Raw genomic sequence first — 56,111 nt, forward strand, 5'->3', positions numbered from 1 at the left:
AAATGCTGCCGCCAACCTGCTTAAGAAAGTCAGCAGAACCTTGGGGCTTTGCCTTAAGGAACTGTCTAGAGGCGCTTTGACAACGCCGTTACGGGTCCTTCTGTGGACTGCGTAAGAATCCCCCGCCTTCAGGCGGCGGGAGTGTCAACTTAGTTCTGGATTGGGAAGGATGGCCAGCGCTTTTGCACAGGCACAGGAAGGCACAGGCTCATTACCTTGGTTGGTTGAGCCAATGCAGATGGGGGATCCCTCTGTTTGGGTGCTCGTTGGGGGAGCAGGTTGAGGATGCGATTGCGAACAGTTCTGCCGCTGTTGGGTTTTTCTTTGCTCCTGGCTGCCTGTCGGCCCGGCGGGCCCCCTCGCGGCATGGAGAGTGGAGAAGGCCAGCCGACACCGGTGGCCATCGGCGCCGTGGAAGAACGGCTCATTCAGGAGACGTCGGAGTTCATCGCCAGCCTCGGATCCCAGCAGGTGGCCAGTATTCGGCCCCAGGTGAGCGGCCAGGTGACCCAGGTGTTCGTGCGGCTGGGATCCCAGGTTTCTGCCGGGGCGCCTCTGTTTGCCATCGACAGCCGGCAACAACAGGCGGCGGTGGCCGGCCAAGCGGCCGGGATCGCGGCGGCTCAGGCCAACCTGGAGAGCAGCCGAGCCGTGCTCAGCCAATTGCGGGCGGATCGCCTGCGGCTGGAGGCAGCGGCGGAGTTCGCCCGGGATCAACACCAGCGCAACCTGCGCCTCTTGGCCGAGGGGGCCATCAGCCAGGCGCAAGTGGATCAGTCCAGCCGCGATCTGCGCCAGGCGGAGGCGGCCTTGGCGGCGCAACAGGAGCAGATCCGGGCCCAAGAGGCGGCCATTGTGCGGGCAGAGCGGGAGGTGGAGCGGGCCCGGGCCGAGGCGGAGCGGCAGCAGGTGCAATTGCAGTTTTTCCAGGTCACGGCTCCCTTTGCCGGTATTGTCGGGGAAGTGTTGGTGCGGCAGGGGGACTATGTGACGCCCCAGACGGTTTTGACCACCCTGACCCAAACCCAGGCGCTGGAGCTGAACCTGAATATCCCGCTGCAGCAGGCCCCCCGCCTGCGCATCGGCACACCGGTGCAGATCTTGGACAGCCGCGGCGAGGTGATCGGCACCAGCCAAATCTCTTTCATCGCGCCTGAAGCCGATGCCAGCACGCAATCGGTGCTGGCCAAGGCCCTGCTGGAGAACCCCGCCGGCCAGTTGCGCAAGGCCTACGGCCCGCTGGTGCGACCAGCCCAGTTTGTGCGAACCCGCATCCTCTGGGAGGAGCGGCCAGCTTTGCTGGTGCCGGCAACGGCGGTAGCCCGTCTGGGCGCCCAAACCTTTGTCTACACGGTGCAGACGACAGAGCCACCTGAGGAGGGCAAGCCCCCCGGGGCGGTGGCGGTGCAAAGGCCGGTGCGGCTGGGATCCCTCTACGGCAACAGCTACGAGGTGCTGGAGGGGCTGAAGGCCAACGAGCCGATTGTGCTGAGCGGCCTGCAAAAAATCCGCGATGGCGCCCCGATTGTCGATGAGGTGCTTTTGCAGCAGAGGATGCAAGGGGAGGGGAGACCGCCTGGATCCCCGCCCTAGATTTGTCCTCTTGAGCGGTTTCCCAACTTGGTCATCCCCTTCTACTCCTTACGCGGATCCCTGGCCTATGTTTGTCGACTTTTTCATTCGCCGTCCTGTTTTTGCCAGCGTCTGCTCCATCATCATTGTGCTGGTGGGAGCGGTGAGCATTCCCCTATTGCCGGTGGACTACTACCCGCAGGTGGCGCCGCCGGCGGTGAGGGTGACCGCCGTTTACCCTGGAGCCGATGCCGAGACGGTGGAGACGGCGGTAACCAATGTGCTGGAGCAGGAGATCAACGGCGTCGAGGGCATCCGCTACATCTCTTCGGTGAGCAGCAGCAACGGCACCAGCCAGATCACCGTCACTTTCAGCCCGGATCGGGATCTGGACACGGCGGCTGTGGATGTGCAAAACCGGGTGGCACGGGTGCAGGCGCGGCTGCCGGCAGAGGTGATCCAAAACGGCCTTAGTGTAGAAAAGGCCGGCGATAGCGCTTTTGTGCAGGTGGTGGCGCTGCGCTCAGAGGCAGGGGAATACGACGAGCTGTTTGTGAGCAACTACGCCGAGCTGTTCGTGCGCGATGCCCTGCGGCGCATTCGCGGCGTCAGCGATGTCATCGTCTTCGGGGAGCGCACCTATGCCATGCGCATCTGGCTGGATCCGACGCGGCTGGCCGGCTATGGGCTGACGGCGCTGGATGTGGTGAACGCCGTGCGCCAGCAAAACATCCAGGTGCCTGCCGGACAGATCGGCAGCCAGCCCAGCCCCCCGGATCAGGAGGTTCAGATCAGCGTCCAGGCCACGGGGCGGCTGTCGCAGCCGGAGGAGTTTGCCCAAATTGTGCTCAAAGCCAGCCCCGACGGCAGCTTGGTGCGCATTGCCGACGTGGGTCGGGTGGAGCTGGGGGCCCAAAGTTACGATACGTTCTTCCGCATCGGCGGCCAGGAGGCGGTGGGGATCGCCATCACCAAGCAGCCGGATGCCAACGCCTTGGAGGTGTCGCGGCAGGTGCGGCAGACGTTGGCGGAGCTCTCCCGTAGCTTCCCGCCCGGCTTGATCTACGAGATCGCCTTCGACGCCACGCTGTTTATTACGGAGTCGGTGCAGGAGGTGATCTTCACCCTGCTGCAGGCTATTGTCCTGGTGGTGCTGGTGCTGTTTATCTTTTTGCAGGATTGGCGCATCACTCTCATCCCCACTGTCACGATCCCGGTGGCGCTGCTGGGGACGTTTGCGTTTGTGCGCCTGTTCGGCTTTTCCATCAACACCCTGACCATGTTCGGCCTCACCTTGGCCACCGGCCTGGTGGTGGACGACACCATCGTGGTGGTGGAGAACATCTCCCGCTACATCCGCGACCGCGGCATGCGGCCTCTGCAGGGGGCCTCGGCGGGGATGAACGAGGTCCTGGGGGCGGTGATCGCCACGACGCTGGTGCTGTTGGGCCTGTTTGTGCCAATCGCGTTCTTTCCCGGCACCAGTGGCCGCATCTACCGGCAGTTTGCCGTCACCATTGCCGTATCGGTTTCGCTGTCTACCTTCAATGCCATTACCCTGGCTCCGGCGTTGTCGGCGCTGCTGATCCGCCCCCGTTCGGAGCAGATGTTTTGGCTGTTGCGCTGGTTTGACCGGGCCGTGGAAGGGATCCGCGCCGCCTATCGTCGGTTCCTGGAGCTGGTGGTGAAGCTGCGGCTGCTGGTGGTGGCGGGGTTTGTCGCCTGTCTGGGCCTCACCTACTGGCTGTTCCAGGTCGTGCCGACCGGGTTTGTGCCGGATGAGGATCAGGGCTTTTTCATCACCATCATCCAGGGGCCGCCGGGGGTTTCTCTCAATTACACCGACCGGGTCATCCGGCAGGCCAGCGCCATTTTGGACGGGATCCCGGAAATCGAAAACCAGGTGATCGTGGGGGGGTTCAGCTTTACCGGGCCCTCGCCGGGGAACGGGTTAATCTTCGCCACCCTCAAGCCCTGGGACGAGCGGCGGCGACCGGAACAATCGGCGCAGGCGATTGTCAACCGGCTGTTCGGGCCCTTTTTGGGCGGGATCAGCCGCTCGTTGGTGATCCCGATTTTGCCGCCAGCCATTCCCGATTTGGGGGTTACGGGCGGGTTCACCTTCCAGCTCCAGGATCGGGGGGTGAACGATTTCAACCTGCTGCAGCAGACGGCCAACACGCTTTTCTTCGTGGGCAACGCGCCGCCCCCGCCGGGCCAACCCCCCCTGGGCGTGCGGATTAACCCGCCCACCTTCAACGCCAACTCCCCCCGGTTGCAGGTCAAGGTGGATCGGGACATGGCCCAGGTGCTGGGGATCCCGCTGGCCGAGGTCTTCGGCACGCTGCAGACCCTGTTGGGGGGCACCTATGTCAACGATTTCGACCTGTTCAACCGCAACTACCGGGTCTATGTGCAGGCGGATCAGGCTTTCCGGGGCAGCCCCGAACGTATCGGCCAGTTCTACGTGCGCAGTGGGCAGGGGCAGCTTTTGCCCTTGAGCACCCTGGTTCAGGTGGAGGAGACCACCGGCCCTGCAATCATCAACCACTTCAACCTCTTCCGCTCGGCGGAGATCCAGGGCAGCCCGCTGCCGGGCTTCAGCTCAGGGCAAGCCATTCGGGCTATGGAAAGTCTGGCTGCCCGCTTGCTGCCGCAGGGGTTTGGCTTCGAGTGGTCGGGCCTGTCCTTGGAAGAGATCGAGTCGGGGGGACAGGCGCCGCTGATCTTCGCTTTGGGGTCGGTGTTCGTCTTCCTGGTGCTGGCGGCCCAATTTGAGAGCTATGTGGATCCCTTGATCATTCTGCTGGCGGTGCCGCTGGCGGTTCTGGGGGCGCTCTCGGCCCAACTGCTGCGGGGCCTGGCCAACGACATCTTTTGCCAGGTGGGGCTGGTGATGTTGATCGGTCTGGCCAGCAAGAACTCGATCTTGATCGTGGAGTTTGCCAACCAACTGGTTGCCCAGGGGATCCCGCTGGTCAAGGCCGCGATCCAGGCGGCGGAGACCCGTTTCCGCGCCATCCTCATGACGGCCCTGAGCACGATCCTGGGGATTTTCCCGCTGGCCGTGGCCAGTGGCGCCGGGGCTGCCAGCCGCCAGTCTCTGGGCACGGCTGTTATCGGCGGTATGTTCGTCTCGACCCTGCTCAGCCTGCTGGTGGTGCCGGTGCTCTATGTCGTGATCAAGAGAATCCAGGCGCGAGTTTTGGGGAGCGAATCCCGTGGGGATCTGGCCCATCTGCCGCCGCCGGAGGATCCCAAGGGTCTGTTGCCGGAAGAATCGACTTGATTGCAGGGCAAAACCTATGGCTGTGGATTCCAGCTTTTTCCAGCGACAGGGTTGGTAGGCCAACCACGCTGAAAGAGCGCCCAGCCACCCTCTTGCAGGAGCGGTGCAGAGTGCTGTCTTTCCCTCTTCTGCTTACGCAAGCGGCAGTCGGCCAAGTACAACAGGTCAGCTAACCAGAAGATTCACCCGATGGTGGCTGGGGGGCGGGCGGCGCTGCAGGAAGGGAGCCGCAGCTCACCGCTACAGGACTTTCAGGATGAGTGACGGTGGAGTCCGAAAAGGCCATACTGCAGTCTCGCTCCTCGGCCAGGAAAACAGACGGCAGCAGTCACCCTTTTTGTCAGCCGAAGGCCTTGTCTTGGAGCAGCTCCGGGTCAGCGTCGCCAGATACTCTCTCCCAAAACTGCGCCAAGTGCTGCAGGCCCACAAACCCCAACTGCCAGAGGATCAAGGCCAGGGGGCCGTGCTGCTGCCGCTGGATCTTCAGGGCCAAGGCCAGTTGTTTGGGCTTGAGGAGCTGTTGCTGCTCGGCAAAGCGGCAGAACTGCCGATCCCATTGGCTGAGGGCTTGCAAATCCGGCACAGTCAGTTCCATAGGTCTGGCTTGGGTGTAACTGGACGCTGGATCCCCTACTGTGGATCTCTTCTTTAGGGTACGCGTCTCCCTCAGCTCTCCCAAGGCGGCTCAGGGCAGAGGGCACTGAGCTTTGCCGCAGAGCTGACTTACAAGCGCTGTTGGGATAGCCCCTAGCTCCAGGGATCGTCATCGAAGGGGCTGTCCGACCAGTAGCCGCCCGACTGGGGTGGAGGAGGCTGTTGGGGTGGTGGGTAGCCGATGGGAGTAGAGGGCGGCGGCGTGGGGATGGGAGTTGGCTTTTCCATATCCTCAAGCCGCGGCAGGTCGGCGGGTTTGGGCTCAACACCGAGGCTCCTCAGCTTGGCCTGAGCTTCCTGTATCTGGGCGTTCAGCTCTTCCAAGTACGCCCGGTAGTGGTTGGCGGCTTCTAGGTATTGCTTGGCTTTGCGCTCGTTATCTTTGATGACGGCCTCTAGCTCTTTGTTGCGAACGGTGTAATCGGCCTCTTGGTTGGTGAGGTTTTCGATGGCCTGGTTGAGCACAGCCCGCCGGCGCTCCAGTTGGGCCACGATCTCCGACAGTTGCCGTTCCCGCTCGCTGAGGCTGCGCTCGCGGTTTTGCGTTTGCTCCAGTTGAAAGGCGGCCTGGCTCAGTTGTTCACGTAGGTACATCACTTGGGGTTCAGTCTCGTTGCGCTCCTGCTGCAACTCGAAGACCCGCGCTTCTAAGTTGTCTTTTTCCTGCTGCAGCACTTCCCGCTCGTTCAAAAGACGGGTGTAGAGCTGGTTGAGGAAGTCCACCTCCATCACCACCTGGCTGAGCTGGGTGGCGTATTCCCCAACCAATGCCAACTCCCGCGCGAGGTTTTGGGTTTCGCTGGTGGCTTGCTCGGTGAAAAACTGGGGAAGCTGGGTGGTTTCTCTGAGGCGTTGGGTGAACTGTTTAAAGCGGAAGGAAAAGTTGCTCGCCATTGCCGGTGCGGTAGCCTCGAAGATCAGGAGAACGCCGATGGTCAGACAACAGTCTGGATCCCATCCACTCTAGCATCGAGCTGCAGTTTCTTTGGGGTAGAAATCCGTCCCAGCAACCTGTCTAAGTGAAGTCAGGGGTCGTTTCCGGTGTGGCAGCCTCCCGTCCTTCGGATTCGGCATCTGAGCCGGCAGCTTCGGCTACTTCTACTTTACAGTCGAGTCTCTGATTTCCATCTTTTTGTGCCTGCGATGGGACTGCGGCAATCCGGCGCAGCAGCCGTTGCAACAGCGGGGTGTGGCGATCGCCAACAACGGAGAAGCGGCTCTCGATCTCCTCAGCAGGGATGGGATCCAGTTGGGCCAGCTCCGGCTCGCTGAGGAGAAGTACCCGTATTGCAGCAAGGGGGATCTGCAAGAACAGGTTGGCCCCCCAAAACCCGAAGGCGGCTATGGCCAGGCCGGCCAGACGGGTGCCGTTGCCAGGGGTGAGGGGGGCAAAGAGGGGGGCGAAGTCGTAGAGGCGCTCAAAGACTTCCAGCAGCAGGAGTGCCGCCAATAGCGTCAAGATCTTGTGTTCGGGGCTGAGGAAGGCAGCCAAGATGCGGCGTTGGTCGGGGGTGAGTTCCTCGGGAGGAACGGCGGCCACCCACAGGCTGAAGACATCGAAGGGCTTGCGCCACTGCATGGCAAAGACTGGCCCAATGCCCGCCACGGCCACTGCGGCCTGCTCTACTCCCACCGACAGGAGAGGATCCCCGGTGGCCAACCCAATGACGGTTAGCCCAATCCACAAGGGGAAGAGGAGGATCCCGGCGGCATGGATCCAAAGGAAAGGTTCCTGCCAATGGCTGCGCATGGGGAAGTTCTAGAGGAAAGCGGAGCGGAGCTAGCGGCGGGACTTGTCCACCACTTCCAATTCCGAAAGGCGGAAGGTAACCAATTTATCCCAGTTGCCCCCCTCGAAGAGGACAGCGGCATGGTCGTCGGTAACCCGCTGTACTTGTCCTTCAAAGAGGTAGTAGGTATCGTTGGGATTGATGACCCGCACGGCCACGCCAGGGTAGATGGGGGGAAGTTCCTGAAGAAGGGAGGGAGTTGCAGTCATGGCGGCTGTTTACGATTCCTCGCGGGTGGCTAAGCCCTATCCTATCATTATGAAGGAAGGCCCTTCTTCTGCCGAACCTTTCTCTGGCAAAGCCAACCCCAAACGATGCCTGCTGACCCAGCGTCTTCCCCCTCCCAGACTTGGCATGTGCTGGTGATCGATGACGAGCAGGGACGGCGGGCTGTGGCCCTCAGTGCCGCCACCTATTCCATCGGCAGGGATCCCAGCAACGCCATTGTCGTCCATTCGGCGGCGGTTTCTCGGCAGCACGCGCTGCTCTTGCGGCTGCCGCAAAAAGGCGGTGGCTACACCTACCGGCTGTTGGACGGCAATATCGAAGGCAAGCGCAGCACCAATGGCATCTCAGTAAACGGGCAGAAATGTCTGAGCTGGGATCTCAAGGATGGGGATCAGATCCAGTTGGGGGATCAGGTGCGGATGCAGTATTGCATTCGCCAGTTGTCGAACGAAGAGTTTCAGCGGTATCTCCAGTCTGTCAGCTTTCGCAGCCTAAAGGCGGAGGTGGTGGATCGGCGCTCCACAACGATGCAGCGGTTTGACCCGCCCTCGATGCGGGTGATTTTGCCCCAACAGGAGAGGGCGGAGAAGGTTGAAGACGTGGGATCCCGCCGTCGCAACCCGCTGTGGCTGCTGTTCCAGACGCTCTGGGGACGTTTGGGGAGAAAGTCGAGGTGATTCAACTCTCAGGAATGCCCACCTGCTCTGAGTCTGAGCGAGCTGATGGGGTTTCGACGCGGTCTTGCTCTGATGCTTCTGCCTGCAGATCCAGGAGAGAAGGAGGAGAGTCTACTTCCCCGATCAATACTCCCCGCAGCCAGAGGGGGGCGATAAAGGTGGTGGCGATCACCATGACGATGATGCTGACGTCGAGAGCCTCGGAGAGAACCCCGCTGGCCGCTCCCACGCCGGCAAACACCAGGCCCACCTCGCCGCGCGGGATCATGCCCACGCCGATGGCATAGCGGTTGATGTCCGGCTTGCCGAACGCCCCCAGGCCGGCGGCCAGCTTGCCCACAATCGCAACGCTAACCAAGAAGACGGCAATGATCAGCCCCTCGCGGTTGGCGGGGAGGGTGGGGTTGAGCACGGCGAGGTTGGTTTTGGCCCCGACGCAGACGAAGAAGATGGGCACCAGCAGGTCGGAAACGGGCTTGATCTGTTCTTCTAGCTCCTGGCGCTTGTCGGTTTCCCCTAGAATTAGGCCGGCGGCAAAAGCGCCCAAAATCGCCTCCAGGTGGATCACCTGCCCTACGTAGGCCAACAAGAAAGCCAAGACCAGAGCGGGCAAAAGGGGGTTGCCGCGGGCTTTCAGGTTGTTGAGGAGAGCCACAAAGTAGGGGCTGAGGAGTCGCCCCAAGACGATAGAGCCGACGAGAAAGACGACAGCGCTGACGACGATGAGGCCAACATCGGCGACGTCAACCTCTCCGGTTTTGGCCAAGCTGGCCACCACCGCCAAGATGATGATGCCCAACACGTCGTCCAGGACGGCGGCGCCGATGATCACCTGCCCTTCGAGGGAGGTGAGTTTTTGCAGCTCGGCCAAGACGCGGGCGGTGATGCCAATGCTGGTTGCCGTCAGAGCCGCCCCGGCGAAGATGGCAGGGATGACAGGCACGTGAAAGAGGTAGAGCAGGCCCAGTGTTCCCGCCGCAAAGGGCACAGCAACCCCAATAACGGCCACGGCCGCCGCCTGCGGGCCAACCCGCAACAGTTCCCCCAGATCCGACTCAAGACCAATTTCAAAGAGAAGGATAACCACCCCCATCTCCGAGAGGATGTCGATGATCTGGCTTTGGGAGGAGAACACCTGCACCAGGGATCCCTTGTCAAGACCCGCGGTGGCCTGCAGAATCTGCATCAGAGCTGAGGACTGGGCCAAGGTAGGCAACGCCTCGGCAGAAAGCGGCCCTTCGGGAAAAACCAGTAACCCCAGGCCAGAACCGCCCACCAACACCCCTCCCAGCAACTCTCCCAGCACGGGGGGAAAACTCAGGCGAACGGCCATTTCTCCGCCAACGCGGCTGGCCAAGTAGATGACCACCAAGGCCAGCAGCACCGCCACCAAGATCAAGGAAGAGAGGTTGTCTCCCCCTGGCGCCTCGACGGGAGCGGCGGCTTCGACAGCCAGCAACACAGAGCTTAGGCAATTCAACAGCAAGATCTCACCCTTACTTAGATGGACAGCTTTTCGTCTAAGCCGGCCTGACCAGAGCGCCAGAAAAGCTTGTGTTGCCATCTCTGGGGTCGCCCTGCCGGAAGACTGTTACAAAAACTAACCTCCCGCGTAATCCCATGGCAACGCCCATGTGGGCACTCTTTCCCCTTGCCGATAGTCCAGATAATTAGCACTTATCTGGAGTATTGTCCCTGCTGCCCGCCGAGAATTGGGCCGAGGAGGGGCAGGGGCCAACTTCCCAGAACGACAATGGAGGAAATAGAAACTCTCGCAACCAAGCTAAGGCCCACCGATGAGCTACTACATCCCAATGCAACCTCATCTTTGAGCGCATGAAGGTCTATGCCGTCCACATCTCGGGGGGCGAGCTGGAAAGTCCCGACGCCGGGGATCCCGCCCGTATGATTCGCCTGCGCTACCGTGAAGCTGCCGAGCACATCCGCAAATTTGGCCAGATGGCCGTGCTGATGATCAACGACCTGGATGCCGGCGCCGGTCGCCTGAACAGCATGACCCAGTACACCGTCAACACCCAACTGGTGAGCGCCACCCTGATGAACATCGCCGACAACCCCACCAACGTGCAGCTTCCCGGCAGCTACGATCCCAAGCCCCTGCCGCGGGTGCCCATCATCGCCACCGGCAACGACTTTTCCACCCTCTATGCCCCCCTCATCCGCGATGGGCGCATGCGCAAGTTCTACTGGGAGCCCAGCCGCACCGACCGCATCCACATCGTTCACGGCATTTTTCAAGCCGACGGGCTGTCTCTTGAGGAGATTGAGCGCCTGGTGGACGCCTTTCCCGAGCAGGCCATCGACTTTTTCGGCGCCCTGCGCGCCCAGCTCTACGACGAGCAGGTATGGCAATTTATCCAAGAAGTCGGCCTGGAAGGGATTGCCTTTCGCCTGCTCAAAAGCAAAGAGGGCGCCCCCCAGTTTCCGCCACCGCGATTTTCTCTGGAGCAGTTGATCCAGGCCGGCCACCAGCTCAAAGCCGAGCAACACCAAGTAGAAGCCCGTCGCCTCTCCGAGGAATACCTTGGCCTCCGGCGCTCCGCTCCTCAAGAGCCGCCCCCCGCTTCCCCGCCATCCCCTCCTCCTGTGGCTGCCAACTCGGCCGATCCTGCCCCAGTTTCCCTCAACCCAGACGTGCAGGCCCAGCTTCGCCAGATCCTGGCCCAAGGCTATGAGATCCTGGTGGAGCATGCGGATCCGCGCCGCTACCGCGTTCATTCCTGGCAGGAGTGTGGAGTTGCCCACCTGAGAGAATGGGCCGCTGCCTGTCAGGCTGTCGAGCAGTGCCTCAGCCGTTTTCCCAAGGACTACATCCGGCTGGTGGGCGTAGATCCGGTGAAAAAACAACGGCGGGTCGAGGCCATCATCCACCGCCCCTGAGACTGAACCGGGGCAAAATGGCACAATGAGAGAGCCTCCCCTCTGCCCGACAATCCTCCCTGGATCATGCTGTTTTGAATCATGCTGTGGCTGCGTCTTCTCCTGGTAGCTTTGTGCGTCGTGTTAATGGGCTGGTTGTCTCCGCCTGCCCATGCTCTCCTCAACGACGACCGCTACGACGGCAACATCTTTGCCCTCTATGGCTCCAACGGCGGCATGATCCCCCCTCGTGTCTCCCTGAAACAGGCCAAAGAACAAGGGATCCCGGCCCTGCTGGTGTACTACATCGACGACAGCAGCGACTGCAAAAAATACGCAGCCACCCTGGCCAACCTGCAAGTTCGCTATGGCTGGGGAGTCTATTTCATTCCTTATTCTGTCGATTCCCTCCTGCCTGGGGATGAGCGTGGCCAATACTACAGCGGCCAAGTCCCCCAGACCCTGCTTTTTGACTCCCAGGGCAACCTCGTCTACCAATCCATTGGCAACCGCCCCATCACCGAAGTGGAAAACGCCATTCGCGCCCTCTTCCAGTTGGATCCCGTCCCCCCAGGGGTGATCCAAGCCAAACCCTTCAACGAGATCCAAACCGGGTTTGCCGGATCCCGTTCCCCCGCCCCCCCAGCCGAGGCGCAGCCGTGACCGCTCCTCCCGATTCCCCCGATTCCCTTGAGGCTCTGCAAGCCAAGCTCGAGATCTTGCAAGCGCGGCTGGCCGACCTGCGCGAGCTGGAGCGCCTATCCCAGCTCTCCCCCGAACACTGGGCTGAAATCCAGGCGGAAGTCAGCCAATTGGAACAACGTCTGCAAGCCTACCTGTTGGAAGTGTTTAACCCCGTTCCTGCCACCTTTTGGCAGGTGCTGCGTTTTGGCGGCCTGGGCCTGCTCCTCGGCATTGCCCTGCAGCGCTGGGCGCTGAGCTAGCACCCGTTAAGATTAAAAGCCCTTGGATCCCGGAGCTCCTTCCCATGCGCATGCGACGCTCCAGACCGTTCAGTTTTGACTGCAAGACCTCGCCTTTTCTGCCTCTGTTCGGCTTAGGCAGCTTTAGCTGCTTCTGAATTATCCTAGTGTTGCGGGCACCAGAAACGGCTTTTAAGGCACTGGGAACGGTCGATTGGGGCTGCTGTAAACCAGCCCAGAGGTCCGCGGTCGGTTTGCCGACTGCAGGGCTACTAAAAGCTCCTGACTTTAGTCTGGAGTAGTTTACAACCCCTCTCCTAGAGGGAGAGGAGAGTTGAGAACTAGAGTTACTCCCACCATCCAACTTCCCCACACCCCCAGAACCTGCCTCAGCAGCCCCAGACTCTCCCGCACCACCTGGGGGCTCAAGGGACGAGCCGGGATCCCCACCTTGGGCTTCTCTTTGGGGATGCCGCGATAGAAATTGGTGCCTCCCAACTGGATCTGCAGCCGCCAGGCAAAGGCCGCCTCGCTCCACCCCGAATTGGGGCTGGGATCCGCCCGCCCGTCGCGGCGACAGCGCTGCCAAAATCCCCAGGGATCCCCGCTGAGCAGGGCCAGGGTCAGCACCGTCAGGCGACAGGGCAGCCAGGTCAGCCCATCCTCACAGCGGGCCGGCACCGTGCCCAGGTAGGTGAAGGGGGCATGGCGGTAGCCCACCATCGAATCAAGCGTGCTGCTGGCTTTGTAGGCCAAAGCCAAGGGCGCCCCTCCCAAAAAGGCATAGAACAAAGGGGCCGTCGCCCCGTCGGGGGTATTCTCGGCTACCGTCTCGACCACCGCTCGCAAGATCTCCGCCTCCGTCAGGTGCTCCGTATCCCGGCCCACGTAGCGGCTTAGGCGCTGGCGGGCCTGCGGCAGATCCCCCTTTTCCAAGGGATCCAACACCTCCAAGGCGGCAAAGCGCAGGCTGCGCCCCCCTAGGCAACTGGCCATCAGGATGATCTGCATCAGGATCCCTGCCCAGGGATGGAGAGCCTGGGCAACGGCGATCAGCCCCCAGCCTGCCGCGTAGGATCCCGCCAGCAGCGCCAGGGTGAGAGCTGCCCCGCCCCAGCGCTGGGCCGCCGGCGTTGGGCAGCGCCTGAGAATGCAACTCTGGCCCCAGGCGATGACCGCCCCCATCACCCGCACCGGATGGGGCCACCCCCAGGGATCTGCCAACCAGTAATCCAGACCCAAAGCCGCCGCCAGCACCAGGGGAGCGGCTGGCTGACTCGGAAAAAACAGCAAGGTCTCCCTCCCGCAGGCGCGATCAGACCACAAACCCTCCCCCCTGACTTTGGGCTGCCTGCCAACTGCGGGCGTCGAAGTAGAGATCTTCCAGAGTTGTTTCCTCCAACACCTGCTCCACCCGCTGGGCGATCCGCCGCCAGAGGGCCTCCGTTACCCAGTCCAGCCCATCCGCAGAGCCTTCCTGCTGAGCCCCTGCCCTCTCAGCCGGGAGAGGATCCAGAGATTCTCCCACCGCCGCCAAAATGGCGCTAATTGGGATCCGCCGCGGTGCCCGTGCCAGCCGGTAGCCCCCCTGCGCCCCGCGCTGCGAACAGACCAAGCCAGCCTGGCGCAGCTCGATCAACAGCTTTTCCAGATAGGGGGCCGGGATCTGCTGTCGCTCGGCAATGGCCCGCACCGAGGCCACCTGGCCAAGCATCGCCAGATCCAGCAAAGCCCGGATGCTATAGGTAGCTCGCGTGGTCAGGCGCACCTGCTTTCTCCCGCCAATCTTCCCCGATCCTGCCACAGGGATCCCTTAACCTGGAAAGCAGTACCCGCTTAGCTCTGGCCTTGTCGAGATGGAGCGCCCCACCGCCAGCCTCTACTTGGTGGCCACCCCTATCGGCAACCGCGAAGACATTACCCTGCGGGCGCTGCGAGTCCTACGGGAAGTGGACTGGGTGGCGGCAGAAGACACCCGCCACTCCGGCCAGCTTCTTAAACACTTTCAGATCTCCGCCCGCCTCATCAGCTACCACGAGCACAACGCCGCCCAGCGCATCCCGCAAATCCTCAAGTATCTGGCGGCAGGGCAGTCGGTGGCCCTAATCAGCGATGCCGGCACACCCGCCATCTCCGATCCAGGAGAGGAACTGGTGCGCGCCTGTATCCAAGCTGGGATCCCGGTGATCCCGGTGCCTGGCCCGGTAGCGGCAGTGGCCGCCTTGGCTGCTTCTGGGCTGGCCACAGGGCGGTTTGTCTTCGAGGGGTTTTTGCCGCTCAAAGCCAGCCAACGACAAGCCCGTCTGCAACAACTGGCCCAAGAAGAGCGCACCGTCGTTCTCTACGAAGCCCCCCATCGCCTGCAGCAAACCCTGCAAGATCTCCTGGCTCACTGCGGCCCCCGGCGGCAGATCGTGCTGGCCCGCGAGCTGACCAAGCTGCACGAGTCCTTCTGGCGGGGATCCCTGGCCGCCGCTCTGGAGCACTGCGCCGCCCAGCCGCCGCGGGGGGAGTTCACCCTTGTTCTAGAGGGGCGGCCTGCCTCCGAAAAGGGCGAAGAAACCTCCCCCTCGGAAGCGGAAGTTCGCCAGGAGCTGGCCCGCCTGCTGGCCGAGGGCCTTCCCCGCTCCGCTGCCAGCCGCCAACTGGCCCGGCGCTTCCAGGGATCCCCCCTGTGGACGCGGCGCCGCCTTTACGATCTCTGCTTACAACTGGAGCCCCCTCCCTCCCTGGCCCCTCCGGCAAGCGACGACGAGACAGAATCCTAGAGCATGGCGCGCATCTTGTTGGTGGACGACGAAGTGGAGCTGGCCGATTCCCTGGCCCAGCACCTGCGGCGAGAGGGCCACAGCGTGGACGTGGCCTACGAGGGAAACAGCGCCTGGGAGCTGCTGCAGAAGCCCCCAGCCCCACCCTACGACTTGCTGGTACTGGACTGGATGTTGCCGGGCCTGTCCGGCCTCTCCCTCTGCCAACAGGTGCGACAGGTAGATCGCGCCACCCCCATCCTCTTCCTGACCGCCAAAGATACTCTCGACGACCGGGTGGAAGGGCTGGACGCCGGCGCCGACGACTACCTGGTCAAGCCCTTCGAGCTGCGGGAGCTGCTGGCGCGGGTGCGAGCCCTCTTGCGGCGGGCTGCCGGCCCCGGCGAAGGGATCCCTCGCCTGCAAATTGGAGACCTAGAGCTGGATCGGGAGAACCAAGTGGCCTACCGCCAAGGACGGATGATCCACCTCTCCCAAAAAGAGTTCCGCCTGCTGGAGTACTTCATGGCCCACCCCGGCCAGTTGCTCACCCACGAGCAGATCTACGAGCGGGTGTGGGCCGGCGAGGATCCCCCCAGCAGCAACGTCCTGGCTGCTCAGGTGCGCCTGCTGCGGCGCCGCCTCCGTCTGCCCGGCTCCCCCGAGTTGATCCACGCCGTCTATGGCAAAGGCTACCGCTTCGGGCCTGTGGCCGAGGATCCTCAGCAGCCGCCAACCCCCCTCTCCCCCTGGGAGAGGGGCTGAGGGTGAGGGATTACTTGGACTTGAGCTTCTCCGCCTTCTCGATGGCCTCCTCGATGGTGCCCACCAGATAGAAAGCCTGCTCCGGCAGATGATCCAGTTCTCCGGAGAGAATGCGCTGGAAGCCTTTGATGGTGTCCTCCAACTTCACGTACTTGCCAGGCGAGCCAGTGAAGACCTCGGCCACAAAGAACGGCTGCGACAGGAAGCGCTCGATGCGGCGGGCGCGGGCCACCACCAGCTTGTCCTCTTCCGACAGCTCGTCCAACCCCAGAATGGCGATAATATCCTGCAACTCTTTGTAGCGCTGCAGCGTTTGCTTCACCGCCTGAGCGGTGTTGTAGTGCTCCTCGCCCACAATGTCTGCCTGCAAGATGGTGGACGAAGAATCCAGGGGATCCACCGCCGGGTAGATGCCCTTGGCCGCCAGGCTGCGCGACAGCACCACCGTCGAATCCAGGTGGGCAAACGTCGTCGCCGGCGCCGGGTCCGTCAGGTCGTCGGCGGGCACGTACACCGCTTGCACCGACGTGATGGATCCCTGCTTGGTGGAGGTGATCCGCTCCTGCAGGTTGCCCATTTCCGTGGCCAAGGTGGGCTGGTAGCCTACCGCCGAGGGCATGCGGCCCAACAGCGCCGACACTTCCGAGCCAGCTTGCACAAAGCGAAAGATGTTATCGATAAACAGCAGCACATCCTGCTTGTTGACGTCGCGGAAGTACTCCGCCATCGTCAAGGCGGTCAGGCCCACCCGCATACGAGCGCCCGGCGGCTCGTTCATCTGGCCGTACACCAGCGCTACTTTGTCCAGCACCCCCGATTCTTTCATCTCGTTGTAGAGGTCGTTCCCCTCGCGGGTGCGCTCTCCCACGCCGGCAAACACCGATAGGCCGGAGTGCTCCTCGGCAATGTTGTGGATCAGCTCCTGGATGAGCACCGTCTTGCCGACGCCGGCGCCGCCAAACAGGCCCACCTTGCCACCTCTCTTGAAGGGGGCCAGCAGGTCGATCACCTTAATGCCGGTTTCAAAGGGCTCCGGTTTGACGGTCAGCTCCACAAAGGGCGGCGCGCTGCGGTGGATGGGGGCAAACTCCTTGGCTTGCACCGGCTCTCCTTGATCCACTGGCTCCCCCAGCACGTTGAAAATGCGACCCAGGGTAGCCTCGCCCACCGGCACGGTAATCGGGGCACCTGTATCCACCACTGGCATGCCCCGCACCAAGCCATCGGTAGAAGACATGGCCACGGCCCGCACGCGGTTATCCCCCAAAAGCTGCTGCACCTCAAAGGTGACTTTGACCTTCAATCCGCTTTCGGTCGTCGCCTCCACCTTGAGAGCGTTGTAGATTTCAGGCAGCTTGCCGCTGGGAAACTCGGCGTCGATCACAGGTCCAATGACCTGAGTGATGTAGCCAACGTTGGTCGCAGTAGCGGTGGCAGTAACCATGGTCGAGGCTCAGCTCCTTGTGTACTCAGTTGCAGTTATGGACTCAGCGATGCCGGATGGGAGTTTCAGAATGGGCCATGAGAAGATCTCGGACTGGGCGGCTGGATCCCGGTAGCAAAAGCCAACAGGTCTACCCCTGGACTTCGGTCTCGCGGCTCGGTTCTCTTCTGCCCAAGGGTACCGCTTCAAGGCCAATACAAAACCCTAGCTAATGTCTTAGGGGTTAGACTACTGGGTTTTTGAAGCGGTTGACTACCCATGCCGCCATACAAAAGGTACCACAAGGCCGTCCCAAAGGACAGAACGGGGCTCTAAACCCAGTTTTTTGCTCCTTTGGCAATGGCTTTGGCTTCCCCACTCGGCAGGGAACTGGCTCAGTACTCAAAGGTCATCGGCGGGAAACGGGAGGAGGAGAAGCGGCCAGTGCCCGGTTCTCGAGCAGCGGCGGGATCCCGAAAGCTCTCTGCCTCCTGCTGAAAACGCTGTAGCGCTTGTTCGATTTCCCGGAGCCTTGCTTGAATTTGCCCTTGCCGTTCCTGAATGAACTCCAATTCCTGGTTGAGCCGCTGCTTTTCCACAGTGAGCTGCTGCATCTCGGCATAGAGAGCCGATTCGGTTTTGCGGCGAGGGATCGAGCGTAACTTTGGGCGGGGCCGGGAGCGGGGCACGCGGGGCAAGCTCATAACAGAACAAATGGGATCCAGAGAAAAGGGCGTTGCGCCCATCCTAGCGCGCTCTCGCAGGCAAGAGGGCTGATGGCCTTGGCAGATGTTCGGATCTGGAGGCATGGCTGATAGGCGCCGCCTGGAGGATGTGCGCCCTTGGCGGCAACCCTGTTCCTCGGTAGGATCCGACTTGTCTAGGATGGGGAAAAGCAATGGTCGAAACCGCAGCGGAACTGTTGCAGCGCTATGGCAGCGGCGAGCGGGACTTCAGCAACAGCCAATTGGCCGAAGCTGACCTGGCCGGTGCCGACTTGGCCGGGATCGACCTGGGCGGAGCAACCCTCCAGCAGGCCAAACTGGCCGCTGCCAACCTGGAGCGGGCCTACTTGAGCGGCGCCGACCTCAGCCAAGCCGATCTGCAGGGATCCAACCTGCGCCTGGCCAATCTAGAAAAGGCCAAATTGCAGGGATCTCGATTGCAAGGGGCCAACCTGCGCGGCGCCAACCTGACCGCAGCCGACCTGAGTGGTGCCGATCTCAGCCAGGCAGACCTGGCGGGGGCCAACCTCAGCGGCGCCAACCTGAAAGGGGCCAACCTCAGCGGCTGTAAACTCAAGCTTGCCAACCTGCGGGGAGCCTGTTACGACACGGCCACTCACCTAGAAGCAGATGTCGCTCCCACCGAGTTGGGCATGGTTTCCGCCTAGCCTGCGGCTAGTTGTCCTGAGGCTCCAGATCCAAGATCTCCTGGATCTCGGCATCGGTATAGCCCACCGCCCGCAGCTTCTCTGCCACCGCCTCGATCTCCTGCGCCGACAGATCGTGCTGGCGTACCCGATCCCAGAGATTGGCCACAATCTGCAGCAGCAAACGGCTGCTTTCCGCCTCGAACAGCTCAAAAGCCGTCGCCATCTCGATTGCCTGCAACACCTCCTCGGCGCTGCCAATCGGCTGATCGAGGGATTGTTCCTCCAGATCCACCAGCAACTGGCGCAGCTGATTCAGGCCCTCCCCAAGAGCAGACATACCCCCGGCTCCTCAACGGCACCTGAGCACTCACCCTAACAGGCTTGCCTCCCTGGGCAAAAGGGATCCGATGAATTCCGCACCACCTGAGGCTATTCTGAGTAGAGGAACAATTTAGTGGCAAGCGCCAGGATTGTTGAAGGGCCGGCGAAGCGGTTCACAACAATCTACAACTACAAAAGGAGATGCACGAGTATGGCCCCAGCGAACGTCCTGCCCAACACCCCCCCGTCCCCCACTGATGGGGGCGGCACTGCCCTAGACTACAGCAGCCCAAGGTATCGGCAGGCCTACTCCCGCATCAACGGTATTGTTATCGAAGGCGAACAAGAAGCCCACGACAACTACCTCAAGCTGGCCGAAATGCTGCCGGAAGCTGCAGAGGAGCTGCGCAAGCTGGCCAAGATGGAATTGCGCCACATGAAAGGCTTCCAGGCCTGCGGCAAAAACCTGCAGGTGGAACCCGATGTGGAGTTTGCCCGCGCCTTTTTCGCGCCCTTGCGGGACAATTTCCAAAGCGCTGCAGCGGCAGGGGATCTGGTCTCCTGTTTTGTCATTCAGTCTTTGATCATCGAGTGCTTTGCCATTGCCGCCTACAACATCTACATCCCGGTTGCCGATGACTTTGCCCGCAAGATCACCGAGGGGGTAGTTAAGGACGAGTATCTGCACCTCAATTTTGGGGAGCGCTGGCTGGGCGAGCACTTTGCCGAGGTTAAAGCCCAGATCGAAGCAGCCAACGCCCAAAATCTGCCTCTAGTTCGGCAGATGCTGCAGCAGGTAGAGGCGGATGTGGAAGCCATTTACATGGATCCCGAGGCCATTGTAGAAGACTTCATGATCGCCTACGGCGAGGCCCTGGCCAGCATCGGCTTCAACACCCGCGAGGTAATGCGCCTCTCGGCCCAGGGTCTGCGGGCCGCCTGACGCAACTCAACTCTGCCTGCCGATTGGTTTTCCGGCCTGGCTGGAACGCTCCCTACCCTCTCTGGGTGCGGACATGTTTTGATGGGATCCGGATGGAGCTCATAAAGTTAAGTATCGAAGTGAGTGAGCATCTATGTTCGGCCTGATCGGGCACCTGACCAGCCTGGCCCACGCAAAACGGGTGGCAGATAAGCTGGGGTATTCCGAATATGCGGAGAGCGACCTGGAATTTTGGTGCATGGCTCCGCCTCAGGTGGTGGACGAGATCGTGGTGACCAGCATCACGGGCCAAAAAATCTATGGCCAGTACGTCGAATCCTGTTTCCTGCCGGAAATGCTGGCGGGGGGACGGGTGAAGGCGGCCTGTCGCAAGATTTTGAATGCGATGGCCTTGGCGCAGCGGCGCGGCTTGAACATCACCACCCTGGGAGGATTTAGCAGCATTATTTTCGAGAATTTTCGCCTCGACACCCTCAGGCGGGTGCGCAACATCGACCTGGAAATTCGGCGTTTTACCACCGGCAACACCCACACGGCCTATATCATCTGTCAGCAATTGCAGGCGGCGGCCCAGCGCTACGCCATGGATTTGGCAGCTGCCACAGTTGCCGTGGTGGGGGCCACCGGCGATATCGGTAGTGCCATCTGCCAGTGGTTGGTAGCCCACACTTCCCCGGCCAAATTGCTGTTGATAGCCCGCGAGCGGCGACGCCTGGAAGAGCTGCAGGCCAAACTTAAAAAAGGGGAGGTCTGTTCCTTGGAAGAGGCCTTGCCCCGCGCCGATTTCATCGTCTGGGTGGCCAGCATGAGCCAAGGAGTGACCCTCGATCCTCAGGTGCTTCCGGATCCCTGCGTGATCATCGACGGTGGCTACCCGAAAAACATCGCCTCCAAGTTGCAGCGCAAGGGGCTGTACGTGATCGACGGCGGCATGGTGGAACACTCTCTCGATATCGAGTGGAATATTATGCAATTTTTGAATGTGGCCAACCCGGCCCGCCAGCTCTTCGCCTGCTTTGCCGAGGCGATGCTCCTGGAGTTCGAGGGCCTGTACACCAATTTTAGTTGGGGCCGCAACTTGATCACCCTAGAAAAGCTGGATTTAATCGGGCAACTGTCCCGCAAGCACGGCTTCCGTCCCCTTATGCCCGAAGCCTAGGTTTAGCTGGGCTGACCCCCTGAAAAGCGGTAACTCAGAGGAGGGGCAATCTGAGACAAGGAGATCCCCGCCCTAGCGGGGGTAGGGATCTGGAATCGAGATACTCACGTCCAACTTTCCGGCCACAGGGCACCCAAAGAGTTTCCCCCACACCCAGAGATCTCAATCAGTTGAAAAGAACCCCAGAAACGCCGCGAGAGAGCCACCATGTCTCAATCTTTTACCGCCCACCTCTGGCAGACGATCGAGCCCATCTACCAACAGATCTTGGATCACCCCTTTAACCAAGAGCTGGCCGCAGGCAGCCTCTCGCGGCAGCGCTTTCAGTTCTATCTGCAGCAGGATGCTCTTTATCTCACCGATTTTGCCCGCGCCCTTGCCTTGATCGGGGCCCGTTCCGAGGGGGCTGAGCGGGTGGTGAGTTTCTTGAACTTTGCCCTGGGGGCCATTGTGGCCGAGCGCAGCCTGCACGAGAGTTACTTTCGCCTCTACGACATCCAGCCGGAGACAACCTACGCTCCTGCCTGCTTCGCCTACACCCGTTTTCTATTGGCTGGGGCTGCCTTGGATCCCTACGAGGTGGCCATGGCCGCTGTGCTGCCCTGCTTCTGGATTTACCGTGAGGTGGGATCCGCCATTTACCGCACCGCCAAGCCCAACAATCCTTATCAACAATGGATCGACACCTATGCCGGGGAAGAATTTGCCCAGGTGGTGCAACAGGCCCTGGACATCACCGACTCCTTGGCTACGCAGACCACAGCGGCGACGCGGGAGAAGATGACGGCTGCTTTTGTCACCGCCTCTCGCCTGGAATGGCTGTTCTGGGACAGCGCCTACCGCCTGGAAACCTGGCAGCCCGCCTGATCCCCGCCGGGCCTGGCGGCTCAGCAAGGTCGTCATGGCCATGGCATGTGGTTATGGTCCAACGCCAAGATGACCCGCACCTGGGTCAACAGCTCCAGCTCTTGTCTCAGATAGCCCAGGCAGGTCTTGGCTTCTGCGGCGGTGGGGCGGTTCTGCGGCGGCGCGCAGCGCATCACGGCTGAGATGTAGCAATCCCGCAATTGCAGGCCATCTTCCCGGTGCAGAGAGATGGGTTGATTGGCAAACCTGGCCCGGCGCAGAGCGCGAAATAGCCAATCCCCGCTGGGATCCCCCGTAAACACCCGCCCGGTGCGGTTGCCCCCATGGGCTGCCGGCGCCAAGCCGATCACCCACAGCCGCGCCTGCACATCCCCAAACCCCGGCACCGGTCGGCCCCAGTAGAGCTGGTCACAAAAACGGGCCACCTTTTGCTGGGCAACCGCCTCTCGCCAAGCCACCAGGCGGGGACAGCGGCGGCAAGCGACGATCTCAGCCTGTAGCGCCGCCCAGGGCTGGTGATCCGCCAACGCCTCACTCTTCTTCTCCCTCATCCTCCGTCGGCTCGTCAACGGGGGTGGAGTCGTCGATGAGCTGGTCGTCATCCAAGATCAGGCGAGGCGGCAGCTCTGGCAGCACAACAGGCTCCTCCTCTTCCTCCGGCTCCGGTTCTGGCGCCATCTCCTCGTAGGTGCTGAAGCCCGTGCCCGCCGGGATCAAGCGCCCGATGATCACGTTCTCCTTCAGGCCCCGCAGCCAGTCGGACTTGCCTTCGATGGCCGCCTCCGTCAGCACCCGCGTGGTCTCCTGGAAGCTGGCCGCCGAGATGAAGCTGTCGGTGTTCAAGCTGGCCTTGGTGATCCCCAGCAGAACGGGCGTGTACTTAGCCGGCGCCCCGCCGGTGATGGCCATGGTAGCGTTGGTCTGCTGGATTTCCCGCAGCTCCACCAGCTCGCCGGGCAACAGGACGGTGTCGCCGCTGTCGTCCACCCGCACCTTGGAGGTCATCTGGCGCACCACAATCTCGATGTGCTTGTCGGCAATCTCCACCCCTTGCGAGCGATAGACGTTCTGCACCTCGTTGACCAGGAAGCGCTGCACCTCCCGCAAGGCTAGCCGTGCCGCTTGGTCGTCGCCCAAGGTTTGGCGATGGTACTCAAAGTAGATCTCCAAGAGGTCGTGGGGGTTGGCCGGGCCGTCGGTCAGCGGATCCCCCACCTGTACCGGCTGGCCATCGACCACGATCAGGTTTTGCCCCGGCATCACCGAATACTCGGTAACCGTACCATCGGCTTCGATGACCCGCAGATCCGGCTCTTCTCCTCGCCAGCTCAGTTGCACCGTGCCGGGCCGCTTGGCCAGAACACACATTTCCTTGGGCTTGCGGGCCTCCAACAGCTCCTCGATCCGCGGCAGACCCTGGATGATGTCCCCCGTCTTGGCCCGCTCAAACACCAGGAGGGCCAAAGAATCCCCCCGCTGCACCAGATCCCCATCCCGCACCTGCAGAATGGCACCCGCCGACACCAAATAAGGCCGCGCCAACCGCAACACCACTTGGCCATCGGCGATCTGCATCACTTGCCCCGACTCGGGGGCAGGGATCCCCGGCGCCAGCTCGTCGCCGGCCCGCACCAGCGCTCCCACCTCGACGCTGGCTTGGCCCGTCAGAGGCACCGTCAGCAGGTCGTCGTCGGTAACCACCAGAACCCGTCGCACCACCTCCGCGCCCTGGCGGATCCCCTGCACGATCCCGGCTTTTTTGGCCTGAATCTCGGTGCGGGCGATAACACCCCCCCTGCCGATACTGTCTCCTTCGCTCACCAACAGCCGCGTGTGGGTACTCCCCTGGGTTAGATCCGCCTCCACGTCTCGGCGCAGCAGCAGGGTTTCCAAGATCACCAGTTGCAGGCGACGGATACTGGGATCCTTCTCATCTTGGATCAGTTCAATATCGGCCTTCAGTTGCGGGGCGTCGGTATCGATCTCCAGCACCAGTTGTGTGCGCAGCAGTTCTACCGGCCCCACCGACTTCACCCGCTCCCCATCCTTGAAGGGAACGCGCTGCACCGCCCGCAGGCGAATGGAGCGGCCAGACTCGCTGGTAGACTCTTGGCTGGGCACCACCGGCCGGTCGGGGATCTCGTACTCGTACACCGGGCGCAGCAGCAGGCCTGGCCCTTCAGGCGTCTCCACCTGCTCCAGATAGACCAATCGGTCAGGGACGATGCTGCTGAGCAGCTTCTGGCCCGGCTGGATTAGCGTGCCGGTGGGTATTTCCAGGTCGGCGGGGTCGTCCACCAGATGCAGGGATCCGGGCTTGATGACGATCTCCCGCAGGATGTCGTTTTTCTGGATAACCTCGACGACGCCAGCATTTTGGCAGAAGATGTCCTTCACCACCTCGGTGCCGGCTTCTACGTACTGGCCATCCTCCACGTTCAACAGGGAGATGTCCTTGTTCACCTCGTGGGTCTCCTCCGGGATCCACAGCAAGGTGCCGCCCCGGATGACCTCATAGCCCTGCTTCGCCTTGCCCCGCCGGGCCACCTCGACACCGGCAAACTTCACCAGGCCGCCCGTCTGGGTGCGGAAATTGTTCTCGATCAGCTCCGCCACTACCTCGTCGTTGCCCACTTTGGTGCCCGGCGTGGCCTTGAGGACAAAGGTCTGGCCGCTGGCCGTATCCAGCAAAAATTGCTCCCGGCCCTGGTGGGATTCCACCCGCACCCGCGCCTCGTGCAACACCACCGCGGCGTTGATGATCTCCACTTCGCGCCCACTTTTGGTGTCGCTGCGCTCCGGCAGCCGCACGATGCCGCCGTGCTCGGTTACCAGCGAGGTCTCAGCGATCACATCCCCCGCCTGCACCCGATCCCCGTTTTTCACCACCGGCTCGGCCCCCGGCGGCAGGTTGTATACCTGGCCGGACATCACCCAGATCAACCCTTGCCGCTGCGCGGTGCAGGTGGTGTTGCCCTGGCGGTCGGTTTTCTCCTCGATGGGCAGATCGGCAAAGCGGATTTCCCCCGCCAAGTCGGCCACCACCTCCTTCTGGGCTTTCTCGGTGCTCTTGCGCACGGCCTTGGCTACAGTCACTTCCGCAATCAACTGATCCCGCTGCACCTGGGCCCCGTCCCGCACCAGCAGAGTGGATCCCTGCGTCATGTCGAAGACTTCCCGTTGTCCGTCTGGCCCTTCCAGGACAATTTGGTTGTTCGCTTCTAGCTGCAGGGCATCGTCGCCGTGGCGGGTGCGGAAGGGGCGGGTGCGCAGATTTTTCGGGAACCGCACCACGCCAGCAAAGGGGGCGCGAATTTGGCGGGCCACCTCCCCGGTAAACACACCTCCCGTGTGGAAGGTGCGCATGGTTAACTGGGTGCCCGGCTCCCCAATCGATTGAGCGGCGATGATCCCGACCGCCTCCCCCAGATCCACCAGCCGGGAGTGGGCCAGGCTCCAGCCATAGCACATCCGGCACACCGATCGGTTGGCCTCGCAGGTGAGGGGAGAACGCACCATCACCTGCCGGATGCCGGCCTCCACAATGGCCTTGGCCAAGTCGTGATCCACCTCTTGGTTGCGGCGGGCAAGGATCTCCTGGGTTTGCGGGTGCACCACATCCCGCGCCAGCACCCGGCCCACCAGGCGCTCCTCCAGCGACACCACCACCTTGTCCGCATCCATCAGGGGTTCCAGCAGGATCCCTTGGTCGGTGCCGCAGTCGGATTCCCGCACGATCACATCCTGAGACACGTCCACCAAACGGCGGGTCAGGTAGCCAGAGTCGGCAGTGCGCAAAGCCGTGTCCACCAAGCCCTTGCGCGCCCCGTAGGAAGAGATGATGTATTCGGTAACCGTCAGGCCCTCGCGGAAATTGGTTTTAATCGGCAAGTCGATGATCTCCCCCTGCGGGTTGGCCATCAGGCCGCGCATGCCCACCAACTGCCGCACCTGCGAGACGTTCCCCCTCGCCCCCGAGTTGGCCATCATGTACACGGAGTTGAGGGGATCGTTCTGGCGGAAGTTGCTGAGCATCTCCTCCTTAATCTGGTCGTTGGTCTGGTTCCAGGTATCGATCACCTTTTGATAGCGCTCCACCTCGGTGATCTCGCCGCGGGTGTAGCGCTCCGTGGCCGCCTCGATCTCCGCTTCTGCCTGGGCCAACAACTGCCGCTTGCTGGGTGGAATGCGCAGATCCTCGATGCTGATGGAAACGGCAGCCTGGGTGGCGTATTTGAAGCCCAGGGCCTTCAGAGCATCCGCCATCTGAGCGGTGCGGGCGGTGCCGTAGCGAGCAAACGACCAGGCAATCAGATTGCGCAGCTCTTTTTTGCCGATTTGATAGTTGCGAAAGGGTACAGGGGGCGGCGGGGTCTTGGCCTTGGCGCCATCGGCGGCCTGCCGGACTAGACCGGCGGAAAAGCGTCCTTTTTCGCTCATAATGCCTCGGTGATAACTCTGACAGTTCTGGACAAGGGGGCAGGGATCCCAGCTACCCATCGACAAGGGCAACGTCCACAGGGGCAGCCTCAAGCAGACAAAATATCTTGCACCGTTTTGTTGAAGATGATCCGGCCCGCCGTGGTGCGAATGTATTGGCTGATCACGTTGCCGTCCCGATCCTCGCGGATGCGGCGGTAGTTGGTGATCTTGAGGCGGGTGCCGCCCGGCTCCTCGATAATCTGAGGCTCCGACTCTTTTTCCTCTTTGCCCAACTCCATCGGGCCGCTGTAGCGCACCCAGATTTTGCTGTGCAGGCCGATGACGCCGCGGTCGTAGGCGATGAGGGCGTCCTCCAGGCTGGCAAAATAACGATCGCCAAGGTCGGGGGCGTGGGGATTGTCCGCCGTCAGATAGTAGCACCCCAACACCATGTCTTGGCTGGGAGTAATAATCGGAGCGCCTGTGGCCGGGGAGAGGATGTTGTTGGTGGCCAACATCAGCAAGCGTGCCTCCGCCTGGGCTTCCAAGGAGAGAGGCACATGCACCGCCATCTGGTCGCCGTCGAAGTCGGCGTTGAAAGCCGGGCAGACCAAGGGGTGGAGCTGAATCGCCCTCCCCTCCACCAGGATCGGCTCAAAAGCCTGGATCCCGAGGCGGTGCAACGTTGGGGCACGGTTGAGCAAAACTGGGTGGCCGTCGATTACGTCCTCCAGCACGTCCCAAACCTGCGGGTCATTGCTCTGGATCAGCTTTTTGGCGGCTTTGATGTTGTTGACGATGCCCCGCTTGATCAACTTGTGGATCACAAAGGGCTGGAACAGCTCGATGGCCATCTCTTTGGGCAAGCCACACTGGTGCATGCGCAGGTTGGGCCCCACCACGATCACCGAACGCCCAGAGTAGTCCACCCGCTTGCCGAGCAGGTTTTGCCGGAAACGCCCCTGCTTGCCCTCAATGATATCGGAGAGGGACTTGAGGGGACGGTTGTTGGCCCCCACCACCATGCGCCCCCGCCGACCGTTGTCGATCAGGGCGTCCACCGCCTCCTGCAGCATACGCTTCTCGTTGCGCACGATGATCTCCGGCGCCATGATCTCCTGCAGCCGCGCCAGGCGGTTGTTGCGGTTGATCACCCGACGGTAGAGATCGTTGAGGTCGCTGGTGGCAAAGCGCCCCCCATCCAACTGCACCATCGGGCGCAGATCGGGCGGGATCACCGGCAGCACCCGCAGCACCATCCACTCTGGCCGGGCTCCCGTGGCGATGAAGTTGTCGATCACGCGCAGCCGCTTGATTAGGCGCGCCCGCTTCTGGCCGCGGGCGCTGGCGATCTCCTCCCGCAACTGCTCCGCCTCTTTTTCCAGGTCGATATCCTTGAGCAGGCGTTCGATGGCCTCCGCCCCGATCATGGCCCAGTTCTCCGGCAGTTGCAGCTCGGATCCCTCCTCGTACATCTGATCCTCGATCTCCAGGTATTGATCCTCGGTCAGCAACTGCTTGTAGGAGAGGTTGGGAGCGTTGCCCGGATCCACCACCACGTAGGCGTTGAAGTACACCACCTGCTCCACGTCCCGCAGCGGCATGTCCAACAGCGTGGCGATGTGGCTGGGGATCCCTTTCAGGTACCAAACGTGGGTGACCGGGGCGGCCAGTTTGATGTAGCCCATACGATGGCGGCGCACCCGCGACTCGGTCACCTCCACCCCACAGCGCTCGCAGACAATGCCGCGATGCCGCACTCGCTTGTACTTGCCGCAGTGACACTCCCAGTCCTTAACCGGCCCGAAGATGCGCTCACAGAAGAGACCATCCATCTCCGGCTTGAGGGTTCGGTAGTTGATGGTCTCCGGCTTGGTGACTTCTCCCACCACTTGGCCGTTGGGCAGGGTGCGCTGGCCCCACTCTATAATCCGCTCCGGAGAAGCTAGCCCAATCTTGACATAGTCAAAGCGTTGCTCCGTTTTGGCCATTGCCGTTGTTCTCCTGACTTGCTGCCCTAGCAACTACAAAGGAAGGGGAGAGGAACCCCACCCCTCCTCTCCTGAGCCGAATGGGATCCCTGGCATCAATCAAAAATCGTCCTCTTCCTCCCTGTCTTCGTCTTCCTCGCGGCTGCGCCTGGCTAAGGTAAAGGTTCCTCCTGCCGCTGGAGAAAGATCCTCGGATGTAACGGATTCATAAGTGGGCCGCGAGGGGGTGTGGCGGCTGGAGACATCGGCCATCAGATCCACCTCCACATCGCGGGTCTGGCCGTCGCTGTCCACCTCCACCTTATGGACAGACACGTCCAGGCAGAGGGACTGCAGCTCCCGCACCAACACCTTGAAAGATTCCGGCGTGCCGGGTCGAGGGATGGGCTTGCCCTTGACGATGGCGTTGAGGGCCTCGTTGCGCCCCACCATATCGTCCGACTTGACGGTGAGCAGCTCCTGCAAGATGTAGGCCGCTCCAAACGCCTCCAAAGCCCACACCTCCATCTCGCCAAAGCGCTGGCCACCCTGCTGCGCCTTACCCCCCAGGGGCTGCTGGGTTACCAGCGAGTAGGGGCCGGTGGAGCGGGCGTGGATCTTGTCGTCCACCAAGTGCACGAGCTTCAGCATGTAGGCCCGGCCCACCGTAACCGGCTGGTCGAAGGGCTCGCCTGTGCGGCCATCAAACACCTGCACCTTGCCGCAGTATTTGCCCTCAGGGTTGAAGATCCAGTCCTTGCCGGTCTTCTCGCGCGCCTCCCGCAACTTGGCTTCCACGGTCAGTCGGGAAGCCTCCAGGCCGTGCATTTCATCGAAGGGCATTAGCTTAAAGCGCACCCCCAAGTGCTCCGCGGCCCAGCCCAGCAGGCACTCGTACACTTGGCCCACGTTCATGCGGGAGGGCACTCCCAGGGGGTTGAGCACCACATCCACCGGCGTGCCATCGGGCAGATAGGGCATGTCCTCAACCGGCAAAATGCGGGAGATGATGCCTTTGTTGCCGTGGCGGCCAGCAATCTTATCTCCCACCTGGATTTTGCGCTTGAGGGCAATGTAGACTCGCACCACCATGTTGGCTCCCGGCGGCAGCTCATCCCCCTGCTCGCGGGTAAAGATGCGTACATCCACCACCCGTCCGCGCTCGCCGTTGGGCACCCGCAGCGAGTTGTCGCGCACGTCGCGAGCTTTCTCGCCGAAAATGGCCCGCAACAGCCGCTCCTCTGGCGGTTGATCCGACTCCCCTTTGGGAGTGACCTTGCCCACCAAAATATCGCCGGCTTCCACCCAAGCCCCAATGCGCACAATGCCGTTTTCGTCCAGGTTGCGCAGGGCATCTTCCCCCACGTTGGGAATCTCGCGGGTGATCTCTTCCGGCCCTAGCTTGGTCTGCCGGGCTTCGATCTCGTACTTCTCGATGTGTACCGAGGTGAAGACATCATCGTAGACCAGCCGCTCGCTGATCAAGATGGCATCTTCGTAGTTGTAGCCCTCCCAGGGCATGTAGGCCACCAAGACGTTTTGGCCCAAGGCCAGCTCGCCTCCCTCGGTCGCCGGGCCGTCCGCCAGCACCTGCCCGGGCACCACCCGATCCCCCGCGTAGACAAGAGGGCGCTGGTTGAGACAGGTATCTTGGTTGGAGCGCTGGTACTTCTGCAAGCGGTAAACAATCGGATCCCCGCCGTCGTCTGGCCGCACCACGATTTCGTCGGCGGAAACATAGGTCACCACGCCACTGGTGCGCGACACCACCACCATGCCAGAGTCCCGCGCCGCCTGGGCTTCCAAACCCGTGCCCACATAAGGCCGATCCGGCTTGAGCAGGGGCACCGCCTGCCGCTGCATGTTCGCCCCCATCAGGGCGCGGTTGGCGTCGTCGTGCTCCAAAAAGGGGATCAAGGAGGTGGCCACCGAGATCACTTGCACCGGCGACACCTGCACGTAGTGCACCTCGCTGGGGTGGGCGGTGGTAAATTCCTGGCGGTAGCGCACCGGCACCAAGTCGGCGGTGATGCGGCCTTCGGCATCCACCGGCACATCCCCCGGCGCCACGCGATACTCGTCCTCCTCGTCGGCGGTGAGGTAGACCATCCCCAGATCCTTGCGCACCACGCCGTTTTCGACCCGGTAGTAAGGGCTTTCGATGAAGCCGTACTGGTTGACGCGGGCGTGGGTGGCCAGGGATCCGATCAGCCCGGCGTTGGGGCCTTCCGGAGTTTCGATGGGGCAGATGCGCCCGTAGTGGCTGGGGTGGATATCCCGCACGGCAAAGCCGGCCCGCTCCCGGCTCAGGCCACCGGGGCCCAAGGCCGACAGCCGCCGCTTGTGGGTCAGCTCCGCCAGCGGGTTGGTCTGATCCATGAACTGGGAGAGCTGGCTGGAGCCGAAGAACTCCTTGATGGCCGCCACCAAGGGCTTGGGGTTAACCAGCGAGGCCGGGGTGAGGTTCTCTGACTCGGAGACCGTCATGCGCTCGCGGATGATCCGCTCCAGGCGGTTGAGGCCCACCCGTACTTGGTTTTGCAAGAGCTCGCCCACCGAGCGCACGCGGCGGTTGCCCAGGTGATCGATGTCGTCCACATGGCCGATGTCGTACTCCAAGTTAATCAGGTAGTCGATGACGGCCAAGATGTCCGTGACGGTGAGCACCCGCACATTTTCCGCCACGTTGAGATTGAGCTTTTTGTTGAGCTTGTAGCGCCCTACTCGGCCCAGGTCGTAGCGCTTGGGATCGAAGAAGCGGGATTCCAACAACTGCTGGCCGCCGGAGACGGTGGGAGGCTCGCCAGGCCGCAGCTTGCGGTACAGCTCCATCAGGGCCTCTTCTTCGCTGTAGTGCCCCTCTTTTTCCATGGTTTTTTGGAAAAATTCGGGGTGGCGCAGGCTGTCGTAGATCTCCGAGTCGCTCAGGCCCAAGGCCTTCAGCAGCACCGCCGCCGAGAGCTTGCGGGTTTTGTCGATGCGCACCCACACCAGGCCGTTTTTGTCGGTCTCAAACTTCAGCCAGGCGCCCCGGTTGGGGATGAGGCTGGCGCTGTAGGTGCGCCGACCGTTTTTGTCCAGCTCCGACTTGTAGTAGACGCCGGGGCTGCGCACAATTTGGTTGACGATCACCCGCTCGGCGCCGTTGATGATGAAGGTACCCCGATCCGTCATCAAAGGCAGCTCGCCGATGAAGACGTCCATGTCCTTGATCTCGCCCGTCTCTTTGTTAATCAGGCGAGTGGGCACCCGGATTTGCGCTTGGTAGGTAGCATCCCGTCGCTTAGCTTCCTCAGGGTCGTAGCGCGGCTTGTTGATCTTGTACCCTTTGGAGGGATCCCCAGGGCGGTACTCCGGCAGAAAGTGCAGCTCCAGCTTGCCGGTGTAATCGACGATAGGGGAAAAGCTGAGGAGCTCCTCTTCAAACCCTTCTCGCAAAAACCACAAAAAACTCTCCCGCTGAATCTCTACCAGGTCAGGCAAGGTAGGAGCGGCAGGGGATGGCACTGCTAATTGTGTCATGCGTTGCTCGGCAGGGGTTGCGCTGCAGTCAGGCCTCTAATTATAGAAACCCTGCCAACGATCGTCAACGAACGTTACAAGGGCCGCCGGGTTATCCGGGAAGTTTTGGCAACGGCCCCTGGGATCCCAGCCAAGCTGCCAAGCCAGGGGCGATCCCCAACCTGCCTTAAGGATTGTTCACATCCATTCACACTTAAGCAGATTATTCTAATCATTGACCGTTGGGAAGTCAGCCGCTGCTCCGACTCCGCTTGCCGGTCGTCAAAGGGCTTGGAAAAGTGGGGTGGGCCTGGAGGCTAGGTCAAGTCGTTGGAGGGCGCGCTCAGCCTGGTGGAGGTCTGGTCTGCGTCGTTCCCCGGCAGGATCCACATCCATTCAGATGAGAAGGGGTTGAAGTGGGGTTACACAGCCTCTGGGGCCAGGGCGACCTTTATTGATGTTTTTGAAAACAGCTCACACAAGCAGCCGTTTTTGGCGAGGAGGATTTTGTGAGTCAAAGTCTGCAACAAAAACACCAGCATGCCAGCCTCTCGGTTCAGTTGCGGGAGGGCACCAAGCAGTCCCACACCATGGCCGAGAATATGGCCTTCATCAAGTGCTTCCTCAAGGGAGTGGTGGATAAAAAAGCCTACAGCCGCTATGTGGGCAACTTTTACTTTGTCTACAGCGCTCTGGAAGAGGGCTTTGCCCAATTGCGAGAGCACCCGCTGGTGGGCCGGCTTTACTATCCCGAATTGTGGCGCAGGGCCAGCCTGGAGAAGGACTTGAATTATTTTGTCGGCCCCAATTGGCGTGCCGTGGTCAAGCCCTCTCCCGCTTGCCAGGTCTATGTCAACCGCATTCGAGAAGTGGTGGAAAAAGACCCGGTTCTGCTGATTGCCCACGCCTACACCCGCTACATCGGCGACCTCTCGGGCGGCCAGATCCTGAAAAACATCGCCCGCCGGGCCATGGGCCTGCCGCCGGGGGAAGGAACGGCCTTTTACGATTTCGAGCAGATCCCCCACGAGGGCAAGTTTAAGCAGCGCTACCGCGCCCAGTTGGACGCGCTGGAGCTGGATCAGGCCACCATCGAGCGCATTGTGGCGGAAGCCAACTACGCCTTCAAGCTCAACATGGACTTGTTCAAGGAATTGGAGGGCAATTGGCTGCTATCCATGGCCCGCTTGGCCTGGAACTCGCTTCTCAGCCAGTTTCGGCGCCCGTCCGCCCGCTCTGAGGCGGCTGCCCCCACCTCCTGAGCCACACCTCTTTGCGGCGAAACAGGGCGTTCCTGGCCTCCCCATCCCCCCTCTCCCTCAGGGGAGAGGGTCCGAGGGTGAGGGATTAGTCGCATCCGAGGGTGTCGCGGGTGGCCCGCCCGGTGACGGGGTTAACGCCGCTGGCCCGTTCGCAGAGGATGGCAAGGGCATCTTTGCGGATCAGGGCGTTGGTGAAATCCGCCCCCTCGATCTCGATCCCTTCCACCCGCGCCAGCCACATCATGCTGTCCTGCAGTTGGGCTTCCCGCAGGTCGGCACCTTGCAAATTGGCCATGTCCAAGGTGGCGCCGCGCAGATCGGCCCCCCGCAGGTTGGCTCTGCTGAGGTTGGCTCCAAACAGATTCGCCCCTGCCGCTTTGACATGGCTGAGATCGCTTTGTCGCAGGTTGGCCTTGAGAAATTTCCAGCCGCTCAGGTCTTGTCCGGCAAAGTTCGCCCCCTGCAGATCCCGCTTGCTGTAGTCTTCTGCCCAGGACGGGGATCCCAAGAGGGCGACACCCAGGCACAGGATCAGCCCGCAAAACACCGCACCCCGCAGGAAAGGGGTCAGCCAGGACAGTCTCACCAAACCAGAAGCCGGCCAAGCAACAGACATCGCAGATCCCTCCAGGAAACCTCCACGGCTTTGGGATTGCTCTTACTTTTATCCTACCGGATGGGGATCCCGCCGGCAGATTGGGCTAATTTGGGCTTTTATAAGCTGAGTCCCAACTGGCGAGGGGGGGACAGGGATCCATGTCCACAGTCGAGGTCTTCAATGCGCAGCAGATAGCGGAGCTGATCGACGCTCTGGCTACAGCAATTGCCAGGGATCACCCCCACCTGGACAGGCTGGTGTTGATCGGCATTCGCACTCGCGGCGTCCCCTTGGCCTACCGCCTGCGGGATCGCATCGCCACCGGCTTCGGGAGCCCACCGCAGGTAGGAGAGCTGGACATCACCTTCTTCCGAGACGACCTGGGCTCCGGCGGCCTGCGCACTCCCAATCGCAGCGAGCTGCCGCGGGATCTGACCGGCCAAGAAGTGGTGTTGGTGGACGATGTGCTCTTCCGGGGTCGCACCGTCCGTGCGGCTCTGGAGGCTCTCAACCACTTTGGGCGACCGGAGCAAGTGCGCCTGGCCGTGTTGATCGACCGCGGCCACCGCCAGTTTCCCATTCAACCAGACTACTGCGGTCACAAGCTAACCACGGCCCCTGAGCAGATCGTCAAAGTGCACCTGCGGGAAACCGACGGCGAGGAGCGGGTGTTGTTGATCGACGCCAAACTTGAGGAAAACAGCAGAGAGTGAGCCTGAGACGCCCCTGGGGTGCGGTATGGTGGGGATAATCTGCCGACTTTTGCCGCTATGGCTGTCTTGCCGGAAACCCGTCGCTACGCTGTCTTGGGCACAGGCGCCCTGGGAGGGTTTTACGGGGCAAAACTGCAACAGGCTGGCTTCACGGTGCATTTTCTCTTGCACAGCGACTACGACCACGTGCGCCAGAAAGGGCTGTGGGTAGAGTCCTGCTGGGGCGACTTTCACTTACCCCAGGTAAATGCCTACGCCGCCGTGGAGGAGATGCCCGTCTGCGAAGGGGTGATCGTGGCCCTGAAAGCTACCCAAAATCACCTCCTGCCACGGTTGCTGCCGCCTGTGCTGGCGGACAACGGCGTGGTGATCCTGCTGCAAAACGGCCTGGGGGCGGAGCCGGAGATTGCCAACTGGGTTGGCCCTGAGCGGGTGATCGGCGGGCTGTGCTTTATCAGCTCCAACAAAGTCGGCCCCGGCCACATCTGTCATCTGGATTATGGCTCGGTGCTGCTGGCGGAATACGGCCCCGGCTATGCGCCCCAGGGGATCACGCCTCGCCTTCAACAAGTTCAAGCAGATTTTCAGCGGGCCGGGATCCCGACCTCTCTTTCTCCGGATCTGATGTTGGCCCGCTGGCAGAAGTTGGTCTGGAACATTCCCTTCAACGGCCTCTCGGTGATCTTCAACGCCGATACCCAGCAAATGATCCGCGACCCTGAGGCCCGCGCTTTGGCGGAAACGCTGATGCACGAGGTGATCCAGGGGGCTGCCGCCTGTGGCCGCCACCTCCCGCAGACCCTGATCTCCGAGATGCTGGCCAGCACCGAGAAGATGGCCCCCTACCGAACCAGCATGAAGATCGACTACGAGCGCAAGCGTCCCCTGGAACTGGAGGCTATTTTTGCCAACCCGCTCCGCTATGCCCAGCAAGGCGGGATTCAGATGCCGCGGGTGGAGATGCTCTACCGGCAGTTGCAGGTGTTGGATCGCCTCAATCGAGGGATCCCGGCCTGAGGGCAAGCTTTTTCCTTCTCCTGCGGCTAGACTCAGCCGCAGCGGAGCGCTGCGCTGGCTTCATGCCTCTAGGATCCACCCACGATCGCATCACCCTCTGGACAGCTCCCGGCGTCACTTTGGCAGCCGGCCTGTTGGGCAACAGCGCTGCCGTAGCTCTGGCCGTGGGATCCGCCTATCTCTTCAGCGGCCTGATGTTTTCCGGGGATCTGGACACTGACTCTCGCCAGTATCGCCGCTGGCTGTTCCTGCGCTGGATTTGGCTCCCCTACCGCCGCTGCCTGCAACACCGCTCCTTCTGGTCCCACGGGCCGATCGTCGGCACTGCCCTGCGCGTGCTCTACCTGGGCCTGTGGGTGGCGGGGGTGGGCCTGCCGGGGGCTTGGCTGGGATCCCGCCTGGGCTGGTGGCAGTGGCGGCCCTGGGCCTGGCGCAACCACCTCTGGCAAGGGTTGCATGCGCACGCAGAGACGCTGCTTTGGGTGGGCATGGGGCTGGAGCTGGGTTCGCTGAACCACAGCCTCAGCGATTGCCTGGTCTCCCGCTGGCGACGTTGGCGCAGACGCCGTCGAAGAAGGGGATCCCCCCTTGCCAGGTATGGGCAAAAGTTAGGCTAGCCAGAGCCGTCTAAGAGACAACCCCGCTGGCCAGGGATCCCGGCAGCAGCTTGTGGCCCGATCCGGTAAGCTGAGTGGGGCAGAAGCCCTTTCTTCTGAGATCTGTGCATCCGGGTCGTAGCTATCGCCGCCTTTTTCCCTTCATTCGGCCCCACCTGTGGATGTTGCTGCTGGGGCTGGCCTGTACCCTTGGCTTTGTCCTCACTATGCCTGCCCTCGCCTACTTGATCGAGTGGGTGGCCCGCTCCATCGGCGCGGGGGATCTGGGGCAACTGCGGATCTTGGCCTTGATCGGGGTGGTGTTTTTTCTGGTGCGCGGCGCCTTCCAGTACGGCCAGGACACCCTTATGGCCAAGGCCTCTTTGCAAATGGTATTGGAATTGCGGCAACGGCTCTACGCCCATTTGCAGGGGTTGGATGTGGACTACTTTTCCGGCAGCCGCACCGGCGACCTGGTCTACCGCCTCACCGGCGATCTGGATCGGGTGGGCGAAGTGGTGCAGCGCTTTTTCCACCGCTTCATCCCCAGCGTGCTCACCATCTTGGCGGTAGTGGCCTACCTGTTCTACCTCAACGGCATCCTCACCTTGACCACCCTGGTGATTGCCCCCCTGATGGGCGCCTTGATCAGTTGGTTTGGGGAGCGGCTGCTGCTGCGCTCCCGCCTTAACCAGGAGAGCATGGCCGACCTGTCCTCCCTTCTGACGGAAGCCTTTGCCGGCATCAGCCTCACCCGCGCCTTTGCTGCCGAGGACTACGAGATCCGCCGCTTCAGCGCCATGGCCGAGAACAACCGCCTGGCCCGCTTCCAAACCGAACAGGTTAAAGCTATCCAAGACCCGGTGGTGGGCTTTCTGTACGCCATGAGCGTGTTGGGGGTGTTTTGGGTGGGGGGCTGGCAGATTAGCAAGGGCAACCTGACCGGCAGCCAGTTTCTTGGCTTTATTGCCGGGGTCGCCATGCTGATCGACCCCATTGTCCACATCACCAACAACTACAGCGAGCTGAAACAGGGGGAAGCCTCGGTGGAGCGGATCTTCGAGCTCTTGGATACCCGCTCCCGCGTGCGGGAGCTGCCCGGCGCCCGCCCCATGCCGCCCATTGAAGGCTGGGTGGAGTTCGAGCAGGTTTCCTTTGCCTACAAACCAGATCAGCCGGTGCTCAAACAGATCAGCTTCCAGGTGGCCCCCGGCGAGATTGTCGCCCTGGTGGGATCCTCCGGCGCCGGCAAATCCACCCTGGTCAACCTGATCCCGCGCTTCTACGATCCCCAGGAAGGCTGCATCCGCATCGACGGCATCGACATCCGCACCGTCACCCTCAAGAGCTTGCGCCGCCAGATCGGCATCGTGCCCCAGGAGATTACCCTGTTTTCCGGCACCATCGCCAGCAACATCGCCTACGGCCAAGAGGACTTTGACCTGGAAGCAGTGCGGCAGGCGGCCCGCGTGGCCAACATCGACAGTTTCATCGAGAGCCTGCCCGATGGCTACGCCACCCGTGTTGGAGAACGCGGAGTTACCCTCTCCGGCGGCCAGCGGCAGCGGTTGGCCATTGCCCGCGCCGTGTTGCTCAACCCCAAGATCTTGATCCTGGACGAGGCCACCTCTGCTTTGGATAACGAGTCTGAGGCCTTGGTGCAGGAAGCTCTGCAGCGGTTGATGCAGCGCTGCACGGTTTTTGTGATCGCCCACCGCCTTTCTACGGTGCGCAGCGCCCATCGCATTTTCGTCCTCGAGCAGGGGCAACTGTTGGAGGAGGGCAATCATCGCGAGTTGCTGAGCAAGGGGGGGCGCTACGCCCAGTTCCACTGGCGCCAGTTCCAGTAGCTTCTACAGCCCCCACGCTTGCCGGAAGGGGCGATAGAACGCCGGATCTGGGGGGGCGCCCCCCGCAACTCCACAGATGGCCGCCGCAAACTCCACCGCCCGTTGCAGCAACACCGCCTCCGGCCATCCTTGCAGCAGGCCCAGGATGGCCACCGCGCTAAACCCATCCCCTGCCCCCACCGTATCCACCAGCCGCGGCACCGGCACCGGCTCCCCCCGATACACCCCCCTACCGGTGAACAGGAATGCACCTGCCGCCCCCAGCGTTAGGAACAAGCCCCTCAGGTTCAACCGCGCCCGCAAGGCCTGCCCCTGTTCCTCCACCTTGCCGGCGGGGATGCTTTCTAACTGCACCACCTGCTCCAGCTCCTCTTGGTTCAGCTTCAGCCAAGCGCAGGTGCGCAGCATTTCCCGGACGGGGCCTGGGCGCCACCAGGGATCCCGCAGATTGAGGTCCAAAAACACCGGACAGCCCAAAGTGGGAAGGGTCTCCTGAAAATGGCGATGGGCTGCTTCTCGACGCGCCGCCAAGCTGCCCCGGTAGATCAGGCTGGGGCGGAGGGCTTGCAGAGCTGCCCTGTCCAACTGGATGTAGTCGTAGGCTTGGTCGGGCAAGATGGCGAAGGTCGGAATCCCCTCCCCATCCAGCGTGACCCGGACTTGGCCGGTGGGGTGAAGCGGATCCCGCTGCAGCCCTTCCAGACGCAGCCCCTGCCGCCGCAGCGCCGCCAACAACTGTTCTGCCGCCTCATCTTGGCCGACGCGGCTGAGCAAGACGGGATCGGATCCTAGCCCTTTGAGGTTCCAAGCCACATTCAAAGCCGCACCGCCCAGCACCACCTTGTCTGGGAAACAATCGAAAAGGGTCTCCCCCACAATCAGGGGGAGGCCAGAGGTCACTCCGAGGGAAGCCATCCTGGCCTCTCAGGCAGCAGTCGAGCCGTGCTGCTCCAAAATTTGCCGGTAAGTGTTGCTGCGGAACCAGCGCTCAATTTCCCGAGCTCGCAGCACCGGCAGCGGGTGGGTGCGCCCAATGGTCTGCATCTGCTTCAGCTCAAGCTGCCAGAGATCGTCGTCCAGCTCCTCGTAGGTGCGGGCCTGCTCCAGAAAAGCATCCACATTGAGCTTGGCGGCCAACTGCGGCGAGCCGCCGCACAGCTTCATTAGCACCGAGATCACCGTTCTTGCGTCCTGGGTAACCAGCAGCGCCGCCCGGTCGCAGGTAAACTCGGCACAGCGCAGCCAGTGCAGCAGTTGATCTTGCAGCGCTTGATAGAAGAGCCCACCGAAGGGGAGCAAACTGGTCGAGAGCATGAGAAGGTTGGCCATCGTCAAGTAGACGCCGTGGTTGCACTTGAGGTGGCCCAGCTCGTGGGCGATCACGGCTTGAATTTCCGGCGGCTCCAGCAAGTCCAGCAGGGAGCTGTGCAGGACGATAAAGGGCTTTTTCCCCTGCATGGCAAAAGTGTAAGCGTTGGGCACGGGATTTTGGCGCACGTAGAGCTGGGGCACTTCCAGATCTAGAATGCGACAGGCCTGCACCAGAAGCTGGTGAATTTCCGGCAACTGGTGCTCGTTGATTTGAATGCTCGAGGCGATGTTATCCAGATAAAAGATCTCCCCTGCCGTCGAGCCGAGCAAATTCTGAATCAGCAGGCCCAGCCCCGGCACCTGCTGCAGAGAGCGGGTTGCCTGCAGATCCACAGGATGGCGAAAATGGTCAGCCCGCAGGCCCAACAGGATGCGGGGCTGGCGGGGAAGGGTTGGCGTGGATGGTGTAGAGGACATAGGAGGCCGTAGAAAAACGCTTAGGGTCGCAACTCGTAGGGCACAAACTGAGGCAGGCGGTTTAACAAAAATAGCCGCTCCGGCGGGGGATCCGGCAGCACCGGCTGATAGGAAAACCCCAGGGGATCCTCCCCAAAAGGGATCTGCCAATAAACGACATGATTCCCGATGCACGGTCCACCGGTAACCAGCCGCCCATTATCGGCGATAGAGCCGCTGCTGGCTCTCCGCCGAGTCTAGGGTCTTCTGTAGCCGTCGCGCCAAATCCGCCGGTTGAGAAGTGGCGTAGGCCTCTGCATCCACCGGCGTCACTGTCGACGGCAGTTGCCCATTGAGAAGAGTATGGGCTGGCAGAGGAGCCACCAAGGGATCCGGAGTGGGAGGAGCAGGGATCTCCAAACCGACCTGGGGCTGGGAGCTGCTGGCCTGCAGCAAAATCTCCTCCAGACGTTGCTGCACCAGACGCAGATGGGCAGAGGCAGCGGGAGTGGGCAGGGTGAAAACCGGTTCGTCCCCCACCCGCAACTCCCCTTGGGCAAAGCTCAGGTCGCTCCCAGAAGTGCCGCTCAAGAGAAAAATCGTTGCCCATCTCGCCGCCGCCTGGTTTAGCATCGTTGCTTGCCCTTTGGCGCTCTTGTGCCCCTGAACACCTATCTAGGGTTTTGCCGATCTTTATGCGGGACCTCCCGATCTTAGCCGCTACCCTGGAAACATCCCTTCTGGTCATGGGCTGAGCCACCTTGTCGTCGTTTTGAGGTCGTCATGCGGATCCCGACTTCCACCTATCGCATTCAGTTTCACGCTGGATTTGACTTCGAGGCAGCGCGGCAAATTGTCCCCTACCTGAAGTTGCTGGGCATCAGCGATCTATATGCTTCCCCCATCTTTCAGGCCCGCAAGGGCAGCACCCATGGCTACGACGTCGTGGATCCCAGGCAGATCAACGTGGAGTTAGGGGGGAGTGAAAAGTTTGAACTCTTGTGGGAAACCCTCAACCAGCAGGGAATCGGCTGGATCCAAGACATCGTGCCCAACCACATGGCCTACGACGGCCAAAACCAAATGCTGATGGATGTTTTGGAAAGCGGGCCTAACTCAGACTTTATCGACTACTTTGACGTGAATTGGGATCACTCCTATCTGGGGATCAAGGGCAGAATCCTTGCTCCCTTCCTGGGCGACTTCTACAACAAGTGCCTGGAGTCAGGCCAGATTCAGCTACGCTATGATGCCGACGGCCTGAGCATTAACTACTACAACTTAAGATTTCCTCTCAATATTGACACCTATGCCGATGTTTTTACCTATAACCTGGGCAAGTTGCGGCGGAAACTAGGGCGCAGCCACCCCGACTATGTCAAACTACTCGGGATCCTCTTCAGCCTCAAGTTTATTCCTAGCAAAGAGGATCTCCTAGAGCGCACGGATCAAATTAGCTTTGCCAAGCACTCCCTCTGGGAGCTCTACACCTCTAGCCCGCATATTCAAAGCTTCTTTGACGAGAACATCGCCATCTTCAACGGCAAGCCCGGGGATCCCTCCAGCTTTGACTTGTTGGACAGCCTTTTGGCACGGCAAAACTTTCGCCTCTCCTTTTGGAAGGTGGGTGCTGAGGAGATTAATTATCGTCGTTTTTTTACCATCAACGATCTGATCTCGCTGCGGATGGAAGATCGCGAAGTATTTCGCAAAACGCATCAGCTCATTCTCAAGCTCGCAGAACAGGGGCGCTTCACAGGTTTACGCATCGACCACATCGATGGCCTATTTAACCCAGAGGAGTATCTCCATCGTCTGCGAGAACGCTGTCCAGATCTCTACATTGTGGTAGAAAAAATACTAGAAGCTAATGAGAAGCTACCTCAGCAATGGCCAGTTCAAGGCACAACGGGTTACGACTTTTTAGCTAAGCTTAATGGCATCTTTTGCCAATCGGAGAATGCAGAAGCCTTCAGTGCTCTTTATCAAGATTTCACCAACCTGCAACAGTCACCAGAACAGGTTATCGAAGATAAAAAACGGCTGATTATCGAGCGCAACCTGGCAGGGGACATGGACAACCTTGCTTTTTTGCTCAAGCAGATTACCAGCCATCACCGCTATGCCAATGACTTCACCCTCTACAGCTTGCGCCGAGCCTTGGCAGAGGTTTTGGTGTGTTTCCCAGTTTACCGAGTCTACATCCACGAAGGGATCCTCAGCTCAGAAGGTCAACAGGCCGTCCGCCAAGCTGTAGAGAAAGCTAAGGAGAACCTGCCCATTTTGGTTAACGAGCTGAATTTCCTGCAGCGCTTTCTCTGCCTTGAGTTCCCCGAAAACGTCTCAGAGGAAGAGAAAAACGAGCAAATCTACTTTGCCATGCGGCTGCAACAGTTGGCTGGCCCTCTCATGGCCAAAGGGGTAGAGGATACGGCCTTCTACGTTTACAACAGGCTGCTATCCCTGAACGAAGTAGGTGGGGATCTATATCGTTTTGGCATTTCTGTCCAAGAGTTCCATCGCTTTAACCAAGAACGAGCAGCCCAGTGGCCCTTCTCAATGAATGCTTCCTCCACCCATGACACCAAACGCGGCGAGGATGTGCGGGCCCGCCTGAATGTGCTCTCGGAACTCCCCGCTGAATGGGAGAAGCACATTAAACTCTGGCATGAGTTGAATCTTGGCTACAAAGTTCGCAGCAAGCAAGCGAAGCGTTCGGAGCTGCCCGATCGCAACGACGAGTATTTTCTTTATCAGACTTTGATCGGCTCCTATCCTTTTCAACCAGAGGAAGTTCCTACCTTTATCCAGCGAGTTAAAGACTACGCCATTAAAGCAGTTCGGGAAGCTAAGGTTCATACTGCTTGGCTTCGCCCCGATACCGAATACGAAGAAGCTACCCTTGCTTTCATCGATCAGATCCTGCGGCCCTCAAGCCCCTTCTTGGAGTCTTTCCTGCCCTTTCAGCGCAAAATTGCCCACTTTGGCATCTTTAACTCTCTCTCTCAAACCCTGCTGAAGCTCACCAGCCCTGGGATCCCGGATATCTACCAGGGCACGGAGCTGTGGGATCTCAGCATGGTCGATCCCGACAATCGTCGGCCTGTGGACTTTTCCCGCCGCCTGGCTTACCTCGAAGAAATTCAACGGCGAATCAAGCAGGATCCCCTGCAACTTATCCAAGATCTTCTGCTTCACCGCCACGACGGCCGCATTAAGCTGTTTCTCATCCATCAGGTGCTAAAGGCCCGTCAGGAACAGCCGCAGCTATTTCTGGAAGGCAGTTATATTCCCCTGCAGGTGAGCGGCTCCTATGCCAACCATGTCATTGCTTTTGCCCGTCAGCACGACAAACAAGTCGTCCTGGTGGTGGCGCCCCGCTTCCTAACCTCCCTAATTTACCAGACGCAGGATCCCTTGGGGGACGCTGTTTGGAAAGACACAGAAATTCAGCTGCCGCGCTGGAAGCGGCTGGAGTGGGTCAATGGCCTCACCCAAGAAGGGATCCCTGCCGGCGACACCTTGTCGGTGGGCGCCGTCCTCAAGTCTTTTCCCGTGGCTCTACTGTGGGGGCAATCTCGCTGAGGAACCTAGGGAGCCGCTGCTGCGGCAGGAGTCAGGGCCTGGAAGTTGACAATGCGGGCAAACTCTTGGGGATCGAGGCTGGCCCCTCCCACCAGTACACCGTCAATCTGCGGCTGGGCCATCAGCTCGTCGATGTTGCTGGCTTTGACCGAGCCACCGTAGAGGATGGGCAGGTGGTCGGCGCCCAGATGCTGGCGGATAAGGCCGATGACGCGGTTGGCCTCGGCGGCTGCACAGGTTTTCCCCGTGCCAATGGCCCAGATTGGCTCGTAGGCAATCACGAGGTTGCGCAGATCGATCCCCGGCAAGGCGCGATCCAACTGTCCCACAATCCAAGACTCGGTCAGGCCTTGCTCCCGCTGTTGCAAGCTTTCCCCCACACAGAGGATGGGGGTGAGCCCGTGCCGCTGGGCCGCGGCCAAGCGCCGGTTGACGGTTTCATCGGTTTCGCCAAAGTACTGCCGCCGTTCGCTGTGGCCGACGATAACGTAGCGCACCCCCAGCTCTGCCAGCATGGGGCCGGAGATCTCTCCCGTAAACGCCCCTTGATCCTCCCAGTGCAGGTTCTGGGCTCCCACAGCCATGCCGGATCCCCGCGTTTCTTCTACCACCACGGCCAGGTCTGTGAAGGGCACGCAGAGAATGATCTGCCGCTGCGGCCTCACCCCTGCAGACGAGGCTTGCAGGGCTGGACGAAACTCGCGCAGAAACTGGCGAGCCTCAGCCTGAGTCTTGTGCATTTTCCAGTTGCCGGCAATGAGGATGGGGCGCAAGATGGATCCTCCCTAAGCGACACAACGATGTAGTCAACCGCTGGGATCCCGAGCCTGGGGGATCCCGAGCTTTTTTCGTATGTCACAGTGTATCAGCAAGAGGTTTCAGAAGAGGGCGAGGGAGGTTGTTGACACCGCTCCTCCAAGCTGGCCGCAAGGGCAGCTAGGCAGTCTTGGAGGGGGGATCCCTGCTCTAGGTGCCGGACGGCAACGGCATAGGCTTCGGGGTGGGCTTGCAACAAGGCCCGGCTCTGGCGCAGAAAGCGGTTGATGTAGGCCCTCATTTGAGCCGCAGAGGTCAAGGGCTGGGCTGCTGAGATCCCTGCCAGCAGCTTGGCCAACTGTTGTCTATCCTCCTCATCTCCCACCACTTGGCCATATTGGAGAGACTCCGCGGCAGCCCCTGCCATCCAAAACAGGCTGTAGCGCTCTAGATCTGCCCAGGGGATGCCCCCCTGGGCTTCCCAGGTGCGCATGGGGGCTTGATCCAGCTGCACTCCCCCGTAGCCGGGGATCCCGTGTCGGAAAGCCTGCCAGGGGCCCAGCACGTAGCCGCGCAAGGGGATCCCTAGCAGGTGGGCCACCACAATGTGTCCTGCCTCGTGGCAGATGACCCGCCGCCGATAGGCTGGAGAAGCCCAATCCAGCAGCGCGCCCAGCAACCCCGAGAGCCGCCCCCCAAAGGCCACCTGCTCGACAATCACCAAGCCCACCATCCCAGCCAAAGGCAGAGCCAACCGCGGCCCCAGGGCTGCCGACACCACCAAGGCCGCCACGATCCAAGCTGCGCGGGTGATTCCAGCCTCTGACATAAGGTTTCTATGCCTTCGCCTCCGGTCCTAGCTCGAGCGCCAGCAGCTCGTCGGCCAACTCCAAAAACGCCTCCCGATCCAGATAGGAAACATCTCCCACCCACTCCCCTAGCTTGACCACGTAGACTTCGCTCAAGGTCGGTCGGCGCCGCAGATCGCGGGAATAGGCCTTCACCAGCGCCAGCACCGATTGCTTTTTAACAATTCGCCGGTAGCGGGGATCGTCCCTGGCCCGCACTCGGTAGAGAACTCCTGTTTCATCGCCAATTTCCATCTCAAACTGGCGCTCGCGCACTTCTTCAATATAGAGTTGCCCCTCTTCATCCACCTTTTCCCGCTCTTCCACCACCACCTCGTAGCGGCGGGTGCTCAACACCTGGCCAAAAAAGAGCCCTCCGTAAGGGATCTCGCGAAAGGCTAGCTGCCGGCGGGAGATGGTGTAGAGGGGCCCCCAGAGGAAAGGGTAGAGCAACGAGAGAAACCCCGCCAGAAAGGAGACTGCCCCCAAGAAGGATCCCTCGCCAAAAGCGCGAGACAGCACCAGCAGCGCTACGCCCACCAAAATAGCTGTAATGATCCGGCCTACGCTCTTGAGGGCATCGCTCCAGTAAGCTGCGTACTGGAGCCGCGTCGGCACCAGCGGGATCACCGCCTCGCACTCTTCTGGGGTAAGCTCCAACAACATGCACTGAGATCCTCAAAACAGCCAACTCCGCCCCTTTACCCGCTGAGGGTGGGCCAGACCCCATCTTAGTAGAATGAGGCAGGGAAGCTCTGCTACCCTTGCTGCTCCTTCTAAGTGCTGCCCATGGTGCCCGGATCCCAGTTTGCTTCGACCGTCAGACAGCAGGTGGCCCAGTTGGACGAGGGATCCCGACGGGACAAGGCGTGGCTAGGAGATGCGGTGCTGAGCCTCTTTGCCCGCCAGTGGCTGCTCGGCCCGCCACCCGACTGGCAGGTGCCTTCCCCTCCCGGCTGCGATCTTAGCCGCGCGGAACTCTTCACCTGGCTCACCTCCAACCAATTTTTGTCGGCTCTGCGGGATCCCACCCAGGTGGAGGCAGAAATCGGCCTTATCTACGAAAGAGAAGGCCTCCCGGCAGCCTTTGCCTACATTCAGGAACAGCTCCTGCCTCTGTTTGTTAGACAGGTACACAACCGTGCCAAAACCCTGTGCAGCAAGCGGCGCTAGAGCCTTGAACTCCGGAGCAGCAAGAGGCTTCCCCCTAGCTGGCTCTCCTGGCCAGGATTTTCACCCCCCTCACCCCCTGGGAGAAGGGGCCCTTACTCCCACAGCCGCCGGATGGGAGAGCGGTGCAAAAGGCGGTGGGTTTCGGCCAACAACTCCGGGATCGGCAGGTGCTGCGGACAACGGGGCAGGCAGTCGCCGCACTCGCTGCAGCGGTCGGCAGGCACCCCTGGGAACCAGTGCCCTGCCTGGCCGAACATGTTGTAGCGATATTGGGCAAACTCGGTCATCTCGTGGGCAAGAGCCAAGTTGCGCAGCCGCAGCACCTCTGGGATGTGGATCCCTTCGGGACAGGGCAGGCAGGCGTAGCACTGGGCACAGCGGCTGGAGCCCAGGCGTTCCTGCTCCGCTTGATGCAGCCGCTCCTGTACCTGCAGGCCCTCCGTCCACCAGCGCTCGGGATCCTGCAGGGCCGCCAGGGCCGTCTGCAGCTCGTCGGGATGGGTAATGCCCAGGCTGAGGGTGTGGATGCGGGGATCCGCCAGCAAAAATCGATAGGCAAACTCCAGGGGGCTAAAGGGCGCACAGCTCTCCCGGAGACGCTGGGGCGGGCGATAGAGCATCCCCCCTTTGTCGGCAGGGGAGATGATGAACACCCCCATATCCTGCTGGGCTGCCGCCTCCAGGGCCGCGGCATTGCGCTGCTGGAAAAAGTGGTAGTGCAAATTCACAAAGTCAAACTGGCCCCTCTGGATGGCCTGCAGGATTAGCTCCAGGGATCCATGAGTGGAAAAGCCGATGTAGCGCACCAAGCCCTCCTGCTGCGCCTGCCGCAGCAGCGGCAAGCCCTCCTGCAGCACCCACTCCAGGTGTTCGGGCAGGTTGATGCCGTGGAAGGCAAACTGATCCAAATACTCCACCTGTAGCCGCTGCAGGGATCCCTCCAGCCGTTCCCGCAGCCTCTCGCCAGGCGTGAGCTTGGTGGTCAGGATCAAGCGCTGCCGCGGCACCGCCAGCTTCTGCAGGATCTCCCCCAAGAGCACCTCGGCCTGGCCATAGGCCTGCGCCGTTTCGATGTGGTTGATCCCTGCTTCTAGCGCCGCTGCCACCGTGGCCTGGGCCTGCTCCGGCGGCACATGGACTAGGCGCATGCTGCCCAGGGAGAAAGCCGACATAAGCTGCTGTGTGCGCCCAAAGCGGCGGTAGAGCATCTTCCTCGGCTACCCCAAGGCCTCCCTGAAAAACGCCACCGCCTCCGCCAGCACCTCCAGGAAGCGATCCACCTCGGCCAAGGTGTTGTAGAGGTAAACGCTGGCCCGCGCCGTCGATTGCACCTGCAAGTGGCGATGCAGCGGCTGGGTGCAGTGGTGGCCGGCCCGGATGGCGATCCCCTGCTCATCCAGCAGGGTGGACAGGTCGTGGGGGTGGATGCCCTCCGCCGAAAAGCTGACCAGCCCCGCCCGCCGCGTCGGGTCCTTGGGGCCATAGATTGTAATGCCTGGAATGCGCTGAAGCCCTTCTAGGAGGCGAGCGGTTAACTTTTGCTCATGGGCATGCACGCGCTCCAGACCGATCTGGCTTAGGTAATCGACGGCTGCCCCCAGACCCACCGCTTGGGCAATGGCCGGCGTGCCCGCCTCAAACTTGTGGGGGATATCGGCGTAGGTGGCGTGATCCCAGTACACCTCGGCAATCATCTCGCCCCCGCCCAAAAAGGGCGGCATGGCCCGCAGCAGCTCCCGCTTGCCGTAGAGCACCCCGATCCCCGTGGGGCCGCCCATCTTGTGCCCAGAAAAGGCCAGCCAATCGCAGTCTAGGGCCTGCACATCCACCGGCATGTGGGGCACGCTCTGACAGGCATCCAGCAACACCTTGGCCCCACAGCGATGGGCTAACTCAACCACCTCCCGGACAGGGTTGATGGATCCCAGCATGTTGGAGACGTGAGTTACAGCCACTAGGCGGGTGCGGTCGCCCAGCAAAGAGCGGTAGTGCTCCAAATCCAGCTCGCCCTCGGGCGTGATCTGGATAAACTTGAGGCAGGCCCCCGTCTTTTGAGCCACGAATTGCCAGGGGATCAAGTTGCTGTGGTGCTCCATCACCGACAGAATAATCTCATCCCCCCGCTCTAGGGTGCTCATGCCCCAACTGTAGGCCACCAGGTTAATGGCCTCGCTGGCGTTGCGGGTGTAGATGATCTCTTGCGGGGAAGGCGCGTTGATAAAGCGGGCAATCTTCTCCCGCGCCCCCTCGTAGGCCTCCGTGGCTTCGTTGCCCAAGGTATGCACTCCCCGGTGCACGTTGGCGTTGCTGTGCCGATAGTAGAAATCCATTGCCTGCAAAACCGCCAGCGGCTTCTGGGAAGTGGCCGCATTGTCAAAATAGATGAGCGGCTGGCCGTTGACTTGGCGCTGCAAAATTGGAAAATCCGACCGCACCTGGGCAGCTAAGTCGGCAGCAGCGTCAAAAGCCTGGTCCAGCTTGGGGGAAGAAAGAGAGGATACCGCCATAGTCTGCGCAGAAGCCTACCTCCCTCAGTATGGCATCGCTCTGGGCACCCCTCGGCAAACTCCTTCCCTCTCGCCAGGGATCCCTACCTCCCCTCGCCAGTCGGAAAAGTTGTCAAGAACTGTAATTTTATGTTAAGTTTGTTTACGTACAGTTATGAGGCATTACCTATGCAATCCTCTCCTAGGATCCCTTCTCGCCTGGACTCCGCTTCTGTGGCCCAATACTACGACACCACCAACGACTGGATCCCGGGCTGGACGGAGCAGGCGGAGCGTTGGAATGGCCGCCTGGCTATGGTGGGTTTGGTGATCAGCGTTGCCACAGAGGCGCTGGTGGGTCACAGTGTTTTTGCCACCACTCTCGCTCAGTGGCTGGGACTGCGATAGTTGAGAACATCTGAGTTTTACGCAAGCATCAGGTCGGGCGTTCTGTCTGGGGGCTGCCCGATCGGCTCGCTACCCAGGCTATTGACTGTTTCACTGAACCCAACAGGCCGATGATCCTCGACAACCCTTTCTTTCCTTACATTGCCGTTATGGTGAGCGGGCTGGTGGCTGCTGTTGCCCTCGGTTCGATGGCTTTCTTCAACTCCAAGCGTCCTGCGGGCTGGGAGGGTGCTGCTCGTCCGCGATACGTGCCTCAGTATGGGCAAGAGGGCGAGGCTCCGCCCGAGTGGGAAATTGGGTGGACGGAAAAGGCCGAGCGCTGGAACGGGCGATTGGCCATGCTGGGGTTTGCCATTAGCATTGCGGTGGAAGCCCTGGTAGGTCACAGCGTGCTGGCCTCCGTCCTGGGGCTGCGCTGAGCTGGCTTCGACAGTGGATAGGCGGATCTGGCTAGCTTTCTTGGGCCGATTTGTCGGGATATCCCGAGAAGCCTAGGTTCTCGTCTGTCAAGCGCTGGGTTGGGGTCTTCGCTTCCCTGCATTTGAACGCGAGACAGTATCCGTCTCCCCAAGATTGCCAACAACGAAATCGAGATTCTACCCCAGCGCTCCGCTTTTCTTTAATTTGAGGATCTGGGCCACCACCCCTAAGGTCTCTTCGTAAAGATAGTCGGGGCCAGGCCGCTGCAACTCGGCAGCTAGCAGCGTTTCCAAGGACTCCTGCTCCAGGGGAGCCACCTGGCGAACCACGCACCTCTGGGCACCTCCCATGGCTTCCATGCGCATGCACCCTGTGGTTTCTGAACAGAGCACGGTGCAGGCGTCGGCTTCCTGGTTGCTGGAGGTGAGGCGCAAGCCGATGAGATCTCCCGCCTGGCTCATCTCCGAGACCAGGGGCACGGCAGCCAATTCTGCCCTCACCTCGCCTCCCGCTTGGGTTTGGAAGCGGATGCGGTCGATCTCGTAGTCGTGTTCCCAAGTCTGGGCCCGCTCGGTGGGCGTCCACCCCAGCCGGCTGGCCAGCCAGCCCAAGAAAAGGAGGGCCTGGCAGGGGTTGCCAGCTCTGTAGTCAATGGTTACTTGATCTATCCAGGACAGAGACTCTCGCCGATCTGGGGGGTCGAAGGCTTGGGCGGTGAGTTCCTGCCAGGGCAGCAGCCGTCGCCAGTTGAGATCCCCGCAGTGGTGCCCCTCGCTGATGAGGAGATGAATTTCCTGCAGGTCTTCTTCTGGGTTGACAAAGCCCCGCGAGTCGACGATGACGCGGTTGCTCAGGGCTACCAGCTTTTGAAACAACAAGCTATTCAAGTCTAAGTTCCCTTGCCACCACAGGAACGTGGGCAGGTTGGGGATCAACAGCGAGGCGACAGTGCTGCAAGCGCGCACAAAAGCCGATTCCGGCGCTTTCAGGGTGATGTACTCACAACACACCAGCGAGCTGCGCTGCTCGCGGGTCACCGGGCAATAGGCCGCCACCTGGGCCTCGATGGCGTCGTCTGTGGCTCCCTCCCGTTTGGCCCTTAGGTCGATGACGCGGCAGGGGTTCTGGGTGGCAATGGCTTCGACGGTGGGGGAAGGCAGCAGCAGGGCATCGTCTAGCGACTCATACACCACCAGGGTAAAGGTGGCAGCCCGGGCGGCAACGCTCTCTCCCTTGGAGGACCAGATCTTGTTCAGCTCCTGCTCAATGTCCTCGATGGAGACATCTTTTGGGGTTTGTAAAGGCAGGACGGCGGCAGGTTGGTCCATAGTCTCCTCCTGGAGTAGCCTCTTGCTCGATTCTAGGCAGACAGGCCGGCTGCACAGGAGGGGTTTAAGGTAAGGTACAGATTGGTCAAACCTCTCTTCAGGTTGCCTCTTCTATACTCTCAGGCCGGGCGCGGCTGGATGCTTAGCTCCAAGGGTCGGCCAGGATCCCCCACAAGCACTAGACTGCGGCCATTGGCTTGCAGATGCCGCACAATCCAGTACAGGGTCTCGATGCGCTCTGGGCAGCCCAGTTTTTCCGCCAACTGGGGCAAGGTCAGGGATCCCTTTTGCTCTCGCATCACCTCCAGCACCTGGCGCTGGAGCTGCAGGACGGCGCTGGCCGCTTTCTTGCCTGCTTCCACCCCCGGCTGGTGGTAGGCGTTGACCTGGATTAAAGAGGCGTAGAGGCCCACTGCCCGTTCGTAGAGGGCAATCAGGGCCCCCACGGAGCGGGCGTCCACCCGCGGCAGCGTTATGGTGACGGAGTCGCGCCCGTTTTCGTAGAGGGCTTGGCGGGTGCCCTGCAGCAGGCCATCCAGATAGTCGCCGCTGGTTACCTCGGGCTCTACGAAGGGGGAAGGGATCCCCGGCTCGCGATCCTGGAGCACCTCGATGAAGGTGACGAAGAAGTTGTTGAGGCCGTCCCGCAACTGCTGCACGTAGGCGTGCTGATCGGTGGTGCCCTTGTTGCCGTAGACGGTTAGGCCCTGCTCCACGCGGTTGCCCTGCAGGTCGTGGGACTTGCCTAGAGATTCCATCACCAACTGCTGCAGGTAGCGGCTAAACAGCGCCAGGCGGTCTTTGTAGGGTAAAACCACCATATCCTTGCGCCCTCGCCCCTCGCCGACGATGTACCAGGCCATGGCCAAGAGGGCGGCAGGATTGCGCTCCAGATGGGGTACGCGGGTGGCTTTGTCCATGGTGGCAGCTCCGGCCAGCAAAGCCCGGATGTCGATCCCCTGCAACGCTGCCGGCAGCAGGCCCACCGCGGAAGTTTCCGAGGTGCGCCCCCCCACCCAGTCGAAGATGGGAAAAACGGCTAGCCACCCCTCCTGCCGCGCCTGCTGCTCCAATTGGCTGCCGGGGCCGGTGATGGCCACTGCATGGGCAGAAAAGGGGATCCCTGCCTTCCGGTAAGCCAGCTCCACTTCCACCAAGGCGTTGCGCGGCTCGGGCGTGTTGCCGGATTTGGAGGTGACAACCACCAGGGTTTGTCCCAGTTTGCCGGCCAGCCGTCCCAGCACCCGGTCAAACCCGTCCGGATCCGTGTTGTCGATGAAGTGAATGTTCAAGGGCGGCTGCAGCGGAGCCAGGGCCTCCGCCACAAATTGTGGCCCCAGAGCCGAGCCGCCAATGCCAATCCAGAGCAGCTCGGTGAAACGCCCTCCCCCACTGGCTGGGATCGTGCCGCAGTGGATCTTCTTGGCAAAGCTCTCCACCTGTTCGAGGCAGTCTTGAATTGCCTGCCGAATTTCGGCGCTAGGAGCCAGCTCCGGCGCCCGCAGCCAGTAGTGGCCCACCTGGCGGCCTTCGTCGGGATTGGCAATGGCCCCGGCTTCTAGGGCCTGCATCTCGGCAAAGGCGCGGGCAAAGGCAGGCCGCAGCGCTTCCACCTGAGCGGAAGTAAAACGGATGCGGCTGATATCAACAAAAATTTCCAGCTCGGGATGGTAGTAGAGCCAATCGCAGTAGCGCTGCCAAAGTTGAAGGCTGTCCATGGGATCCCTTCTGCCAAGGCCGTAACCAGCTTACCAAAAACGCCCTCCAGCTCCTGGACGGGCCAGCGGGTGAAGTCGCCAACAGCGCCCAGATCCGTCGCGCACTTGAAGGGAACGGGTCGGCTTTTGTTCCCCAGATGGCAAGGCTAGAATCCAGAGCAACTGTAGCTTGATCCCGGCCCCTTATGAACTCGGATCGGCAATGGATGGAACGGTGCCTGTCCTTGGCCCGCTCCACACCGCAGCGCCCCTCCCCTAACCCGCGGGTAGCTTGCGTTATTGTCCGGGGGGATCAGGTGGTGGGGGAAGGCGTTCATCCGGGAGCCGGCCAGCCCCATGCCGAGGTGTTGGCTTTGCAACAGGCGGGATCCCTGGCCAAGGGCGCTACCCTCTACGTCAACCTCGAGCCCTGCAACCACTACGGGCGCACCCCTCCCTGTACCGAGGCCATCCTGGCTGCCGGGATCCGGCGGGTGGTGGTGGGAATGCAGGATCCCAATCCCCTGGTGGCCGGCAAAGGGATCCGCCGCCTGCAGGAGGCAGGGGTTGAGGTGACGGTGGGGGTGCTGGAGCAGGAATGTCAGGAGCTCAACGAAGGCTTTGCCTTCGCCATTGTGCAGAAACGGTGTTTTGGCCTGCTCAAATACGCCATGACCCTAGACGGCAAGAGCGCCGCCGCCACCGGCCACAGCCGCTGGATCAGCAATCCGCTGGCGCGAGAGTGGGTTCACCGCCAGCGGGCCTGGCACGATGCAGTCATCGTGGGCTCCGGCACCGTCTGGCACGATAACCCCCACCTTACCTGCCGCCTGCCGGATTTTCACGGATCCCAGCCCCTGCGAGTGGTTCTCAGCCGCTCTCTGAATCTGCCCCCGCTGGCCCACCTGTGGCGAGCGGAGGAGGCGCCAACTTTGGTGATTACCGAGGCCACTGAAGCCCATCCCCTCTGGGGATCCCTGGCCAAGCAAGGGGTGGAGCTGCTGCACCTGGATCAAGTAACCCCGGCTCAAGCGGCGCAGGTTCTCTTTGAGCGAGGCTGTCTGAGTGCCCTCTGGGAATGCGGCGGCACCTTGGCCTGGGCAGCCCTTAAAGATGGGGCCATCCAGAAGGTGGCCGCCTTCATCGCTCCCAAGATCTTGGGCGGGGCCGACGCGCCAACCCCCGTAGCAGGAGAAGGGATCCCGGATGTGAACCAAAGCTGGCAACTGTTGGAGCCGCAACTGCAGACTGTGGGGGATAACTGGTTGATAACCGGGAAGATCCTCCCTTCTGGCGCCGACGACTCCGGTGAATGATTTGTTCTCGATGACTCTCAATTGTCATCCGAGAGAGTTTTAGGTTTTTGAACGAACAAAATCATATCTGCTTAAGGTAAACGAGTATACTGCTCAGAAAGAATGTGGCGTTTCTGAAAAACAGGGATCGAAACTGAGCTAGCCTGTGATAGGCTACTGGTGCCCTCTAGAGCTTGCGGTTCAAAGGAATATAGCCCACAGAAAAAACCTTACCTGAGTAAGGTTTCAGCTCGTGTGACGATACGGGTTTTGCCCAAGCAGGCTGTAACTGCCATTTTGCCAAAAGCCACCCGGATCATTGAGCTCCTCTGGGGTGAGCCTTGAGAAAGCGACAACAAAGGGCTGTCCTTCTTGTCCAGTCTCCTTTCGTTGCCTGCCCGGCGAGCTGATTGAGAACTTTCCCCTCTCATTTCCCAGTACAAATCTTGGTAGGGAGGATCATCATGTTGAACCTTTTTGCCGGCCTGCTCTTTGCCTCGGCTCACCTCAGCCCTTCAGGAAATGTCCTCATTGAAGGAGATGTGGGGGAGTGGGCTTTTGCCGATCGCCAAGTTACTGAGACAGCTACATTGACTGTTCTCATACGGCCCGAGGCGAGCTTGGCCTCTTGGAGAGAAATGCTCTCGGTCATGAACGTTCAGGTACCAAAATTGCCCCGCTTCCTGGCAAACAATATGCGGAATAATCTCCTAGAGTACTGCCCCCAAACAACGTGGGAGTTTCACCGGGAAAGCGAAGAGGATGTCCTCTACGAGTTCCGTAGCGCCGGCTGTCGTGGGCAGGTTGCCGGGATCCAAGAGCATGAAATTGGCCGCATCACCCAAGGCCCAGACGGCCCTGTGCGCATTGCCTACGCCGCCAAGCCAGAGATGACACCCGAAATGCGGAGCCGCTGGCTGAACTTGCTGGGCAGCGAGGTGGGGACGGCTCGGGGCTTTCCCATCCAAAACCTTACCGGGGCCGCCCGAAAGCCTTCTTCCCCAGCTCCAGAGCAGCCGATCGCCCACTGGCTACAGGAAGCAACCGAGGCCCTGAAGCGGCAGGAAGATTTGCTGGCCGAGCTGGATCGCCTCGCTCAGGAAGCGCAAGCCAATGCCCGCGCCTATAGCCAGAAAGCCCCAAACGAGGCGGGGACAAGGGTGATCAGCCTGCACCGAGGTCGGGGAGACGGCAGCCCTGGCGAGGCCACAACCGAGTTTAAGACCACCGACACCTTGATCTGGGCCATCTTGCCGGTGGGCAGCCTCCCTGCCAACGCCCAGGTGGAGATGCTCTGGTACTACGAGGGCGGAGAAGCCGGGAGCGAGCAACTGATCCGCAAGTTTGATTTTCCCTGGGATCCCCTAGCCGACACGGTGCGAGGCTTTCTCAGCTTCAGCCAACCCTACACCGGGCGCTACCGCGTCGAGGTTCATGTCAACGGCGAGAAGATAGGAGTTGGCCGCTTTACAATTCGGTAGCCTTAGCTTGGCTCCCGCTTCCAACTCTTTTCTCTCGGAGGGAGACCGGCCTCTCTCTTAGAAGACTTACAGACAACAATTTTTAACTATAAATCCAGACTTTCCGGCAGGGCAATGTCCATCGCCATCTGCCTGTTTTTCGCGCTGTGAAGACCGTTGTGCTGAGAGCGAAAAGATAGCTCGACATTCTCTAGCGAGTTCTGATCACAGCTCTAGCTTTGAGGTTGTAGATAAAGCTGGTGCGGTACTGCAACAGCAAATTGCGCAGGTAAAGGGGCAAGTTGCGCTGGTAGAGTAGGCGAGTTCTGCGGTAGATCAGTTTGCGGCGACGGTTGATCGCCCGGCTGCGCTGCTGCAAAGGAGCCTGCAGAGAACGCTGAAGTGCCAGGGATCCAGCCGCGCCGGCCAGCCTCCGCCGTACCATACCCCACCTCTCAAGCAGCAGTTAGCTCAAGTGTAAGGGATCCCCCTGCGAGCAGCCGCTGGCGGGTCGATGTATTTTGGTATCCTGCAGACAATTGGCCTGAGGAGCTAGGAGCTGCCCGGAAGCTTTCTCCTTTGCCAGATCTTGCAACAGTTGCCGGCGCTTCCCCCGAAGGGCGACAGGTGTAGGCCGCTTGAACGCCCAGCAATCTTTGCCAGCGGGATCCCTTTGGGGCCTGTAGCTTAGACAAGGCCGGCAAGGCCCCAGGGGGCCGCGCCCGCCGCTACCCCGCCGACAAGTTGCTGGCTGCAGAAGACAGAGAACTCTTTACGCTTTAACCAGGTTTTGTCAATAGCAGTTGAGCGACAGGTTCGTTACAATAGATTACAGCTTAGATTACGATATGTTGATTATCCTTGCCATTGTGATCCTACTGGGGTTCTGGGCGCTGCGCTTAATGGAACAGGCGTTTCAGCGGCAGGAGTTCTCGCGCATGTTGGCGGGAACGCTGGTGGCCGTAGCTGCCGGTGGTGTTTTAACCTGTTACTTCCTGATGAGCGATATTCTACAGATGCTGTTTCCTCTGCAGGCTCAGTCTCCCCACTCACAGGAGCTCCTCTCCGACCTAAGCTGGCTCGACTAAGCCAGTTGTGCTGCCAGCCAGGCTTGAATACTCCGGATCATTCGTTGGTTAGGAGCCAGTAAGTTTTGATAAAAAAACTGCGCGAAAGCATCGATGGGACTGAACTCCCCCCCGACCCGGAAAGGATAGCTGAAACCCAGCGGGGTTAAGTGATCCCCCTCCAGGCGTTGCCATTCGGTGTAGCCTCCGTACTTGCGGCGAAGCTGTTGATAGAGCAGCGGAATATCGTCAATATCATCCTGCTGAAACTCTACAAGC

Annotated in this window: 51 protein-coding genes and 1 pseudogene (1 of these 52 running past the window's edge); 25 read left to right on the plus strand and 27 right to left on the minus strand. The window is 61.1% G+C overall.

Annotated elements, in window-relative coordinates; translation table 11 throughout:
* Positions 1–285 precede the first annotated feature (285 nt).
* Both NW855_RS06895 and NW855_RS06900 read left to right on the plus strand, forming a co-directional pair.
* Complete coding sequence (locus NW855_RS06895; RefSeq protein ID WP_099812481.1) at positions 286–1,593, plus strand: efflux RND transporter periplasmic adaptor subunit; 1,308 nt, start codon at positions 286–288, stop codon at positions 1,591–1,593.
* A 67-nt stretch (positions 1,594–1,660) separates the two neighbouring features.
* Positions 1,661–4,861 carry an efflux RND transporter permease subunit gene (locus NW855_RS06900; protein WP_414388759.1) on the plus strand — a complete coding sequence of 1,067 codons (3,201 nt, stop codon included), beginning with the start codon at positions 1,661–1,663 and terminating at the stop codon, positions 4,859–4,861.
* A 340-nt stretch (positions 4,862–5,201) separates the two neighbouring features.
* On the opposite strand, the gene NW855_RS06905 is transcribed toward NW855_RS06900, so the two are convergent.
* From NW855_RS06905 to NW855_RS06920, 4 genes are all read right to left on the minus strand, one after another.
* Positions 5,202–5,456 (minus strand): DUF2949 domain-containing protein, encoded by a 255-nt coding sequence (locus tag NW855_RS06905; protein WP_041438079.1) that lies wholly within the window; start codon positions 5,454–5,456, stop codon positions 5,202–5,204.
* Positions 5,457–5,608: 152 nt separating this feature from the next.
* Positions 5,609–6,409: a hypothetical protein gene (locus NW855_RS06910; RefSeq protein WP_011429340.1), complete on the minus strand. Its 801-nt coding sequence runs from the start codon at positions 6,407–6,409 to the stop codon at positions 5,609–5,611.
* Positions 6,410–6,530: 121 nt separating this feature from the next.
* Positions 6,531–7,265, minus strand: a complete 735-nt coding sequence (locus NW855_RS06915) for a low-complexity tail membrane protein (RefSeq protein ID WP_011429339.1) — start codon at positions 7,263–7,265, stop codon at positions 6,531–6,533.
* A 30-nt stretch (positions 7,266–7,295) separates the two neighbouring features.
* Positions 7,296–7,514 (minus strand): NAD(P)H dehydrogenase subunit NdhS, encoded by a 219-nt coding sequence (locus tag NW855_RS06920; protein ID WP_011429338.1) that lies wholly within the window; start codon positions 7,512–7,514, stop codon positions 7,296–7,298.
* A gap of 105 nt (positions 7,515–7,619) precedes the next feature.
* Between NW855_RS06920 and NW855_RS06925 the strand changes: the two genes are divergently transcribed.
* On the plus strand, positions 7,620–8,210 hold the full coding sequence (locus NW855_RS06925) for an FHA domain-containing protein (protein ID WP_011429337.1): 591 nt from the start codon (positions 7,620–7,622) through the stop codon (positions 8,208–8,210).
* Between the two features lies 1 nt (position 8,211).
* On the opposite strand, the gene NW855_RS06930 is transcribed toward NW855_RS06925, so the two are convergent.
* Positions 8,212–9,666 (minus strand): cation:proton antiporter, encoded by a 1,455-nt coding sequence (locus NW855_RS06930; RefSeq protein WP_414402328.1) that lies wholly within the window; start codon positions 9,664–9,666, stop codon positions 8,212–8,214.
* A 362-nt stretch (positions 9,667–10,028) separates the two neighbouring features.
* Between NW855_RS06930 and NW855_RS06935 the strand changes: the two are divergent.
* The 4 genes and pseudogenes from NW855_RS06935 to NW855_RS06950 form a co-directional block, all read left to right on the plus strand.
* A pseudogene (locus NW855_RS06935) lies at positions 10,029–10,406 on the plus strand (AAA family ATPase); the annotation flags it as partial.
* Positions 10,404–11,111 (plus strand): ribulose bisphosphate carboxylase small subunit, encoded by a 708-nt coding sequence (locus NW855_RS06940; RefSeq protein WP_414402327.1) that lies wholly within the window; start codon positions 10,404–10,406, stop codon positions 11,109–11,111. The pseudogene NW855_RS06935 and the gene NW855_RS06940, both read left to right, overlap by 3 nt.
* A gap of 126 nt (positions 11,112–11,237) precedes the next feature.
* A complete protein-coding gene (locus tag NW855_RS06945) occupies positions 11,238–11,753 on the plus strand; it encodes a thylakoid membrane photosystem I accumulation factor (protein WP_228375408.1) in 516 nt (171 codons plus the stop codon).
* On the plus strand, positions 11,750–12,034 hold the full coding sequence (locus NW855_RS06950; RefSeq protein ID WP_011429333.1) for a hypothetical protein: 285 nt from the start codon (positions 11,750–11,752) through the stop codon (positions 12,032–12,034). Before NW855_RS06945 ends, NW855_RS06950 begins: the two co-directional genes overlap by 4 nt.
* A gap of 282 nt (positions 12,035–12,316) precedes the next feature.
* On the opposite strand, the gene cbiB is transcribed toward NW855_RS06950, so the two are convergent.
* Positions 12,317–13,306 carry an adenosylcobinamide-phosphate synthase CbiB gene (gene cbiB / locus NW855_RS06955; RefSeq protein WP_099812485.1) on the minus strand — a complete coding sequence of 330 codons (990 nt, stop codon included), beginning with the start codon at positions 13,304–13,306 and terminating at the stop codon, positions 12,317–12,319.
* Between the two features lie 22 nt (positions 13,307–13,328).
* On the minus strand, positions 13,329–13,781 hold the full coding sequence (locus NW855_RS06960; protein WP_011429331.1) for an Rrf2 family transcriptional regulator: 453 nt from the start codon (positions 13,779–13,781) through the stop codon (positions 13,329–13,331).
* Positions 13,782–13,869: 88 nt separating this feature from the next.
* Here NW855_RS06960 and rsmI point away from each other — a divergent pair, with 88 nt between their 5' ends.
* Positions 13,870–14,781 carry a 16S rRNA (cytidine(1402)-2'-O)-methyltransferase gene (rsmI, locus tag NW855_RS06965; RefSeq protein WP_099812486.1) on the plus strand — a complete coding sequence of 304 codons (912 nt, stop codon included), beginning with the start codon at positions 13,870–13,872 and terminating at the stop codon, positions 14,779–14,781.
* A 3-nt stretch (positions 14,782–14,784) separates the two neighbouring features.
* Entirely contained in the window at positions 14,785–15,525 is a 741-nt protein-coding gene (gene rppA, locus NW855_RS06970; RefSeq protein ID WP_011429329.1) for a two-component system response regulator RppA, read from the plus strand.
* A 10-nt stretch (positions 15,526–15,535) separates the two neighbouring features.
* Here rppA and atpD read toward each other — a convergent pair whose 3' ends face one another.
* Complete coding sequence (atpD, locus tag NW855_RS06975; RefSeq protein WP_011429328.1) at positions 15,536–16,969, minus strand: F0F1 ATP synthase subunit beta; 1,434 nt, start codon at positions 16,967–16,969, stop codon at positions 15,536–15,538.
* A 374-nt stretch (positions 16,970–17,343) separates the two neighbouring features.
* The gene (locus NW855_RS06980; protein WP_240527746.1) at positions 17,344–17,652 is read right to left on the minus strand and encodes a gas vesicle protein GvpV; all 309 of its coding nucleotides are present in this window, start codon (positions 17,650–17,652) and stop codon (positions 17,344–17,346) included.
* 194 nt (positions 17,653–17,846) lie between these two features.
* Here NW855_RS06980 and NW855_RS06985 point away from each other — a divergent pair, with 194 nt between their 5' ends.
* Positions 17,847–18,341: a pentapeptide repeat-containing protein gene (locus NW855_RS06985; protein ID WP_414402321.1), complete on the plus strand. Its 495-nt coding sequence runs from the start codon at positions 17,847–17,849 to the stop codon at positions 18,339–18,341.
* A 7-nt stretch (positions 18,342–18,348) separates the two neighbouring features.
* Here NW855_RS06985 and NW855_RS06990 read toward each other — a convergent pair whose 3' ends face one another.
* A complete protein-coding gene (locus tag NW855_RS06990) occupies positions 18,349–18,660 on the minus strand; it encodes a hypothetical protein (RefSeq protein WP_011429325.1) in 312 nt (103 codons plus the stop codon).
* Between the two features lie 195 nt (positions 18,661–18,855).
* Between NW855_RS06990 and NW855_RS06995 the strand changes: the two genes are divergently transcribed.
* The 3 genes from NW855_RS06995 (at position 18,856) to tenA (ending at position 21,613) form a co-directional block, all read left to right on the plus strand.
* On the plus strand, positions 18,856–19,587 hold the full coding sequence (locus NW855_RS06995) for an aldehyde oxygenase (deformylating) (protein ID WP_414402320.1): 732 nt from the start codon (positions 18,856–18,858) through the stop codon (positions 19,585–19,587).
* Positions 19,588–19,720: 133 nt separating this feature from the next.
* Positions 19,721–20,746, plus strand: coding sequence for a long-chain acyl-[acyl-carrier-protein] reductase (locus NW855_RS07000; RefSeq protein ID WP_011429322.1), 1,026 nt, complete (start codon positions 19,721–19,723; stop codon positions 20,744–20,746).
* A 207-nt stretch (positions 20,747–20,953) separates the two neighbouring features.
* A complete protein-coding gene (gene tenA, locus NW855_RS07005; protein WP_414508626.1) occupies positions 20,954–21,613 on the plus strand; it encodes a thiaminase II in 660 nt (219 codons plus the stop codon).
* 32 nt (positions 21,614–21,645) lie between these two features.
* On the opposite strand, the gene NW855_RS07010 is transcribed toward tenA, so the two are convergent.
* The 4 genes from NW855_RS07010 to rpoB form a co-directional block, all read right to left on the minus strand.
* Positions 21,646–22,164: a uracil-DNA glycosylase gene (locus NW855_RS07010; protein ID WP_011429320.1), complete on the minus strand. Its 519-nt coding sequence runs from the start codon at positions 22,162–22,164 to the stop codon at positions 21,646–21,648.
* Entirely contained in the window at positions 22,145–26,053 is a 3,909-nt protein-coding gene (locus NW855_RS07015; RefSeq protein ID WP_011429319.1) for a DNA-directed RNA polymerase subunit beta', read from the minus strand. Before NW855_RS07015 ends, NW855_RS07010 begins: the two co-directional genes overlap by 20 nt.
* Positions 26,054–26,142: 89 nt before the next feature.
* Positions 26,143–28,026 carry a DNA-directed RNA polymerase subunit gamma gene (locus NW855_RS07020; RefSeq protein ID WP_011429318.1) on the minus strand — a complete coding sequence of 628 codons (1,884 nt, stop codon included), beginning with the start codon at positions 28,024–28,026 and terminating at the stop codon, positions 26,143–26,145.
* Positions 28,027–28,125: 99 nt separating this feature from the next.
* A complete protein-coding gene (rpoB, locus tag NW855_RS07025; protein ID WP_414508627.1) occupies positions 28,126–31,527 on the minus strand; it encodes a DNA-directed RNA polymerase subunit beta in 3,402 nt (1,133 codons plus the stop codon).
* Positions 31,528–32,015: 488 nt separating this feature from the next.
* Between rpoB and NW855_RS07030 the strand changes: the two genes are divergently transcribed.
* Complete coding sequence (locus NW855_RS07030; RefSeq protein ID WP_276307359.1) at positions 32,016–32,768, plus strand: heme oxygenase (biliverdin-producing); 753 nt, start codon at positions 32,016–32,018, stop codon at positions 32,766–32,768.
* Between the two features lie 85 nt (positions 32,769–32,853).
* On the opposite strand, the gene NW855_RS07035 is transcribed toward NW855_RS07030, so the two are convergent.
* Positions 32,854–33,384: a pentapeptide repeat-containing protein gene (locus NW855_RS07035; protein WP_099812490.1), complete on the minus strand. Its 531-nt coding sequence runs from the start codon at positions 33,382–33,384 to the stop codon at positions 32,854–32,856.
* A gap of 140 nt (positions 33,385–33,524) precedes the next feature.
* Between NW855_RS07035 and pyrR the strand changes: the two genes are divergently transcribed.
* The 4 genes from pyrR (at position 33,525) to NW855_RS07055 (ending at position 37,542) form a co-directional block, all read left to right on the plus strand.
* A complete protein-coding gene (pyrR, locus tag NW855_RS07040) occupies positions 33,525–34,079 on the plus strand; it encodes a bifunctional pyr operon transcriptional regulator/uracil phosphoribosyltransferase PyrR (RefSeq protein WP_011429314.1) in 555 nt (184 codons plus the stop codon).
* A gap of 57 nt (positions 34,080–34,136) precedes the next feature.
* Positions 34,137–35,096 carry a putative 2-dehydropantoate 2-reductase gene (locus NW855_RS07045; protein ID WP_011429313.1) on the plus strand — a complete coding sequence of 320 codons (960 nt, stop codon included), beginning with the start codon at positions 34,137–34,139 and terminating at the stop codon, positions 35,094–35,096.
* A 62-nt stretch (positions 35,097–35,158) separates the two neighbouring features.
* Positions 35,159–35,713 (plus strand): metal-binding protein, encoded by a 555-nt coding sequence (locus NW855_RS07050; protein WP_011429312.1) that lies wholly within the window; start codon positions 35,159–35,161, stop codon positions 35,711–35,713.
* Positions 35,714–35,817: 104 nt separating this feature from the next.
* A complete protein-coding gene (locus tag NW855_RS07055; protein ID WP_011429311.1) occupies positions 35,818–37,542 on the plus strand; it encodes an ABC transporter ATP-binding protein in 1,725 nt (574 codons plus the stop codon).
* 3 nt (positions 37,543–37,545) lie between these two features.
* On the opposite strand, the gene NW855_RS07060 is transcribed toward NW855_RS07055, so the two are convergent.
* The 3 genes from NW855_RS07060 to NW855_RS07070 form a co-directional block, all read right to left on the minus strand.
* Entirely contained in the window at positions 37,546–38,457 is a 912-nt protein-coding gene (locus NW855_RS07060) for a PfkB family carbohydrate kinase (RefSeq protein ID WP_041438075.1), read from the minus strand.
* Between the two features lie 9 nt (positions 38,458–38,466).
* Positions 38,467–39,330 carry a M48 family metallopeptidase gene (locus NW855_RS07065; RefSeq protein WP_011429309.1) on the minus strand — a complete coding sequence of 288 codons (864 nt, stop codon included), beginning with the start codon at positions 39,328–39,330 and terminating at the stop codon, positions 38,467–38,469.
* Positions 39,331–39,528: 198 nt separating this feature from the next.
* Positions 39,529–39,942, minus strand: a complete 414-nt coding sequence (locus NW855_RS07070) for a hypothetical protein (protein WP_099812491.1) — start codon at positions 39,940–39,942, stop codon at positions 39,529–39,531.
* 150 nt (positions 39,943–40,092) lie between these two features.
* Here NW855_RS07070 and treY point away from each other — a divergent pair, with 150 nt between their 5' ends.
* Complete coding sequence (gene treY / locus NW855_RS07075) at positions 40,093–42,894, plus strand: malto-oligosyltrehalose synthase (RefSeq protein WP_099812492.1); 2,802 nt, start codon at positions 40,093–40,095, stop codon at positions 42,892–42,894.
* 5 nt (positions 42,895–42,899) lie between these two features.
* On the opposite strand, the gene tpiA is transcribed toward treY, so the two are convergent.
* From tpiA to NW855_RS07090, 3 genes are all read right to left on the minus strand, one after another.
* The gene (gene tpiA / locus NW855_RS07080; protein ID WP_011429306.1) at positions 42,900–43,667 is read right to left on the minus strand and encodes a triose-phosphate isomerase; all 768 of its coding nucleotides are present in this window, start codon (positions 43,665–43,667) and stop codon (positions 42,900–42,902) included.
* A 92-nt stretch (positions 43,668–43,759) separates the two neighbouring features.
* Entirely contained in the window at positions 43,760–44,479 is a 720-nt protein-coding gene (locus NW855_RS07085) for a hypothetical protein (protein ID WP_099812493.1), read from the minus strand.
* Positions 44,480–44,486: 7 nt separating this feature from the next.
* Positions 44,487–45,164, minus strand: a complete 678-nt coding sequence (locus NW855_RS07090) for a hypothetical protein (RefSeq protein ID WP_011429302.1) — start codon at positions 45,162–45,164, stop codon at positions 44,487–44,489.
* 123 nt (positions 45,165–45,287) lie between these two features.
* Here NW855_RS07090 and NW855_RS07095 point away from each other — a divergent pair, with 123 nt between their 5' ends.
* Positions 45,288–45,671 (plus strand): hypothetical protein, encoded by a 384-nt coding sequence (locus NW855_RS07095; RefSeq protein WP_414508632.1) that lies wholly within the window; start codon positions 45,288–45,290, stop codon positions 45,669–45,671.
* Positions 45,672–45,763: 92 nt separating this feature from the next.
* Here the strand turns inward: NW855_RS07095 and NW855_RS07100 are convergent, their stop codons facing one another.
* Together NW855_RS07100 and NW855_RS07105 are read right to left on the minus strand one after the other, a co-directional pair.
* Positions 45,764–46,879, minus strand: a complete 1,116-nt coding sequence (locus NW855_RS07100) for an aldo/keto reductase (RefSeq protein WP_099812494.1) — start codon at positions 46,877–46,879, stop codon at positions 45,764–45,766.
* Between the two features lie 9 nt (positions 46,880–46,888).
* Positions 46,889–48,178 carry a cysteine desulfurase gene (locus NW855_RS07105; RefSeq protein WP_011429299.1) on the minus strand — a complete coding sequence of 430 codons (1,290 nt, stop codon included), beginning with the start codon at positions 48,176–48,178 and terminating at the stop codon, positions 46,889–46,891.
* Between the two features lie 168 nt (positions 48,179–48,346).
* On the opposite strand from NW855_RS07105, the gene NW855_RS07110 reads away from it, so the two are divergent.
* Entirely contained in the window at positions 48,347–48,565 is a 219-nt protein-coding gene (locus tag NW855_RS07110; protein WP_011429298.1) for a hypothetical protein, read from the plus strand.
* 110 nt (positions 48,566–48,675) lie between these two features.
* On the plus strand, positions 48,676–48,984 hold the full coding sequence (gene psb35, locus NW855_RS07115; RefSeq protein WP_099812496.1) for a photosystem II assembly protein Psb35: 309 nt from the start codon (positions 48,676–48,678) through the stop codon (positions 48,982–48,984).
* 177 nt (positions 48,985–49,161) lie between these two features.
* Here psb35 and NW855_RS07120 read toward each other — a convergent pair whose 3' ends face one another.
* Both NW855_RS07120 and NW855_RS07125 read right to left on the minus strand, forming a co-directional pair.
* Positions 49,162–50,313, minus strand: coding sequence for a glucose-6-phosphate dehydrogenase assembly protein OpcA (locus NW855_RS07120; protein ID WP_414390249.1), 1,152 nt, complete (start codon positions 50,311–50,313; stop codon positions 49,162–49,164).
* A 119-nt stretch (positions 50,314–50,432) separates the two neighbouring features.
* Entirely contained in the window at positions 50,433–52,031 is a 1,599-nt protein-coding gene (locus NW855_RS07125) for a glucose-6-phosphate isomerase (RefSeq protein ID WP_099812498.1), read from the minus strand.
* Positions 52,032–52,216: 185 nt separating this feature from the next.
* Here NW855_RS07125 and ribD point away from each other — a divergent pair, with 185 nt between their 5' ends.
* Both ribD and NW855_RS07135 read left to right on the plus strand, forming a co-directional pair.
* Positions 52,217–53,326, plus strand: coding sequence for a bifunctional diaminohydroxyphosphoribosylaminopyrimidine deaminase/5-amino-6-(5-phosphoribosylamino)uracil reductase RibD (gene ribD, locus NW855_RS07130; protein ID WP_099812499.1), 1,110 nt, complete (start codon positions 52,217–52,219; stop codon positions 53,324–53,326).
* Positions 53,327–53,769: 443 nt separating this feature from the next.
* Entirely contained in the window at positions 53,770–54,786 is a 1,017-nt protein-coding gene (locus NW855_RS07135; RefSeq protein WP_414402274.1) for a hypothetical protein, read from the plus strand.
* Positions 54,787–54,976: 190 nt separating this feature from the next.
* Here NW855_RS07135 and NW855_RS07140 read toward each other — a convergent pair whose 3' ends face one another.
* The gene (locus tag NW855_RS07140; protein ID WP_011429292.1) at positions 54,977–55,210 is read right to left on the minus strand and encodes a hypothetical protein; all 234 of its coding nucleotides are present in this window, start codon (positions 55,208–55,210) and stop codon (positions 54,977–54,979) included.
* A 403-nt stretch (positions 55,211–55,613) separates the two neighbouring features.
* On the opposite strand from NW855_RS07140, the gene NW855_RS07145 reads away from it, so the two are divergent.
* Positions 55,614–55,853: a hypothetical protein gene (locus tag NW855_RS07145; RefSeq protein ID WP_011429291.1), complete on the plus strand. Its 240-nt coding sequence runs from the start codon at positions 55,614–55,616 to the stop codon at positions 55,851–55,853.
* Here the strand turns inward: NW855_RS07145 and NW855_RS07150 are convergent.
* On the minus strand, positions 55,850–56,111 hold the end of the coding sequence (locus NW855_RS07150; RefSeq protein WP_011429290.1) for a DUF1350 family protein. Its footprint extends 566 nt past the window's final position; 262 of the gene's 828 nt are visible here — the last part of the coding sequence; the start codon falls outside the window, past its right edge; the stop codon is at positions 55,850–55,852. The genes NW855_RS07145 and NW855_RS07150 overlap by 4 nt on opposite strands.

This window comes from Synechococcus sp. RC10B2 (assembly GCF_047502635.1).

Bases quoted from the DNA above. Each gene is read 5' to 3' on its own strand.
- NW855_RS06895 (WP_099812481.1), top strand. From the start codon at position 286: ATGCGATTGCGAACAGTTCTGCCGCTGTTGGGTTTTTCTTTGCTCCTG.
- NW855_RS06900 (WP_414388759.1), top strand. From the start codon at position 1,661: ATGTTTGTCGACTTTTTCATTCGCCGTCCTGTTTTTGCCAGCGTCTGC.
- NW855_RS06905 (WP_041438079.1), bottom strand. From the start codon at position 5,456: ATGGAACTGACTGTGCCGGATTTGCAAGCCCTCAGCCAATGGGATCGG.
- NW855_RS06910 (WP_011429340.1), bottom strand. From the start codon at position 6,409: ATGGCGAGCAACTTTTCCTTCCGCTTTAAACAGTTCACCCAACGCCTC.
- NW855_RS06915 (WP_011429339.1), bottom strand. From the start codon at position 7,265: ATGCGCAGCCATTGGCAGGAACCTTTCCTTTGGATCCATGCCGCCGGG.
- NW855_RS06920 (WP_011429338.1), bottom strand. From the start codon at position 7,514: ATGACTGCAACTCCCTCCCTTCTTCAGGAACTTCCCCCCATCTACCCT.
- NW855_RS06925 (WP_011429337.1), top strand. From the start codon at position 7,620: ATGCCTGCTGACCCAGCGTCTTCCCCCTCCCAGACTTGGCATGTGCTG.
- NW855_RS06940 (WP_414402327.1), top strand. From the start codon at position 10,404: ATGCGCAAGTTCTACTGGGAGCCCAGCCGCACCGACCGCATCCACATC.
- NW855_RS06945 (WP_228375408.1), top strand. From the start codon at position 11,238: ATGGGCTGGTTGTCTCCGCCTGCCCATGCTCTCCTCAACGACGACCGC.
- rsmI (WP_099812486.1), top strand. From the start codon at position 13,870: ATGGAGCGCCCCACCGCCAGCCTCTACTTGGTGGCCACCCCTATCGGC.
- rppA (WP_011429329.1), top strand. From the start codon at position 14,785: ATGGCGCGCATCTTGTTGGTGGACGACGAAGTGGAGCTGGCCGATTCC.
- atpD (WP_011429328.1), bottom strand. From the start codon at position 16,969: ATGGTTACTGCCACCGCTACTGCGACCAACGTTGGCTACATCACTCAG.
- NW855_RS06980 (WP_240527746.1), bottom strand. From the start codon at position 17,652: ATGAGCTTGCCCCGCGTGCCCCGCTCCCGGCCCCGCCCAAAGTTACGC.
- NW855_RS06985 (WP_414402321.1), top strand. From the start codon at position 17,847: ATGGTCGAAACCGCAGCGGAACTGTTGCAGCGCTATGGCAGCGGCGAG.
- NW855_RS06990 (WP_011429325.1), bottom strand. From the start codon at position 18,660: ATGTCTGCTCTTGGGGAGGGCCTGAATCAGCTGCGCCAGTTGCTGGTG.
- NW855_RS06995 (WP_414402320.1), top strand. From the start codon at position 18,856: ATGGCCCCAGCGAACGTCCTGCCCAACACCCCCCCGTCCCCCACTGAT.
- NW855_RS07000 (WP_011429322.1), top strand. From the start codon at position 19,721: ATGTTCGGCCTGATCGGGCACCTGACCAGCCTGGCCCACGCAAAACGG.
- tenA (WP_414508626.1), top strand. From the start codon at position 20,954: ATGTCTCAATCTTTTACCGCCCACCTCTGGCAGACGATCGAGCCCATC.
- NW855_RS07010 (WP_011429320.1), bottom strand. From the start codon at position 22,164: ATGAGGGAGAAGAAGAGTGAGGCGTTGGCGGATCACCAGCCCTGGGCG.
- NW855_RS07015 (WP_011429319.1), bottom strand. From the start codon at position 26,053: ATGAGCGAAAAAGGACGCTTTTCCGCCGGTCTAGTCCGGCAGGCCGCC.
- NW855_RS07020 (WP_011429318.1), bottom strand. From the start codon at position 28,026: ATGGCCAAAACGGAGCAACGCTTTGACTATGTCAAGATTGGGCTAGCT.
- rpoB (WP_414508627.1), bottom strand. From the start codon at position 31,527: ATGACACAATTAGCAGTGCCATCCCCTGCCGCTCCTACCTTGCCTGAC.
- NW855_RS07035 (WP_099812490.1), bottom strand. From the start codon at position 33,384: ATGTCTGTTGCTTGGCCGGCTTCTGGTTTGGTGAGACTGTCCTGGCTG.
- pyrR (WP_011429314.1), top strand. From the start codon at position 33,525: ATGTCCACAGTCGAGGTCTTCAATGCGCAGCAGATAGCGGAGCTGATC.
- NW855_RS07045 (WP_011429313.1), top strand. From the start codon at position 34,137: ATGGCTGTCTTGCCGGAAACCCGTCGCTACGCTGTCTTGGGCACAGGC.
- NW855_RS07050 (WP_011429312.1), top strand. From the start codon at position 35,159: ATGCCTCTAGGATCCACCCACGATCGCATCACCCTCTGGACAGCTCCC.
- NW855_RS07060 (WP_041438075.1), bottom strand. From the start codon at position 38,457: ATGGCTTCCCTCGGAGTGACCTCTGGCCTCCCCCTGATTGTGGGGGAG.
- NW855_RS07065 (WP_011429309.1), bottom strand. From the start codon at position 39,330: ATGTCCTCTACACCATCCACGCCAACCCTTCCCCGCCAGCCCCGCATC.
- NW855_RS07070 (WP_099812491.1), bottom strand. From the start codon at position 39,942: ATGCTAAACCAGGCGGCGGCGAGATGGGCAACGATTTTTCTCTTGAGC.
- treY (WP_099812492.1), top strand. From the start codon at position 40,093: ATGCGGATCCCGACTTCCACCTATCGCATTCAGTTTCACGCTGGATTT.
- NW855_RS07085 (WP_099812493.1), bottom strand. From the start codon at position 44,479: ATGTCAGAGGCTGGAATCACCCGCGCAGCTTGGATCGTGGCGGCCTTG.
- NW855_RS07090 (WP_011429302.1), bottom strand. From the start codon at position 45,164: ATGTTGTTGGAGCTTACCCCAGAAGAGTGCGAGGCGGTGATCCCGCTG.
- NW855_RS07095 (WP_414508632.1), top strand. From the start codon at position 45,288: ATGGTGCCCGGATCCCAGTTTGCTTCGACCGTCAGACAGCAGGTGGCC.
- NW855_RS07100 (WP_099812494.1), bottom strand. From the start codon at position 46,879: ATGCTCTACCGCCGCTTTGGGCGCACACAGCAGCTTATGTCGGCTTTC.
- NW855_RS07105 (WP_011429299.1), bottom strand. From the start codon at position 48,178: ATGGCGGTATCCTCTCTTTCTTCCCCCAAGCTGGACCAGGCTTTTGAC.
- NW855_RS07110 (WP_011429298.1), top strand. From the start codon at position 48,347: ATGCAATCCTCTCCTAGGATCCCTTCTCGCCTGGACTCCGCTTCTGTG.
- psb35 (WP_099812496.1), top strand. From the start codon at position 48,676: ATGATCCTCGACAACCCTTTCTTTCCTTACATTGCCGTTATGGTGAGC.
- NW855_RS07120 (WP_414390249.1), bottom strand. From the start codon at position 50,313: ATGGACCAACCTGCCGCCGTCCTGCCTTTACAAACCCCAAAAGATGTC.
- NW855_RS07125 (WP_099812498.1), bottom strand. From the start codon at position 52,031: ATGGACAGCCTTCAACTTTGGCAGCGCTACTGCGATTGGCTCTACTAC.
- ribD (WP_099812499.1), top strand. From the start codon at position 52,217: ATGAACTCGGATCGGCAATGGATGGAACGGTGCCTGTCCTTGGCCCGC.
- NW855_RS07135 (WP_414402274.1), top strand. From the start codon at position 53,770: ATGTTGAACCTTTTTGCCGGCCTGCTCTTTGCCTCGGCTCACCTCAGC.
- NW855_RS07140 (WP_011429292.1), bottom strand. From the start codon at position 55,210: ATGGTACGGCGGAGGCTGGCCGGCGCGGCTGGATCCCTGGCACTTCAG.
- NW855_RS07145 (WP_011429291.1), top strand. From the start codon at position 55,614: ATGTTGATTATCCTTGCCATTGTGATCCTACTGGGGTTCTGGGCGCTG.